Origin of the sequence: Olleya sp. Hel_I_94, assembly GCF_007827365.1 — a bacterium.
In the GTDB taxonomy this organism is placed as follows: Bacteria; Bacteroidota; Bacteroidia; order Flavobacteriales; family Flavobacteriaceae; genus Olleya.
Genome location: NZ_VISI01000002.1, coordinates 5,001 through 62,671 on the forward strand (window position 1 = coordinate 5,001; position 57,671 = coordinate 62,671).

A 57,671-nucleotide genomic window follows, 5' to 3' on the forward strand; every position below is an offset into this window, starting at 1 on the left:
CCACTAGTTTATCATTACTAAGTTGCATGTCTACCATTTTGTTTCCTTTTATCTTACCAAGTTTTATCATAGTAGTTGTGGATATCATGTTGAGTACTAGTTTTTGTGCTGTACCTGCTTTCATACGTGAACTACCCGTTATAAATTCTGGTCCTACGACTACTTCAATTGGAAATTGTGATGCTAAGCTTAAAGGACATTGCTTATTTGATGTTATACATCCAGTTGTAATACCTTCTAAATTACATGTATTAAGCGCTGATATTACATATGGTGTTGTACCTGATGCAGCAATACCAATTACGACATCTTTATCTGTTACATTGTATTTTGTTAGGTCTTTCCATCCTTGGGTTGTAGAGTCCTCTGCAAACTCAACTGCTTCTCTTATTGCTTTATCTCCACCAGCGATAATACCTATTACTACGTCATAGGATACTCCAAATGTTGGAGGACATTCTGATGCATCTACAACTCCTAGACGTCCACTTGTTCCTGCTCCAATATAAAACAGTCTGCCACCTTTTTCCATTTTTATTACGATTTGTTCTACTAAAGCTTGAATTTGAGGAATCGCTTTTTTGACTGCTGTTGGGACAGTTTGATCTTCTATATTTATGTTTGTTAATAGGTTGTTTATAGACATTTTGTCTAAATTATTGTAATTGGAATCTTGTTCTGTTGTTTTTGTAAATTGCATAGTCTAAATGGTACTACTGGTTTGCGTTAGGGATTGAGGCATTTGTTGGAGCTCCTCGCAGAGAGCGACTGCCGAAAGCGCGACCCTTGTGGTAACGCCAAAAAATTATTGTACAATATAAGTAAATTGATACGCTTGTGAAACTCTGAAATAGCCTAAAGGAAAATTATCTGGATTTGTAATGTTTATACAGTTTCCTCTAACGGTTGCTGGTTGTGCTTGAAATGGTCCGCCACCATTATCAGAAGTTTGTTGAAGCAATAAATCCATAAATTGATAAAATTGTTGGGATACTCCATAATTATTTATGGTAACTATGTCTGTTTGTTGTAGATCTTCTTCGGAATAGAATGCGAAAATTTGATTACCATCAGTAAATTGATCGTCATATACTTCTAGCACTGGAATTTGTGGTATGTCTGATATGAATTCGAAAAAATAGTAGTTATCTATATTTGCAGGGTCTGTATAAAAGGCCTTAAGTTCTATATCTTCGCCAGAAAAACCACCTTCGTTATTTTGTTCTATATATTCTATTGGAGTTACGCTTGTCAATACTTCTGTACCTATGTATGTTTGATCGTCATATATAATTGTTAGGGTATATTCTTGGTTTAGTTCAGGAATGAATGAATTGGTTTTGTATATTCCTGTATTTTCTTGTTCCAAGAATGTAAAAATATTACTATTACTGTCTTCAACAAATACGGTTGCGTTATTAGCAGGAGGAACTTGATTATCGAAAAAAGGAGCTGTTAATGTCAATTTTATTTGCTGCTCTGAGCCATCTGAATCTTCAAACCAATTTAACGATGCCTCGATTACTAATTTGCGGTCTGATGTTGGTACTTTTAAATCTATAACATCTTCACAACTAAAAAATAGAGATACAATTAATATATATAGTGCGTTTTTCATTTTTTATTAAAATTTAAAATTGTAGGATATAGAAGGGATTAGTCCAAATATTGATAATCTGGTTGCTTCATTTGTACCTGTCATTCTGTTTTCTCCAAATGTTATTGATGCTGCATTACGACGATTATATACATTGTAAAGCCCAAATACCCAATAACTTTGCCATCCTGATGTCTTATCTGGTTTTGGTGTGTAATTTGCTGATAAATCTAAACGATGGTATGCTGGCAATCTGTCTGAATTACGACTGCTATAGCTTGGTATATTTATACCGTTATAGGAATATTGACCATTTGGATATGTTGTAGGTTGTCCTGTTTGAAATAGAAAATTAGCATTTAATTTCCATTTTTTATTCCAGTCATAGCTAGTGGTTAGAGATATATCATGTGTTTTGTCATAAGCTGTACTATACCAATTACCATTGTTTATTCCTGTTTCGGTTGGTGTGCGACCTGGTGTTTTTTGCTCTGATTTTGATAGTGTATAAGCTAACCAACCTTTAAAACGTCCTTCATTTTTTCTTAAAAGCACCTCTAGTCCATAAGCTCTGGCGTCTCCATTTAATATTATTTGTTCTATAGCATCGTTTGCAATTAAATCTGCACCATCTATATAGTCAATTCTGTTTTCAATTTTTTTATAATATGTTTCTACTTCTAAACTATAGCTATCGTCATTAAAGCTTCTAAAATAGCCTACAGCAACTTGATCTAATAATTGTGGTTTTACATATTTACCACTGGGTGTCCAAATATCTAAAGGTGTTGGTGAGGATGTATTAGATAATAAATGTAAATATTGTGACATCCGATTATAGCTTGCTTTTACAGAAGAATTTTCGTTTAGTTGGTAAGCCAATGATGCTCTAGGCTCTAGGTTTGCAAAACTTTTTATAACGTCACTTTTACTAAAACTTTCTGATCCTGTAGGAGTTGCTTTTTGATAGATTTGAAAATCATTATTAAATACTATTGCTTGATCATTTTGATACGTATTTAACTGATTTTGGCCTAATCGTAAAAAAGAGCTTAAACGTAAACCATAGCTTAAGTTTAACTTATCTGATAGTTTATGTTCGGCATCAACATAAATTGCATTTTCAAAAGCATATTTATCTGTTAATTTAAATGGATTTATTCCAGAAGTTGGTGTAGATGGTTTTATATCTCCTGGATTAAATTTATAGTAGATACTATTTAAACCATATTGAAGTTTAAAGCCATCAGTAACGTAATGTTTAAAATCGTATTTAAAATTGAAGTTTTGAATTCCTGAATTCCAATCAAACTCGACAAAATTTAGTTTTAAACCATAGTAGTAATCGGAATATATTAGTGACATGTTTGAGAATAACTTGTCCGAGAATAAATGATTCCATCTAAAATTTACTACTGTGTTACCATAAATGTTTTCAAAACTATCTGTAATACTAAAGACATCTCGTCCAAAATAACCAGAAAGATAAATACTGTTATTGTCGTTTAAATCGTAACTTAATTTTGTGTTTAAATCGTAAAAATATGCTTTGTTATCTATATCAAACAGTGGTAAAAATAAATGCGCATAACTACTACGACCACCAAATAGAAATGAACCTTTGTCTTTTTTTATAGGACCTTCAGCAAGTATTCTGCTAGATACAATTCCTATTCCTCCATTCATTTTAAACGTTTTACTGTTTCCTTCTTTTTGATAAATGTCTAATACTGAAGATACGCGTCCTCCATAACGTGCAGGAATTCCACCTTTATATAATTTTATATCTTTGATGGCATCCGGATTAAAAACAGAAAAGAAACCAAATAAGTGCGATGAGTTAAATACTGTAGCCTCGTCCAATAAAATAAGATTTTGATCTGCTGCTCCACCACGTACATTAAAACCAGAAGATCCTTCTCCTGCATTAGTAACACCTGGTAGAAGTGTTATTGCTTTAATTACGTCTGCTTCTCCAAAAACAACCGGAATATCTTTAATGGTAGCAGAACTAAGTGCGTTAACACTCATTTGAGGTTTTTTAATATTAAGCTTTTCTATGTTTTCAGTAATAATAACTTCGTCTAAGTTTTCAAAAGACTCTTCTAAGCTAAAATTTTTGGTAATATTTTTATCTAATATTATCGTTTCTGATATATCAGAAAAACCTAAATAGGAAACAACAACTTTGTATGTGCCTTTTGGGAGTGTGATGGAGTAGAAGCCATATTCATTTGTGACTGCTCCAGTATTTAATTCAGGTACTATTACATTAACACTTATTAATGTTTCGTTACTGGCACTTTCTATTATTTTACCGCTTAGCGTAAATTTTTCTTGAGCAAAAATTAGTGTGCTACTAATTAAAAGCAAGAATAATATACCATTTTTTATATAATTCATTGGTTGATTTTGATTAGTAAAAATAACTAAAAGCAACTTTACATATTCTGTTTTAAGGTGTTAAACTTTATTTAAATATAGTTTGTAGTATTTTGAAGTTTGGAAGTTTAGAAGTTATATAGGTAACATTTTGAATGCGGATTTTAGACAAAATAAAAAAAGCTTCCATTTGGAAGCTTTTTTTATATAATTAAAGTTATGATTTAGATGCTTTTAAGCAAGTCATTAAATAATTGAATTGGTCGCATTGCTTTAGCTGTTAATTCTTCGTTTGGCGAATAGTAACCTTCAATATCTACAGCAACACCTTGAATATCGCTTAATGCTGATACTATTACTTTTTCTTCTGCCTTAAAGGCTAAAGCAACTGGAGCAAATTGTGCTTTTAAAGTAGCATCTTTATCTTGGTTTGCTAATGCTTCTGCCCAATACATTGCTAAGTAAAAGTGGCTTCCTCTGTTATCAATCTCACCAGATTTTCTAGAAGGCCCTTTTTTGTTTTCTAATAATTTCTCGGTCGCATCATCTAGTGCATCACCTAAAACTTTAGCTTTTGGATTATTATTAACTTGGCTAAAATGCTCTAAAGAGACTGCAAGAGCTAAAAATTCTCCTAAACTATCCCAACGTAAGTGATTTTCTTCAATAAATTGTTGTACGTGTTTTGGAGCAGATCCTCCTGCACCAGTTTCAAATAAACCTCCACCATTCATTAATGGTACGATAGACAACATTTTTGCAGATGTACCTAATTCTAAAATAGGAAATAAATCTGTTAAGTAATCACGTAATACATTTCCTGAAACAGAGATTGTATCTTCTCCAGCTTTTACGCGTTTTAAAGTAAATTGTGTTGCTTTAATTGGAGATAAAATATGAAGTTCTAAACCTTCTGTATCGTGATCTTTTAAATATGTATTTACTTTTTTGATTAATTCCGCATCGTGTGCTCTATTTTCGTCTAACCAGAAAACAGCAGGAGTTTGTGATGCTCTAGCACGAGTTACCGCTAATTTAACCCAGTCTTGGATTGGTGCATCTTTAACTTGACACATTCTCCAAATGTCTCCAGCTTCCACGTTGTGAGAAATCAATACTTTTCCGTCAGTATCAATAACTTCTACTTTACCATCTGCATCAATTTCAAAAGTTTTGTCATGTGATCCGTATTCTTCAGCTTTTTGAGCCATTAATCCAACGTTTGGTACTGTTCCCATTGTTGTTGGGTCAAATGCTCCGTTTTCTTTACAAAAGTCAATAGTTGCTGTGTAAATTCCAGCATAACTACTATCAGGAATTACTGCTTTAGTGTCTTGAGATTTACCATCTGCATTCCACATTTGACCAGAATTTCTAATCATTGCTGGCATTGATGCATCTATAATAACATCACTTGGTACATGTAAGTTTGTAATCCCTTTATCACTATCTACCATAGCTAAAGCAGGATTTGCTTTATAAGCAGCATCAATATCTGCTAATATAGCATTGCGTTCTGACTCTGGTAATTCGTTTAGGTTACTTAATAAGTTTCCAAATCCATTATTAACATCTACACCAATTTTTTCAAAAGTAGCACTGTGTTTAGCAAATACGTCTTTAAAAAATACACGAACAGCATGACCAAAAATAATTGGGTCAGAGACCTTCATCATTGTTGCTTTCATGTGTAAAGAAAACAATACACCTTTATCTTTAGCATCTTTAATTTGTGCTTCTAAAAATGTAAGTAGTGCTTTTTTACTTAATACAGTTCCATCAATAATTTCACCTTTTAATAATCCTAAGTTATCTTTTAAAATGGTTTCATTTCCAGATGCATCTGTGTGGACAATTTTGATAGTTGTAGCATTATCTAATGTTACAGATTTTTCGTTATGTGCAAAATCACCTTCAGTCATAGTTGCGACATGTGATTTTGAATCTTTTGACCAAGCTCCCATTGAGTGTGGGTTTTTCTTAGCGTAATTTTTTACAGCTTTTGGTGCACGTCTATCAGAGTTACCTTCGCGTAATACTGGATTTACAGCACTACCTTTAATTTTATCGTAACGTAATTTAGCATCTTTTTCTTTATCATTAGTTACTTCTTCTGGGTAATTAGGTATAGCAAAACCTTTAGCTTGCAGCTCTTTAATTGCAGCCTTAAGTTGTGGTACAGAAGCACTAATGTTTGGTAATTTAATAATATTAGCTTCTGGAGTTTTTGCTAATTCTCCTAAATAAGCTAAATCATCAGAGACACGTTGATCTTCCGTTAAAAAATCAGGAAAAACTGCTAAAATACGTGCTGCTAATGATATGTCTTTAGTTTCTAATCCAATTCCAGAAGAGGCTGTAAATGCTTGAACGATTGGTAAAAATGAACGCGTTGCTAAAGCTGGTGCTTCATCTGTAATGGTATATATAATTTTTGGTGAATTTGACATAAATGTAAATGTGTATTAGTTTAATTTTAAGCTTCACGAAGATACAAAAAATAGGAGGTTTTTTAAAACGAAAACGTTTACTTAACAACCCATTTAGTTGGAAACTAAATTGAGAGTGAGTTTATTGCGGATTTAATAAAATATAGATAAAATTTTAAGAAATCTGAATTTTATAGTGATCTAATAACCCCTGAATTTGGTCTTTCGAAAATTTTGCGCCTTTAATTTTATTATTTTCAGGATGAATAGAGTAGTTGTAAGAGGTTAAAAAGTTAGCTTGCTCTATGTTAGTATTAAAAAAGATAGCGTATTTAAAGTTACAATTGTCAAAAACAGATTTTGAGACATTAGCTTCTGTAAATTCTGTTTTTTCAAATTGACAATTAGTAAATTTTGTATTAATTAATTTAACTTTATAAAATGATGCAAAATTAAGTTGACAATTATTAAAAGTCATAGACATTAATAATTGGTTACAGTCATTAAATAAAACGCCTAAAAGCTTACAGTTTTCAAAAGCTACATCTTTAAAGGTTGTGTCTGATGTTTTGCTATTACTTAGGTCACAATCTATAAATTGACATTCTAAAAATGTAATAGTGGATAAGTAACAAGCATTAAAATTACAGTTTATAAACATGCAATTATCATATTCTGCTTTTGGTAATTCTGTTAAAGTAAAGTCTTTATTTCTATAAGTTTTATCTGCTATAAAAGGTATATTCATTTTTACTATTTGCAGTAAATATACTTTAATTGACAGTAAAACAAAAGCCATAACATAATAGACTTAACTATTGTTGCTATGGCTTTTTTGAGATAATATTTTGCTGACTTATCTAATTTTCATTAGATCAATCCAAAACTTTCGTTTTACATTTTTTCAGTTCAAGCTAATATTAAATCAATAGTACATTATAAGAGTAACTTTCAAAATGTATTGACCTGTTACTAAATGTACTTAGTAATTGTTTTTCTTGATGTTTACCTTTTAATTAATAATTTAATATCAATCATATACAATAAACATTGTTTTGTTCAAGTAACTTTACTTTCACTACGTTACTTTACTTAAAACTTTCAACTTTACTTTTTAAATCCTGTCAAACAAAACTTAAATTATAAAGTATCATGGTTTTTAAGTTGCACGACTACACCTGCAATTTTCAAAACCTCAAAAAACAAATAAAACTAAATCAAATTCAACATTTAATTGAAACCAATATTGCTATTGTTATTAATTGTTTTACTAAATTAAAAAATATCTTTTAGATTTTAAAGAAAATAAGACTTTAGATATCAACTAGTTATGAACCGCACTTATTAACAAAAGTTAATAACAACAAAAGCCTAACTTAAATAAGTTAGGCTTTTTAATATAACTAAGGTTGAAGAAATTATTTTCTTCTTGCTTCTTTAATTCTAGCTTTCTTACCAGTAAGACCTCTAAAGTAAAAGATTCTAGCACGACGTACTTTACCTTTTTTGTTGATTTCAACTTTTTGTAATGCAGGTAAGTTAATTGGGAAGATACGCTCTACACCAATAGTTCCTGACATTTTTCTAATTGTAAACGTTTCAGAAGATCCGCTACCTCTTTTTTGAATTACTACTCCTCTAAAAAACTGAGTACGTACTTTTTCTCCTTCTCTAATTTCATAGTACACAGTAATTGTGTCTCCAGCTGAAAATTCAGGAAAGTCCTTTGTTGTTACAAACTCGTCTTGAACAAATTTTATTAAAGATTCCATCTTTATTTAATTTTAAATGATTGATTCAGAGTAACATTCACGTATCTCGCCAGAGGTTAATCCGAAATTGGGTGCAAATATAGTTAAAAAGTAAAAAACAGAAAGTAAAAATGTAAAAAGTTTGTCTGTTTTTTTAGATACACGTAAAACATGTTGTCTATTTGTCTAATAAATCTGGTCGTCTGTCTTTAGTACGTTGGTAGGCTTGGTCTTCTCTCCATCTTTCTATATTAGCTGCATGACCACTTAATAATACTTCAGGGACTTCAAGACCTTTGTAATTACGTGGTTTAGTATAGATTGGAGGAGCCAATAAATTATCCTGAAAACTGTCTGTTAATGCAGAGGTTTCATTACCTAAAACACCAGGAATTAATCTAATTACTGCATCACATAATACTGCTGCACCTAATTCTCCTCCAGAAAGCACATAGTCTCCTATAGATATTTCTTTGGTGATAAATAAATCTCTTACGCGTTGGTCTACACCTTTATAATGTCCACAAAGTATGATAATGTTTTCTTTTAAAGAGACTTGGTTAGCTATGCTTTGGTTTAAGGTTTCGCCATCAGGCGTCATGTATATAACCTCGTCATAATTACGCGCTTCTTTTAATTTAGAAATGCATTTGTCTATAGGTTCAACCATCATGACCATACCAGCTCCACCACCAAATTGGGTGTCATCAATGGACTTGTAATTATCTGTGGTGTAGTCTCTTAAATTATGAAAATGTACTTCAACCAAATTAGCCTCAATTGCACGCTTTAAAATAGAAGCTTCAAATGGACTTTTAAGTAATTCTGGTAGGACAGTTATAATATCAATTCTCATGGTTTTGCTTTATTGAATGCAAAGATAGATGAAATTCTTTAACTTAAATCTTGCTTGAATAACATGATTAAGCTGTTTTGTTATGGTTGTAGTTTTAGTAATTAAACAATTCCAAAGAAAAAACTATGATTATTAATTACAGATTAAGTCCTTTTTATATCAGGCGTTTTAATAGAGATTGAATAATAAAGGCAATGACCATAACTATTGCACATCCTACAAAGTTTAACCATAAAAAAGGTAGATTAATTATTTCATATTCATTTAAAAAGAATAATCCAATAACTAAAACCTGTGTAATTAAAGCAGCTACAAAAACAGCATTAGCTTTAATTTGCTTAAAGAAAAACGCTAATAAAAATATACCAAGGACGTTACCATAAAATATTGATCCAATAATATTTACTAATTGTATTAAGTTTTCTGCTAGATTGGCGACGCAAGCGACACCAATTGCCATGATTCCCCAAAGTAATGTAAAACCTCTTGAGGCCTTAACCATTTCTTGGTCAGTTTTTGGACCAACTCTATGTTTATACAAATCGATTGTAGTTGTACTAGCTAAAGCGTTAAGCTCTGATGCTGTACTAGACATGGCTGCACTTAAAATAACAGCTAATAATAATCCAATTAATCCTTTAGGTAAATTATTAAGTATAAAGTGTATAAAAACATAATCCTTATCATTACTTTCAACTTTTAAACCTTCAGCTTCTCCAGCTTTTTTAATCAAATCTCTAGCTTGCGCTCTTATTGTGTCGCTTTTGGCATTATAGCTAGCTATAAGGTCTTGATTAACTTTACCATCAGCGTTTGCAAACTCAGTAATGGTTGCTTTTTTTAGATCAAAAATTTCTTTCTGCTCTAATTGCAACGCAGCATACTCATTTGCATATTTTGAATTTAAAACAACTTCTGTTGCAGTGGGATTAAAATTTATGGGAGCATCGTTAAACTGGTAAAATACAAATACCATTACACCTACTAGCAGAATAAAAAACTGCATTGGTACTTTTAGTAATCCGTTAAAAATTAATCCTAAACGCATTTCTTTTACAGATTTACCAGACAAATAACGTTGCACTTGACTTTGGTCAGTACCAAAATACGATAGCATTAAAAACGTACCACCAATTAATCCACTCCAAACTGTATATCTATTATTTAAATCGAAAGAAAAATCTAACACTTCCATTTTACCGCTTGCTCCAGCAATATCTAGAGCTTTTTTAAAAGTAATATCATCAGGTAATTGGTTTAATATTAAAATGAAAGCTATTACCATTCCTGTAAAAATGACTACCATTTGATGTTTTTGAGTCACATTAACTGCTTTTGTACCTCCCGAAACCGTGTAGATTATAACTAATACACCTATAATAATATTTAGTAAAAGAAGGTTCCATCCTAAAACTGCAGATAAGATAATAGCAGGAGCAAAAATGGTTATTCCTGCTGCTAGACCACGTTGGATTAAAAACAGTACTGCTGTTAGTGTACGTGTTTTACGGTCAAATCGGTTTTCTAAAAACTCGTAAGCTGTATATACTTTAAGTCTGTGATATAATGGTATAAAGACCATGCAGATTACAATCATGGCTATTGGTAATCCAAAATAAAACTGCACAAAACCCATTCCGGAATGAAATGCTTGTCCAGGCGTACTTAAAAAAGTTATAGCACTAGCTTGTGTAGCCATTACAGATAATCCTATGGTCCACCATTTGCTGGTACTTCCACCTTTTAAAAAATCTTGTACGTTTTTACTACCTCTGGTTTGATACGTTCCGTAAATAACAATGGTTAACAATGTTCCAATTAAGACAATCCAATCTAAACTTTGCATAATTTAAAACAATTTAGTTATTAAGTAAAATGCAATAATATATAGCGCATTTGCAACTAAAAGAATTGTATATAACGGTTTCCATTGGTACTTAGGTTGGTCTTGCATGATTTAGTTTTTTAATCCGTTATCATTAGTAATATCTTGTTTTCCTATACTTAGCATATTTGCAAATAATCTGTAAGCACCAGATACACCAACAGGGAATTCTCTAAAAAAGCTTAATCCAGTGTATATATAGTGTCCTTTTCCATGTTTGGCAACTAAAAGACTTCCTGTTTTAGCAGTTTCGTCTTTATCATGCATGGATAGGATAGGAGTGAAGTCTGATGACCATTGGTCAGGAAAATACAATCCACGTTCTTGCGTCCAACCTTCAAAATCTTTAGTGGTTATCTTGTTAGGAAAATTAAGTAACTCGTGGTTTGGAGCTAATAAGGTTACTTCTGCATTTTCATCTGTAACTCTATCTCGTGATAATTGTAAATTAAAAGGTGCAATATTATCTACTTTGATACCACGATTGGTGTTGTATTGCACAATCATGTTTCCTCCTTTTTCAACAAAATTAAATAAAATATCTTGTTTAAATTTTAGGGATTCGACAATGTTATAAGCTCTAATACCAACCACAACTGCATCAAAAGCACTAAGTCGTTCTGGAGTAATGTCTTCTGGTTGTAAAATCATAACGTTGTAGCCAATTTGTTTTAAACTTTCTGGTACCACGTCTCCTGCACCTTCAATATAGGCTATGTTTTCGCCACGTTTTTTAATATCTAATCGCACTATTTTGCTTTCGCTAGGAAGTAATACCGTTTGAAACGGAATATGCTCGTAGTTAATTTCTACTAATTCCTTGGTGTAAGTCTTGTCGCCAATGGTAACCATTGGACTAATTAAACCTTCGCTTTGGTTTTTAGGCGGAATGATAGTAAATATAAAAGTTTGTTCTTGTCCTTTATTAGCTATAGTTATTTTTTGCTTTTCTGGAAATACAGACCAACCATTAGGATGGGCAATGGTAATGTAACCTTCTAAATTATCTTTTCCCGCTTGAACGGTTACAGGGATTTCTTTTTGTTGGTCATTTTCAAAAATGATAACCTTTTGATTGATTTTTGCCGAAGCTTCAGGAATAATTTCAAATGGTCTATACAATTCACCTTTATCAGGTTTTGAGTAACGATATACTAAATCTTTAGTAACCGTAAACGCAAATCCATTGATGTTTAGATTAAAATCTATGGTAATAGCACGTGGTGTTTCCGGTTTACCAATTAGACTTTTGTCTTCAACTTTATACATTCCTAAACTCCCTTTTTGATTTAACCAATATGGTCCTGTAGGTTGTAATGTATTAGCAATTGTTATTTTTTCTTTTAACTCTTGTTTATCATTTGCTTTTAATAATTTTCCGTAAAAGTTATCAGAGTTATTGTTTGAAATAGTATAACTGTCTAATTTAATAGTGGCATTGCTTCGGTTTAAGGCTTCAATATCTATATCAATAATTTGACCTGTTGACGCTGTTGGTGTGTTAGCTGAAGCTTCTAAATATAAACCAGCACAAGCTTCTATAATTTTATTAATTTCTTTAATTTTTTGATCTTTCCATTGTGGGCTATCAATCGCTAAAATTAATTGTCTAGCTTGTAATAGTTGATCTAAATGTGCTGCAGGATTTTCAAAATTAAAATTAGATTCTACATTTTTTAAAATAGTTTCAATTTTTTCGCCACCTTTTACTCTTGTCCAAGTCGTATTAATGCCATCAAAAATATTGGATTTGTCTTTAGGTAAATCGCCTTTTATTAATTCGATATATTCCGTTTGACTACCTCTTTGGGATAAACGACCAAAACCTTGACATAAATGTTGGCTACTAGCAAGTGCAGCAATTTCGTTGTTAGATACACCTAAAGCAGGATAATAAACACCAATATCAAAGTTTAATAGATTGGTTTTGTCTGCTTCTTCAAATTTTTCTTCGCTGCCATAAAACCACCAAGAGGTATTAAAAAACTCACGTTTTGGTTGCCATGTTCCGTATTTTTTAACTTGATCTGGATATGCATTTTTATCGTTAGCTAGATCAAAAGCTTCAACGCTTAACATAGCAGAACTTGTGTGATGACCATGAGTTGTACCTGGACTTCTGTGGTCAAAACGGTTTATTATAATATCTGGTTTAAATTGTCTGATAGCTAAAACAACATCACTAAGGACTTCGTTTTTGTTCCAAATAGCTAATGTTTCGTCTGGATGTTTAGAGTATCCAAAGTCATTTGCTCTTGTAAAACGTTGCTCGCCACCATCTGTGCGTCTTGCAGCAAGTAACTCTTGCGTACGGATGACACCTAAAAGTTCTCTAAGCTCTGGTCCAATTAAATTTTGTCCACCATCACCTCTAGTTAGCGATAGGTAGGCTGTACGTGCTTTTACATGGTTAGACATGTAAGATATTAATCGTGTGTTCTCGTCATCTGGATGTGCAGCTAGATATAAAACTGAACCTAAAAAGTTAAGCTTTTTGACTGCTTGATGAATTTCTGAAGCGTTTAATTTTTCTGGTTGTTGAGCCTGTGTAGAAAAGGAATAGCACAGTAAAAATAGGACCGAAGCCAATAATTTTTGCATGATTGTTTTTTCAAATTTGAAACTGTTTCAAATATAAACAAGTCATTAAGGGAATGCAGTATTTTTAGATTTCTTTAACTTTAATTAACAGTTACCAATTACAGCCATTTTTTACGTTTAAAATAAACAAGCATTCCTATTAAAACAACAACCATGACTATCCATACAATGTAATATCCATATTTATACTGTAGTTCTGGCATGTTAGTAAAATTCATCCCATAGATTCCAGCAATAAAAGTTAATGGAATAAAAATGGTTGCAATAATAGTTAGTACTTTCATGACCTCATTCATTTTATTACTAATGGTTGTCATGTACATGTCCATTAAACTCCAAATCATTTCTCGGTAAATGTCTATATTTTCAGTCACCTGAATAATATGGTCGTAAACATCCCTAAAGTAATGGGTAGTTTTTTCTTCAATTAAAGGGTTGTCACTTTTTTCTATTCGATTTATTATTTCGCGAAGCGGAAAAATTGCACGTCGTAGTTTTAAAATTTCACGCTTAAGATTTTGTATTTGTTGCGAAATTTGCTCTTGGGTTAAGCCTGTAAATAAATCGTCCTCAAGGTCTTCAATCTTGTTACCCATAATCTCTATAATAGCATAGTAATGGTCAACAATTGCATCCATTAAGGCATACATTAAATAGTCTGAACCTTCTTCGCGTACACGTCCTTTTTTTTGTCTAATTCGATCTCTAAGACTATCAAATACATCGCCTTCTGCTTCTTGAAAAGTCAATACATAATTTTTACCCATGACAATACTGACTTGTTCAGAGACAAGTTTTTCGTCTGCATCGTAATACATCATTTTTAAGACTATAAAAAAGTAATCTTTATACTCGTCAATTTTAGGACGCTGTGAGGTGTTAACAATGTCTTCTAAAATTAAAGGGTGAAGCTTGTAATGTTGTCCAATTTTTTCAATTTGGTCAATAAAATTAAGTCCGTTAAGATTAAACCACGTTACGGTTTCAGAGTCTTTAAAATTAAAGGCTTCCTCGACGGTATTTAAATCCGCCTCTTTATAACTGTCTTCGCTATAATCAAAAGCATTTAAATGTAATACTTTGTCTTCTTTATTTCCAGTATAAACTAAAGCTCCAGGAACTTGTCCTAAGTGCTTTTTGTAATTTTGAGTGCGTTTTTTTTGTCTTTTTTTAGCCATAAGTTACAATTAATGCATATCTCCAAAATCCTCGATTGCATCCTTTTGTACTAAAGTTACTGCTTTTTGTAGAATTAAGTTGTTTGGATAGGTAACTAAATCTCCATTGTCCTGTCTTAAATGTAACTGAAATGCTCTAATATCTTCTATAATAGCTTCAATAGGAGCGTCTTTATCATGTATTTTAATTTTGTCTCCAACTTTATATGGAAATGAAAAAAACATGATTATTCCTGAAGTTATATTACTTAAAATAGACCAAATAGCAAATAGTGCAATACCTATAACTGCAAATACAGATGAAAAAATAACAGCAAGGTCTTTAAATTCTGCTCCAAAAATATAAGCTATAAATAAGATGAATATTAAAAATAGAGTGACTGTTGTATATCGAGAAATTAGTCCGATTCTAGCATCATTAATACCACTTTGTTGACCTATTTTTTTTATAAAAATTTTAAGGACATATCTGATAATAAGAAAGATGACTAATACTACGGACGAGGTAATTAACTCGGATAGAATATTGTCTAAAAACATATGTGAATTTTATTAATTGGTAAAGATAGGTTTTATTCTAACCCTAGTGTTTTTCTTAACTCTAAATCGGTGTTACTTTTTTTGTTCCAATAGTCCGATTGTAGTGTTTTTATTTTAGTTGCTTTAGTTAGATTTCCATTTTGCACTTCTTCCCAACTTTGTATATCGAATGGAAAATTTGGATTGTAATTTATTGTTAGCTTACGGTCTAAATCTTTAATGGTAAGCGTGTATTGTCCTGGCTTGTTTTCCGCGAAAGCGTTATAGGCTTTTAAAGGTGTGTGATTAAGTCTTGTATATTCCAAACTTGGTATAATATTGATGTTTCCGGTAGGTAAACTAGTTGGGTCAATGCGTAGTTGTGTCCAAAGTTGGTTTTCTAAACTGTTTTTTTCTAAGTTGAAGTTTTGATCTGCTTCTCCCTGAAAATAGGAGTGAGAGGTTACTTGAAATTGCTCGCGATTGTTAAGTTGTGTGTAGACGTGTCCACACCATTCTTGTACAGAAGCACTAACTTTTAAAGCGTGTTGGTTATTTGAAACAGGGTAAAACGTGCTTTGCATAATGCTGTATGGATAAATCCCTGTATTAAATTTTTTAGTAGCATTTAGCTTTAGCACATTTATGTTTGATGGATTGCTTTGGTCTGCTTTTACTTGGTCGTTTTTTAAAAAAGGTTCGGTTACAAAAACAAGAACAGCAGTTCCTTTTCTAATTTCGCCATATCTAGATTGCTCTAGTTGGTAAGATGTAATTTCGGCTTGTCCAGAATACCAATAGTCATTAAACTGTTTGTTAGTTTTAAAGGCTGGTAATTTTGCTTTTTCTGTAACGGTTTCAACTTGATTATAAGTTGTTTTTGTATCTGTTTTAGGTTGCTCTTTACAACCTGAAATTAAGAAAACACTAAATATTAATAAGGACGATTTTAAAAATTGCATAGCTAATTATTTAGCCATAAAAATACAACTCTAAAACTCCTCTGCAATAGTATTTAACGTTTCGTAAACAAGATGTGTTGGCATACCAACCACATTAAAAAACGAGCCTTGAATGCTTGTTACACCTATTTGTCCAATCCATTCTTGGATACCATAGGCACCAGCTTTGTCTAATGGTGCATAGGTTTTAATGTAATGCCAAAGCTCTTCTTCTGTAAAGGCTTTAAAAGTAACTTTAGTTGTAGCATTGACTGTTTTTTGGAATTTTTTTGTGCGTATACAAACCGAAGTAATAACCTCATGCGTCTCATCACTTAGTGAGCTAAGCATTTCAAAAGCTTCGTCGCTAGATTTTGGTTTGCCTAACGCTTTACTTTTGTGCCAAACAATAGTGTCACTGGTTACTAGTATTTCATGATTTTTAAGTTCTTCCATAAAAGGAAGCGATTTTAATTCGGCTAGATAATCGCTTATTTGATAATGCAATAAATGATGCGGATAGACTTCTTTAGTTTTTTTTAAACGGACTTCAAAGTCTAAACCTAAATCTCTAAAAAACTGTTGTCTTCTTGGAGATCCTGAAGCTAGTATGATGTGTCTGTCTTTAAGTTTTTCCTTTAGCATAATTTATTTTAATATAAATAAGTAAACAATCATGGATAGCATTCCGCTAAGCATAACTAATTTAAGTAGATTGCTTATTGTTTTGAATTGTGCTTTAGTTTCTGCCGAAAATAACTTGATACTTATATAGACCAAGGGACCAATTACAGCAATAATAAAATAGGCAACCGCAACTTGCCTCATGTAAAGGTAATTAGCTAAATAGTAAATAAGTAATAAGATTAAAAATACAGTTAATCCAAATGCTATGTAACGTGCACGATTTTTGCCTAATACAATAGGTAGGGTTTTAAATTGCATTTTATAATCACCATCTACATCTTGAATATCTTTAACTATCTCTCTGGCTAACGAGATTATAAAAGCAAAAACTGCATAATCAAATAACACCTCAAACATTGAGGATTGTATAAATTGATTTTGAGTGTTTATGGCCGGAAGTAACTCGAATATACCAACTATGACCAAGCTTAATCCTACCAATACGCTAATAATAATGTTACCTACTAATACAATTTGTTGTAAAAAAGTAGCGTAGATGTAAAGTAGTGCTGCAATGATGACAAAAATTGCAAAAAACGTACTATGGTTAATAACATTAGATAGGTAAAAGCCTAAAATAACGCCAATAACGGTAAAGCCCATATAATACATGTAGGCTTTGTCTTCTGGTATGTGCTTGCCAATAATTAATTTGTTTGGTTTGTTAATACTGTCTGCTTCGACATCATAAATATCATTTATAATGTAGCCACCAGCAGCTATAGTTAATGTAGATATTACTAATAAAGCAAACTCAAAAGCAGTTAAAGTGGTATTGACGCCAAAAGCCGGAAACATAGCGTATTTAATTAATATTTGTACTAAAGCAATTAGTAGTAAATTTTTAAATCGAATAAGTTGAAGTAGTTTCAATGTGTTAATTTTCAGGTTGTTTAAGATAATAGTCTTTTTAGCATTGCAATTGCTAAAACAACAATCAAAATTAAGAAGAAAGTGGTCAAAAAAACAACAATTATATTTTTTTGTTTGGCCTGTTTTCTAATTTTATTTTTAATCTGTTGTTTCTCTGCTTCAGAAAGTAATGTTGCAGTAAAGTCCGTTTTAAATTGTTTATGACTTGCTGTGTTTAATTGTTTTTTTATGTTGGAAAACAAAGCTTTTGGATGTTGATTAAATACGGATGCTTGGTTACCTGAACCAATTATCCAAAACCTATATTATGTCTCCTTTTATTATGTTTCAATAGGTGTTAAAAGGTTTGTGCGTCAAAATCACTATCCCATTTGTTTTGTACTTTCATAACTTGCTCAATCACGTCACGTACACAACCTTCACCTCCTAATTTATGAGAGATATATTTTGATACGCGTTTAACTTCTGGGACAGCATCTTGTGGACAACTAGGCATACCTACTAATTTTAAAACAGGTACATCCGGAATGTCATCTCCCATATATAGCACGTTTTCTGCTTTTATTTGGTTGTCGTTTAAATAGGCTTCAAATTGCACTATTTTTTGATGTGCACCTAAATAGACATCTTTTATACCTAAATGATTTAATCGAGTACGTACACCTTCGTTAGTACCACCAGAAATAATACAGACATTATAGCCATGGTTTAACGCCTGCTTCATGGCATAACCATCCTTAACATTCATATGTCTAATCATTTCGCCTGATGTCGTGATAGTAATCATTCCGTTAGTTAAAACACCATCTACGTCAAAAATAAAGGTAGTGATTTGGTGTAGGTATTCTTTGTAACTTTTATCGTCCATGGGTTTTTTTTATCGATTCTGTCATTAATTTATAGATGTCCTCTTGATGTGGATTATCTAATAATTTTAAATGTCTTTTTATTGTTTTTTTATCATTACGTTTTGCAGGTCCTGTTTGTGCCATGTAAGGTGACACTTCTTGTACTTTTCTGGCAGTCTCTGTAATTAATGGTTTTAAAATGTCAAATTCGGCACCATGTTTTTCGGTAATTTCATGTGCAATTCTGTAAATTTGATTAGTAAAATTATTAACAAATACAGCAGCCAAATGTAAAGCAGGTCTTTGTTTAGGGTTAACTTTGTAGGTTATACAACCTAAGCTTTGACCTAAGGTTTCTAATATTTTAAAATCTTTTTTTCGAAGTGTTTCAATGCAGATTGGTACTGTAGCAAAATCCAAATCAACACCTTTGCTAAATGTTTGTAAAGGATAAAAAACACCTCTGTAATGTTTCATGTCAATATCATACAAGCTAGCGCTTCCAGAAGTATGTACCACTAATCTTTTATCAAAAGGTAAGGATGTACTTAAGGCTTCAATAGCATCATCGCTAACAGCAATTAAATAGACGTCTGCATCTACTAAATTTGCGATGTTATCTGTAATATTTACTTCGTTTTTATAAGCGTCAATAGCTTTTTTACTTCTATTGTACCATTGTACAACCTCAATATTTGAAGCGTTTTTAAACCCTTTATATAGGTGTGTGGCTACATTTCCTGCGCCAAGCAAAACTATTTTAATCATGGTGCTAAAATACTAAGAAAATAAAGATTTGAAAGGACAAAAAGGTATCTTTGTTTATCATGAAACAAAAAGAAATTACTAACAGAGACGATGTTAAACTTTTAGTAGATCAATTTTATATAAAAGTTAGAGCAGATACTACTTTAGGTCCTATTTTTAATGCGCTTATTACGGATTGGGACTCCCATTTAGACCACTTGACTACCTTTTGGGAGACTAGTTTATTTATAGGTAAAAAATTAGAGCATAAATATGTAGGCAACCCATTAGAAGCTCATGAAAAAGTAGATAAGGCAGTAAACCATACTATTACCGAACTACATTTTGGATTGTGGTTAAATTTATGGTACGCGACGATTGATCAATTTTTTGAAGGTGAAATTGCGGATAATGCAAAACGTCGCGCTAGAAAGATGGGTACATTTATGTATTTAAAAATTTTTGAGGCAAGACAAAACCTAAAACAGTAATTTTAACACAAGATTTAGATTTTTTTGAGGATTTAAAACCAACAAAAACGATTATCTTTGCACGAGCTAAAAAAGGCCTATTATTATGCAAAATAGAATCGCCAAAATCTTGTTTTCAACACGATTAACTTCTGTATTATTTATTGTATTTGCTGTCGCTATGGCAGTTGGTACAATTTTAGACAGAAACATGGACACTTCTCCAACTCCTTATACACGAAATTTAATCTATAACGCTTGGTGGTTTGAAGCTATTATGGTGTTTTTTATTATCAATTTTGTTGGTAATATTTTTAGATTTAGATTGTTACGTAAAGAAAAATGGGCAACCTTAATATTACACTTAGCTTTTATCTTAATTATACTAGGTGCAGGTATTACAAGATATTTTGGATTTGAAGGTATGATTGCTATTAGAGAAGGAGAGACCGAAAGTGGTTTTTTATCTCAAAAAACATACATTACAGCATACATTGATGGTGATTATATGATTGATGGCGTGCCACAGCGTTTACCCGTTGAAGCTGAGGTAGATTTTTCTGGAAGAATGGAAAATAGCTTTAATTATACTGCACAATATAATAATACACCTGTTGAATTTGAATTAACTGAATATTTTTTGGGTGCTGAAGAAGATGTGGTACCTGATGACGCTGGTGAAAGTTATCTAAAAATAGTAGAAGCTAGAGGTAGTGGACCACATAATCATTTTTTAAAACAAGGAACGGTAGAAAATATCCATAATTTATTAGTCGCTTTAGACAAACCTACAGATGGAGCAGTTAATATTACCACTACAGAAAATGGTTTAATGATACAATCTCCATTTGAAGGAGAATATTTAACTATGGCAACCATGCAACAGGGTCAATTAGTTAAGGACAGTATACAACCCTTAGTTTTACGTTCTAGATATGTTATTGGAGATATGCAATTAGTGTTTCCTAAACCAGTTGTAAAAGGAACTTTTGATATTGTAAAAAAAGCTAGTTTTTTAAAGCAAGATGAAAATGCAGTAGTATTGAATGTGTCTGCTAACGGAGAAACTAAAGAGGTTAAGTTGCTAGGTAGTCAATGGTCTAACAACCGTTTTAAACAAGTAAAAGTAGGAGGTTTGGATATTGCTTTAAAATATGGTTCTAAAGTTTTAGAATTACCTTTTGAAGTTAAACTAAATGATTTTATTGCAGAAAAATATCCTGGTACAGAAAATAATTATTCTTCTTACGAAAGTAAAGTGACTGTAATAGACAAGGAGCAAGGTGATTTTGATTTTCATATTTACATGAATAATATTTTAGACCACAGAGGATATCGTTTTTTTCAAGCCGATTTTGATAAAGATTTAAAAGGAACAATACTATCTGTAAATCATGATTTTTGGGGTACTTGGGTTACTTATGCAGGATACTTTTTACTATACTTTGGTATGATGGCTATCTTGTTTGCTAATCACACTAGATTTAGAGATTTGCAAAATGGCTTAGAAAAAATTAAGAAGAAAAAAACTAAAATGCTAACCATTGCATTTTTAAGTTTAAGCGTATTTGGATTTGCACAAGATCAAGAGCATACTGAAAACGATGGACATGGTCACCAATCCAATACAGTTACAGAGAAGCAAAGACCTAGTAAAGCTCAAATAGATTCTATTTTAAAAGTAAATGTAGCTCCAGAAGCACATGCTAAAAAATTTGGAAGATTAGTTATTCAGGATCTTGATGGTCGTATGATGCCTATTGATACGTATGCGTCAGAGTTAGTTAGAAAATTAACTAAGCATGAAGGTTATGAGGGTTTATCATCAGATCAAGTCTTTTTAAGCATCCTAGAAAGTCCAATGCTATGGTATAATGTCCCAATTATATACTTAGCACCTAAAAAAGCGGATTCTATTAGAGGAATTATTGGATTAGATAAAGACCAAAAATATGCTGCATTATTAGACTTTTTTGACGATAATTTTCAGTATAAATTAGATTCGTATTTAGAAGAAGCATCTGCAGTAAAATCTCAAACAGGAGTACAAAAAGAGTTTATTGAAACCAATCAGCGTATTAATTTATTAAGTAATGCTATTGAAGGACGTTCTCTTAAGATCTTTCCAGTACCAGACGATGAAAACAATACATGGATTTCTCCTTTTGAATATAAAAATGATGGCTACAATCAAAAAATTAAAGATAGTACCTATGGTAGTTTTATAGGTTCTGGTTTTGATTGGTATTTATATACTTTAAATGAAGCTAAAAAAACAGGAGACTTTACTAAATCTGAAAAATTATTAGAAGCATTTAAAACCTCTCAACGAAAAGTTGGAACAAGCGTAATGTTAAGTGAGGATAAGATAAATGCAGAAATTTTATATAACCAATACGATGTGTTTAAAAAACTATTTAGTTGGTATATGTATGCAGGAACATTGCTATTTATCTTACTTATTTGGCAAATCTTTAAAAGTAGCAATAAGTGGTTAGCTAAAAGTGTTACCATATTTAAATTTATCATATTAGGACTATTTGTTATCCATACTTTAGGCTTAATTGCTAGATGGTACATCTCTGGTCATGCACCTTGGAGTGATGCTTATGAGTCTATGATATATGTTGCTTGGGCAACTATGTTTTTTGGACTGGCTTTTGGAAGAAAAAGTGATTTAACCTTGGCATCTACAGCATTTGTAACAGCAATGATTTTAATGATTGCACACTGGAATTGGATGGATCCAGCAATTGCTAACCTTCAGCCTGTATTAAATAGTTATTGGTTAATGATACACGTAGCTGTTATTGTTGCTAGTTATGGTCCATTTACATTAGGTATGATTTTAGGTATTGTGTCATTAGTTTTAATGTTGTTGACCAATAAGGACAATAAATCTAAGATGGATTTAAATATAAAAGAACTAACTATTATTAATGAAATGGCTTTAACCGTTGGTTTGGTCATGCTAACTATAGGTAATTTTCTTGGTGGACAATGGGCTAATGAAAGTTGGGGAAGATATTGGGGTTGGGACCCTAAAGAAACTTGGGCACTTATTAGTATTATGCTTTATGCATTTGTAATCCATATGCGTTTAGTGCCAGGATTACGTGGTAGATGGTTTTTCAACTTAATGTCCATTATAACTTTTGGAAGCATTTTAATGACCTATTTTGGAGTTAATTTTTACTTGTCAGGCTTACATAGTTATGCAAGTGGAGATCAAATAGTAAGCTTCAAATTTATTGGAATAGCGCTTGTAGGTGTCGCTATTTTAGGAGTGTTTTCATACAGGAAGTATGCTAAGTATTATAAAAAATAAACAGTATATATTATTACATAAAAAAAGACTCACTAATTATAGTGAGTCTTTTTTTTTGTATATTAAATTAAGCATTATCCTTAATTAGAATTTAGTGCTATTTGCTTAACTATAACTTCAGTATCTGTTGTAATGTGTAGTATTAAGTTTTTGTCATTTGTGTTAAGCGGAATATTTATTTTGTTGTTGTTTGCCTTTTCTATGGTTTTTAAAGCTATTCCCTTATAATTATAAACAGTAATATTTTTGACTTTCGCGTTATTTTCAAATTTCAAATTTAATTGGTTAGTATTTGCATCGTAGCTAAGATTTATGCTTTTTGTAGTTGCGTTGTTGTCAAGTTTTGGAGGATTTTCATTACTTCCTAAAGCATTAAAACTATCAATGATAATATCTTCATTATTGGTGTCTATATCTAATATTTCAGGTTCTTCAAATGCAATGTAAAAACGGTCTGTGTAATCTCCAGCGTCAATAATACCAGTAAAAGGCGTGTCGTTAATATTAGTATAAGTATTAAGCAAAGCGTCATATATGTATACATTAATATCTGTATTAAAGTTTTCTAAGCTAGATAAGGTAATACTTGCTTCTCCAGATACTTCATTGTATAATCCAAAAAGATATTGACTAGTATTTTGAAATTGCCCTACACCTTGGATTACATATCTATTGGAGTCTATTAACCAATTTAAATCATTAGTAAAAGGAGAATATACAGCAGCATCGTAACCATAATCAACACCATCCGTAGCAGCATTGTCTGACGTAAAGGCTAATACAAGTTCTCTTGAGGCTCCATTTGGCGCATTGTAGTCTAATCTAATGATTTGTATTGAGTTTGCGTTTGTCGTTGTATTGCTATTGTTAGCAAAAGTGTAACTTGTGATTAAAAGTAGGGTTAGTAGGGCGATTTTTTTCATAATAAGGGATATTAATCAGTTAATAGGTTAAATTCTTAGACCAATATAGTTATACTGTTAAAAAACAACTATTAAATGCGTATTTATTCGTTTAAATGCATTTTAAAACTGTTAATTTGGTTTTTTTATCGACAAAATACACTTTTAAACCGTTTAAAGTGTTTAATTTTTAGTTGTGAGTTATTCTTTTTGTTTTCACTTTAATATTTTATTAACTTGTTAAAAATTATAAATCACATTAATGAACTATATTAAAAACTTTGGCTTAAGTAACATTTTACTACTTATTTTGTGTCTAGCAATTATATTGATTGCCGAGTATTTATTTTTAAAAGGAGAGCAACTACATGGTATTTTTATTTGTTTATGGGCACCAACTCTTTTAGGTGTAATGATATATGTAAAACTTGTAAACAATGGAAGGAAATAGTATTGTATTTTGGTTTTCTATTATCGTATTTTTTTGTGTCTTTGCATGGGCTTTAGTTATGATTAGAGCTTACAATAAAACAACTAAGGATTAAATAAAGTTTACAAATGAAATTTTTAAGAGAGTTTAAAGAATTTGCTGTAAAAGGCAACATGATGGATATGGCTATAGGTATAATTATAGGTGCATCTTTCAATAAAGTAATTGATGTTTTAGTCAAAAAAGTTTTTTTACCACCATTATCATTATTAACTGATGGTTTAAATTTTCAGAATAAGCGCTATATTTTAAGAAATGAGATTGTAAGCAATGATGGTGTGGTTACTAGTCAAGAAGTAGCTGTATATTATGGCGAATTGTTTGAGGTTGTATTAGACTTTTTAATTGTTGGTTTAACGGTATTTATAGTTGTTAAAGCTATGAATAGGTTAAAGGATAAATCACACGACACCAAAAATAAAACAGTTAAAACACCTAAGGATATCGAGTTGTTATCAAGATTATCCGATTTAATGGAAGAGCAAAATGCACTTTTAAAAGCTTCAAAAAAATAAGATATGCCTAAGCCTAAAGGTCAAAAAAACACAAAAAACAAAGCCAAACATTCTAAGTTAATGGCTAAAAAGATTAATAAAAAGAAAAAGGAAGAAGCCACAAGAAAAGAAAAACTTAAAGCTATTGTAAATAGTCAAATAAATAATAAATAAAAAAGAGCCAATTAATATTGGCTCTTTTTTTTATAATTTGATTAAAGATTTTTCAATATTTAAATCACTTAATATTTTATTCGTAAAACTATAATGTCCTTTAGTTGTAATAATTTTAAAACGATAGTCTTTCATTCTGGTAACTACGTCTAATAGTCGCCATTTTGTTTTTAATAGTTTAGGTTTTTCGCTTTTTAAGCCTAATTCAAAAAAATATTTTTTGGTACGCTTATAAGCTGTAATGTCAGGTGTGATAACTAAGCTGTTTTTCTTTTTAATAAAAGATTTAGGCGATTCATATCCATCTAAATCCGCTTTAATATTTTCATACCCTAAAAACTTTAAATGTTTAATAGATTGTTTTAAAATGTCTTCGTGTGCTTCTTTATCTTGTGCTATCATAATCAATAAGATACAAAAAAAAGGATAGATTTTAGTTAAGGACTAGTTAAAGCTACTTATTAAGTTTTAATATTAGTAAGCCTAGTATTATATAGTCAATTTTAAAATCAGTAATTTAGTAGTCTTAAAGTGTTAACAAAATGAAATTAGAAAATCAAGGTTTAAATACCATTTGTACGCATGTTGGTGAAGTGCCAGATGAGCAATTTAAAGGCGCAATATCTCCAATTTATTTATCATCTTCTTATCAATTTATGGATGTAGATGTTAAACGTTACCCAAGGTATTTTAATACACCCAATCAAGAATATTTGGCAAAAAAAATAGCAGCTTTAGAACATACAGAAACAGCTATGATATTTGGCTCTGGTATGGCAGCTATTAGCCACATGTTTTTAGCGTTTTTAAAATCAGGAGATCATATTGTGGTTCAAAATACCTTATATGGTGGAACATCTAATTTTATTAGAGAAGAATTTCCTAAATTAAATATAGAGTTCACTTTTACAAATGGTTATAAAGTTGAAGACTTTGAAGCAGCAATACAACCAAATACTAAGTTGATTCATATCGAAACACCTTCAAATCCCTTGCTTACCATTACAGATATTAAAGCAATTGCCAATTTAGGTAAACAAAAAAACATTGTAACAAGTATAGATAATACGTTTGCAAGTCCAGTAAATCAAAACCCAATAGATTTTGGTATTGATTTAGTAATGCACTCGGCAACTAAATATTTTGGAGGTCATAGTGATATTTGTGCAGGAGCAGTAGCAGGAAGTAAAGATCATTTAGATAAAATATGGAATGTATCTAAAAATTATGGAGGTAGTTTAAGCGATTTTACGGTTTGGATGTTGGAGCGTAGCATGAAAACTATGGGTTTACGTGTAAAAGCACAAACTAAAAATGCTAACAAATTAGCAAAATGGTTAGATAAACAAACATTTGTTAAACAAGTGTATTATCCAGGCTTAAAAAGTCACCCAGAACATAAGTTAGCAAAATCTCAAATGAAGGGCTTTGGAGCTATGTTATCTTTTGAACTTATAGATAATATAAATTCTGATCAATTCATGAAGCAATTACAGTTAATTAAAGCTTCTATGAGTTTAGCAGGTATAGAAAGCACAATGTTATCTCCAACACAAACATCACACTCGTTATTAACACCAGAACAACGTTTAGAAATTGGTATATCAGACGGACTTATTCGTTTTTCTTTAGGAATAGAAGAGGCTAAAGATTTAAAAGCAGATATAAAACAAGCAGTGGAAGCAACCATAAAATAATCAACTCATAATATTTTCAATAAATATATTTTGCATAAAAAAAACAAACATACCGACGATTACGATTTTGATCAGCTATCACTGGTTTACACAGACTTAGAGCCCTTCATTTTTACAAATGCCAATAACAAAAAAACTATTGATTTTGCTAACCCTAAAGCAGTAAAGGCTTTAAATGCAGCATTATTAAAATCTCATTATGATGTAGCGTTTTGGGATTTTCCTGATCACTTTTTGTGTCCTCCAATTCCTGGACGTGTAGATTACATACACCACATTTCAGATTTATTAGAGCGTTCTAAATTAACAGAAAATATAACTGTTATGGACATTGGTACAGGTGCAAATTGTATTTATCCTTTATTAGGTAATGCAGCGTATGATTGGAGTTATATAGGTGTGGATAGTAATGATGACGCCTTAAAAGCTGCTCAAAATATCATTGACAAAAATAACTTACAAGACCAAATTAAACTTAAAAAACAAAATGACGATGCACATGTGTTGTCAGGTGTTTTAAGTGAAACAGATATGGTAACAGTAACCATGTGTAATCCTCCATTTTTTAAAAATGAAGCTGATGCATTAAAGGCTACAACAAGTAAACTAAAAGGACTTGGAAAGCCCACAGACCAAATGGTCAGAAACTTTGCTGGACAAGCACATGAATTATGGTACAAAGGTGGAGAAAAAGCTTTTTTGCATAATTATTTATACGAAAGCTCTTTATTAAAAACTGCAAGTTTTTGGTACACAAGTTTAGTGTCTAACAAGGATAATGTAAAAACAATAAACCAATCACTTAAAAAGCTAGGTGCTACAGCTGTTTTAACAATAGGAATGAATATTGGAAACAAAAAAAGTAGAATTGTTGCTTGGACATTTTTAGATGAACAACAAAAAGAAGATTGGAATAAAAATTAAGTTATAATGAAAGTAGATATACTAGCATTTGGTGCACATCCAGATGATGTAGAGTTAGGCGCAGGAGCGACAATAGCAAAAGAGGTCGCTAACGGTAAAACTGTAGCTATCGTTGACCTAACTAAAGGAGAGTTAGGAACACGTGGTACAGAGTTGACCAGAAAGGCAGAAGCAGAAGAAGCTAAAAATATATTAGGAGTAGCTTATCGAGAAAATCTAGGTTTTGCAGATGGTTTTTTTGTTAACGACAAACAGCACCAACTAGAAATTATAAAAATGATACGAAAGTATCAACCAGAGATTATATTATGCAATGCAATTGATGATAGACACATTGATCATGGAAAAGGGAGTAAGTTAGTTAGTGACGCTTGTTTTTTAAGTGGTTTAATTAAAATTGAAACTATAGTTAATGGTATGCCTCAAAAACAATGGAGACCAAAGCAAGTTTACCATTACATACAATGGAAAAATATAGAACCAGATTTTGTTGTAGACGTCTCAGATTACATGGATGTTAAGATGAAAAGTGTATTAGCCTATAAAACTCAGTTTTTTGATCCTAATAGTAAAGAACCAGAAACACCTATTTCTAGCAAAAACTTTACAGATAGCGTAAAATATAGAGCAAATGATTTAGGAAGACTAATAAATGTTGATTACGCAGAAGGCTATAATGTAGAGCGTTACGTCGCTGTGGAAAGTTTATTTGATTTAAAGTAAAAAATTTTAAAAAAAAGGTTTGGAATAACTACTAAATAAATTACCTTTGCACACGCATTATTAAATGTGCACAAATGGTGGTTGTAGCTCAGCTGGTTAGAGCGTCGGTTTGTGGTACCGAAAGTCGCCGGTTCGAACCCGGTCTTCCACCCAAAAGCAAAAAGCTTCTCTAAATTTAGAGAAGCTTTTTTTGTGCTTTTTATTTTAAGTATAAGTGAATGTGTTTAGACTTTTATAATTAATAACTTCAAAAGATAATACATAAAAAAAAGTCCTGTAAAATTACAGGACTTTTTTTATGTTGTTATTCAGCTTTATCAACTATAATTCTTGATGATCTATTGGCTAGTTCCCAAGCAGTATAAAATACTAATCGAGTTCTGTTTTCTAATAAATCGTATTCTATCTTATCTGGTGTATCACTTGGTCTATGGTAATCATCGTGCGTTCCGTTAAAGTAAAATATAACTGGAATATTATTTTTAGCAAAATTATAATGATCAGATCTGTAGTAAAATCTGTTAGGATCATTATCATCATTATAAGTATAATCTAATTCTACCTTAGCATACTTTGTATTCATCTCTTCAGAGATCTCATGAAGCTCTGTGCTTAATTTATCACTACCAATTAAGTAGATGTAATTACGGTCTCCTGTTTTACGTTTAGGGTCAACACGACCTATCATATCTATATTTAAATTAGCAACAGTGTTAGCTAATGGAAAAATAGGATCGTTATCTGTATAATGCTGACTTCCTAATAAGCCTTTTTCTTCACCAGTTACATTTAAAAATACTATAGATCGTTTTGGACCATGTCCATCTTTTTTAGCTTTAGCAAAAGCTTCTGCAATTTCTAAGACAGCTACAGTACCAGAACCATCATCATCTGCGCCATTATAAACTTCTCCATCTTTTACACCTTCGTGGTCTAAGTGAGCAGATACCACAATATACTCATCTGGTTTTTCCGTACCTCTAATTATAGCAGCAACATTCTCAGAAGATAAATCTTTAGAGTTATTAGTAAAGTCTAAATCTAAGTTAGCTTTAACTATCTTATTTTTAAATGAAGCATCAAAAGTTCTTACATCTTCATTAAAAATAGCTTTAGTCGTTTCAGTATTGACTAAAAAGTAAAACATGTCTTTATCATTGCCAGCTAAAGTCATTCTACCACTAGAAGCTCCAAAACGTAGTGCAGCCATAGCAAAGACTTCTGGGTTATAATATAAAACAGCTTTTGCTCCTTTTTTTTTAGCTAAATCGCGTTTTAATGCAAATTCTTGTCTAAAATTAGACCAATTTGAAGACTCTTTAGTTCCTGATATTACATATGTACCATCACTATTTTTAGGTTCTCCGCTTACAAAAAAGACAACTTTACCTTTTATGTCTATGTTGTCGTAGTTAGAAAATTTATCATCTTCAATACCGTAACCTAAATTTACAATTTCAGTAGCTTTTAATTTGCTTGTTTCCATTGGGTTGATAGAAACAAAATCCTCTAAATTTTTTAATGACTTTTCATTAATAGTTAATGCAACATCTGGCTTAGATTGCACCTTTAATGGTACATCTTGAAAATAGTTTCCATCGCTTTTTGCAGCTGGAACACCATATTTAATGTAATGTTCTTTTAAAAAGTTGATTGCTTTTTTCTGTCCTTCAGCACCAGTTTCTCTACCTTCAAATTCATCAGATGCAAAAGTGTACAATGATGTTTTTAGGTCTTCTTGTGTGATTGTTTGTCCGTAGACAACAGGATCTACAACTTTAGTGCTTGTTTCGCTGCCTTTCTGAGAGCTTCCACAGGCCACAAATAATAAACTTAATGTGGCGATTGAGAATGTTGATTTCATTAATGGTAAATGATTTAAGTAGTTATACCTTCAAAAATACAAGAAAAATTAACTTAATATTAAGTTTACCTTGATTTTAAGATATAATTAGGAAACTATAAATCGTCACGTTTTACAAAGTTGACTTGCTAATTTTGCAAATGTCAGTTTTTCTAAAAATTAATGGAATAAACATTTATGATTACAGCCTAGCTGTATATTTTGCAGAATAAATTAAGTGTAAAAAATATATTTTTTACACTTAATTGAATAAACACTAATATGTAAGTGGATAATACTTATTATTAGTGTTTTTATAAGCTAGATTTATATCCATTTAACATTTTAAATCAAATGGAATTAATCTAATATTTTTACTTAATCAATAATGATTAAATCTTCTAATTCTTCTTTAGCTTCTTCTTGTCTTTGTTGTTCAAGTTCTTTCAACTCTTTTGTATCTCCGACTTCTTTAACACTAAAAATAGATTTATAGGTTGCAAGTGCTAGAGCTATTATAGTTATTAAAAAAACAACTTGTATGACATGTGTTGGTTCTTGATTTTTCTTGGATTTAAAAAATGCTAATAGTCCAAAAGCAAGTGCAAGGATAGCTGGAATAAACGATAATTTATATAGTGGTAAGACTGAAAGAATTACAGCTAATACAGCAAAAATTAATCCTAATATTATACTTATTTTTCTCATGATGTTAGTTTTTTAATCCAGTCGCAGATTTTATTTTTAACTCACCACTTCCAACAGCTATTTTAAATTTAGCATACACAGGTATTTTGTTGTCGTCAGCAGTTAACCAAAGTAAATTGGCATTGTTTCCTTTTAAAAAGTTGTTACCTGCAACGCTAATGGCTAGTTTATAACATTCTTTTTTACCAATAGCAGTATTAATAGTTTCTTTAGCAAGTAAAGTAAAGCTAAGTTTGGTCATTTTATTATCAAATAAGACTGTAAAAGAGTCTGAAGCACCTATTGGAGCTTTATTGATATCTAAGGTTCTAATTTTATAAATCGTAGAGACAATATCTCTAGTATTTCCATTTATTTTTACATTATTATTTTGATCCCAAAAACCTGTTTTAGTTTTTTTAGTCTTTTTTCTAATTAAGCTTTCTACAAGATTAGCTTTATGGTTGTACTTATATTTTACAAATTTGTAATAACCACCTTCATTAATCTCTCTGTTATATAAATACGGAGTGACAGTTCTAGGGTTTACATAGCTTTCATATAGATCTCTAATTTTAAAATAACTATCAAAATCACTATAGGTAGTGGCAGTACATTTTAAATGTAATAAAGTTGCGCTACTAGTCTTCATTTCGCTAGTTTCCATCTTAACTTCTGCTATATCTGTTAATATTCCAGACATATTGTAAGAGGCAGCAAAAGTTAACTTTTCTCCAGCTTTAAAAGCTTTATTATCTTGAGCTTGCAAAAAACTGAAGGTTACAAATGCTAGTAATAATGTTAATTTAAATTTCATAAAAAGGTTATTTATTTGTCAAAGATATAACTTAACATTAATTGTGCCGAAATTATTGTCCTAATTTAATATAGTTGTTAAACCTTTTGAAAACCATGCTACTGTATTAGTCTATTTTGTACTTTTGTGACGTGATTAAAAAAGCGTTACATAAAATAGGATCTGCATTAATGGCATTAGTGGTGTTGTTGTCAACACTGTCTTTTACTGTTGAAAGCCATTATTGCGGAGATCATTTAGTAGATGTTGCTGTTTTTACCAAAGCAAAAAAATGCGGTACTCCTGTGGATACTGATAAAAACGTGGTTTTAAAAAAATCATGTTGTAAGGATGTTGTTAAAATTATTAAAGGTCAAGACCAACTAAAGTTAAATAGTTTTAACGATTTAGATGTTGCTAATCAATTTTTGATAACCTCTTTTGTTTTTACTTATTTTCATTTGTTTGAAAGTCTTCCAAAACAAATCATTCCACATAAAAATTATTCTCCTCCCAACTTGGTTATAGATTACCAGGTACTTCACGACGTATTTGTTATTTGATAAAAGGCTTTAATTATTTCGCTTAAGCGGAAATTATTTAAAGTTAATTTTATTAAATCATATTTATAATGACACATATTTATAAAGTTACAGGTATGACCTGTAATGGCTGTAAAGCTTCGGTAGAGAAGTCTTTACAATCTTTAAAAGCAGTTGTAGATGTTTCAGTTAATTTAGAGCAATCTGAGGCTGAAATAGACATGACTGAACATATTTCAATTAAACAATTACAAGACGTATTATCAGATAAGTTTCAAATAAGCGAAGTAAATACTTCTAAAAACCTATTTGATTCTGTTGCTAGTGATCAACATGATAAAAGTCAACTAAGACAACTGTTTCCGTTGTTTTTAATCTTCGGTTATATAACAACTGTTGCTATTTTACTAAATCTTAAAGCTTGGGAGTTGTCTAACTTTATGTTAGATTTTATGGGCTTATTTTATTTAGTATTTAGTTTTTTTAAATTCTTAGACTTAAAAGGGTTTCCTGAAAGTTTTAAAATGTACGACCCATTAGCTAAGGCTATTCCTAAGTATGGTTTAGTTTATCCATTTATCGAGCTGATTTTAGGTTTGTTATTTATTGCTAGAATTCAGATTCCGTTAGCCTTAATTATCACAATAGTTGTTTTAGGTATCACAACGTTTGGTGTAATTAAAACTTTGCTAGATAAAAAAACTATTCAATGTGCTTGCTTAGGGACAACGCTTAAACTACCAATGACTAAAGCGACCTTTATAGAAAACACCATTATGATACTTATGGCGGTTTGGATGTTAATTAAAATCTATAATTAGTTATGAAAAAATTATTGATACTATTTAGCTTTTTTCCAATACTTCTAATCGCACAAGAAAACTTAACAGGTACCATTTATGACGCTAGTCAAGGTGATGCAAAACAACCTTTATTTGGTGCTAATCTAATTTGGTCTGGCACTAGTGTAGGTACAGCTACAGATATTGATGGTAATTTTAGTTTGCCATTTGTAGAGAGTACTAATGATTTGATAATAAGTTATGTTGGGTTTAAATCTGACACAATAACTATAACGTCTTCAAATCCAATTAAACATGTTTTAGAGCCTACCAACAACCTTGATGAAGTTTTTGTGCAATCCAGAAAGGTAGCGACTTCAAGATCTTATTTAAAAGCTCAAAACACACTATTGGTAAGTAGTGACGAGCTTTTAAAAGCTGCTTGTTGTAATCTGTCGGAAAGCTTTGAAACTAACCCATCCATTGATGTCAATTTTAGTGATGCTGTTACAGGTACCAAACAAATAAAAATGCTAGGTCTTTCTAGTCCTTATATATTAATTGCTACAGAAAATATTCCTGCAATTAGAGGTGCTTCTCAAGCTTTTGGTCTTAGTTTTATTCCGGGTACTTGGGTAGAAAGTATTCAAATTACTAAAGGCGCAGGAAGTGTGGTTAATGGATTTGAAAGTATAGCTGGTCAGATTAATGCAGAGTTAGTTAAGCCTTCAACAGACAATAAATTTTTTGTTAATTTATATGGTGCAAGTAGTACACGATTAGAATTAAATACGCATTTTAATACTAAAATTAGTGATAAAGTTAGTACTGGTTTGTATTTGCATGGTAATACACATCAAGAAAAACATGATGTAAACAACGACGGATTTTTAGACATGCCTTTATATAATCAGGTAAATGTTATGAATCGTTGGCAATATACTAATCCAGAAAAAGGGTTAGTAACATTTGTTAATTTAAGGTATTTGGATGATAGTAAACAGTCAGGTCAACTTAACTTTAATCCTGATACAGATAAACTAACCACTAATGCTTGGGGAAGCGAGATAGATACAAAACGCTATGAGATTTCTACTAAGTTAGGGTATGTAAATCCAGAAATACCTTGGCAAAGTTTAGGTGTACAATTTGCTTTTAGTAATCATAAACAAGAATCTTATTTTGGTTTAAATGAATATAATATTGAACATACCAGTATATATTCTAACATTATTTATAACTCAATTATAGACGACTCTAGGCACAAGATTAAAACTGGTATAAATTACACTTATGATGATTACAATGAGTATGCTATTCAACAAGATTTTGAAAGAACTGAACGTTCTTTTGGTGGGTTTTTTGAATATTCGTTTGACGATTTAGAATACTTTACCATGACTGCAGGTCTGCGTGTGGATACTCATAATTTGTTAGGCGAGTTTATTACACCAAGACTACATATGCGATATTCACCTTGGAGTAAGTCTGCAATCAGAGCCTCTGTAGGTAGAGGTAAGCGTAGTGCTAATATATTTACTGAAAATCAAAATTTATTTGCCTCTTCGCGTGAATTTTCAATTTTAAATACCAACGGAACCATTTATGGTTTAGATCCAGAAATAGCATGGAACTATGGTGTATCTTATTTACAAGGGTTTAACCTTTTTGGAAGACAAGCCGATGTGACTTTAGATTTTTACCGTACAGATTTTCAAAATCAAGTTGTTGTTGATTTAGAGAATAGTCAAGAAGTAAATTTTTATAATTTAGAAGGAGATAGCTATGCTAATAGTTTTCAGGCCGAATTTAACTACAACGTATTTGAGCATTTTAATTTAAGGACTGCTTATAAATATTACGATGTAAAAACACAGTATAAATCAGGAAAGTTAATTAAGCCACTTACACCTAAACATAGGTTGTTTGCTAACGCTTCGTATGAAACCATTATTAAAAATAATAGTAACTGGAAGTTTGATTTAACCTATAACTGGTTAAGCGAGCAAAGGTTTCCTTCAACATTAAATAATCCTATTCAATATAAAATAGAGGATTATTCTAAGTCAATCGGAACTTTAAACGCACAAATAACTAGAGTGTTTTCTCCAAAATTCGAAGTATATTTAGGAGGAGAAAACATTACAAATTTAAGACAGGATAATCCTATAATTAGTGCAGACAATCCATTTGGAACAAGATTTGATACCAACTTTGTATATGGACCAATATTTGGTAGCATGTATTATGCAGGATTAAGATATAAATTAAAATAAAACCAATATAAAATGAAAAAACTAGTATTAGTATTAATAATGATTGCATCAACAGTAAGTTTTGCACAAGACAAAAACAAAAGAGAAAGTTTAGAAGTTGATGGTGTTTGCATGATGTGCAAATCAAGAATCGAAAAAGCATGTTTTAAAACCAAAGGTGTTAAAAGTGCTATTTGGAATGTCGAAACGCATGAGTTAAAATTAATTTTTGACGAAAATAAAACAAGTTTAAAAACTATCGAGCAAAATGTATTAGCTGTAGGTCATGATACAAAAGACTATAAAGCAACAGATGAAGCTTATGGTTCTGTGCATGATTGTTGTAAATACAGGGATGAAGAGGTTAAGGATGATCACAAAAATGATTAATCATAATTAATTGAAATAAAAAAAACGCCTGCAATTTGCAGGCGTTTTTTTATTACTTATTTAGTAATGTATAATTTTACTTATTAATTAAACCTAATAACTCAGTTTCCATCATAACATCAAACATATTAGCTTTAGGGTTAACAATTATAGCATTTTTGTCTACTATAAATATTTTGTTAACGGGTTTAAGTGACAGAAGTTCAATTGCATCCTCAACGTTTTCAAAATGATACTCGTTGGTTAAACTAAAGTTATTACGTCGTAAAATTTCGGCTTGCTCTCTGCTACTTATTTTATTAATAGAAATAGCAATAATATCAAACTCAGGGTATTTTTTTTGAAGATCGTTTGCACGCTCATGAGAAACTTTTAAGTGATATCTATCTTTAGCATCCCAAAAATAAATGATGGATGGTTTAGTAATAATATCCTTTAAGTGTTTAGTTTCTTCATTTTTATTAATCACCATTAAATCAGGAATCACTTGACCTGGCTTTAAAAGTTTATAAGAGTTGACTAGCTTAGTCGCTTTAAATTTTTGTTCATTATTAGTGCTTTTTGCTTGAAACGATTTTAATAACGTATCATAATCATCTACACTTTTTGAAGCATTAATAAACTTAATCATGTTGTAATATAACAATCTGTTTTTAATAAAGGTGTCAGATACCTTTTGCTCTATTAATGATAGCTTATCTAAATTATAATCTAGAGATTGGTTGTTGTAAGTATCGTCTTGTGAGTGTTTAAAGTGCTCTTGTAAGGCTATGTTGTTAAAATGAAACCTTAAAAAGGATACATAAGGTCTGTAATCTTTTAATAGCTTGTTGTTATAATCAATATCAGATCTAAAGTCAAAAAAGTCACTTGGTAGATTGTTAAAAATAGCTTCTTCATTTTGGCTATAATTAATAAACGGATAGGCTTCTTTACTATAATAATAATTGTAATCTATATTGGCTCTAGCATAAGCATCAAAAAGCTCAGTAGTTTTATGCTTGTCATTAAATTTGGAAAGCTTATCTAATTTATTTTGTCTAATTTGAGAAAGCTTAGCTTCAAATGCTTTAGGTTCTAATTGACTTATTTTTAAAATTTCTTGTTCTTGTTGTTCTGTTTCTAAAAACAAATCCATCAGGTAATTGTTTTCCTTTTCTCCAATACCATTAAAAACTAAAGACTCATCAAATTCCTTAGTATTAACTCTTACCATAATACTATCTAGAGGCTGTATTAAAAAGGACTGAGACTCTTTACCATCGTAAAAACTAAATAATCCAGGCTCAAAGTCATCAAAAACATATTTAAAACGATTATTACTATCTAAAAACACTGTATCAATAATCTCAGAAGATTTAAAAATGATAATATAATTGGTGCTTGGGTTAATAATTTCGCCTCCAAAAAATGCAGTATTATCCTTTAATGTCTTCTTATCTTTTTTACAAGAAAACATGACGCTAGAGCAAAGTAAAAGATAAATAAATAGTCTTGTATACATATGGTAATTAATAAGGGCAAAAAATTTTACAAACAAAAATATGTTTTGCGAAAGAGTTCTCGTGTTAAGGCGTTGTTAAAACTTATTAAAGACTGAATGTATATGGCTATTTGATGTTAATTTTCTACTTTTGCACAAAATTAAAATTCAAGATATGTTATCAGTATCAAATTTATCAGTTCAATTCGGTAAGCGTGTGCTTTTTGATGAAGTTAGTACCACTTTTAATAATGGAAATTGTTATGGTATTATAGGAGCCAATGGAGCTGGAAAATCTACATTTTTAAAAATTATTTCTGGACAGATGGAGCCGACTTCGGGTCAGGTACATTTAGAAGCAGGAAAACGCATGTCGGTTTTAACACAAGACCACAATAAACATGACGAAGACACTGTTTTAGAAACAATATTAAAAGGTAATAAAGCCCTTTATAAAATAAAGACAGAAATTGACGCTTTGTATGCAGACTATACAGATGAAAACGCTGAGAGAATAGGAGAGCTGCAAGTGCAATTTGAAGAAATGAATGGTTGGAATGCAGATAGTGATGCTGCAGCTATGCTATCTAATCTAGGTATAAAAGAAGAGTTTCATTACACATTAATGGGTGATTTGGACGGAAAACAAAAAGTACGTGTGTTATTAGCGCAAGCACTTTTTGGAAATCCTGATGTACTTATTATGGATGAGCCTACCAATGATTTAGATTACGAAACCATTGCTTGGCTAGAAAACTTTTTAGCTAATTATGATAACTGTGTTATTGTAGTCTCTCACGATAGACACTTTTTAGATGCGGTTTGTACACATATTAGTGATATTGACTTTGGAAAAATTAATCATTTTTCTGGTAACTATACCTTCTGGTATGAGTCCTCTCAATTAGCAGCAAGACAACATGCACAGCAAAACAAAAAAGCTGAAGAGAAGAAAAAAGAATTAGAAGATTTTATCCGTCGTTTTTCTGCCAACGTAGCAAAAAGTAAGCAAGCTACAAGTAGAAAAAAAATGATTGATAAACTTAATATAGATGAAATTAGAAGAACCAGTCGTCGTTATCCTGCCATAATTTTTGACAGAGATAGAGAAGCTGGTGATCAAATTTTAAATGTCGAAGGTTTAGCAGCATCAATTGATGATGAAGTGTTATTTAAAAATGTAGATTTAAATCTACAAAAAGGAGATAAAGTAGTCGTGTTTTCTAGAGATTCTAGAGCAACTACTGCGTTTTACGAAATTTTAAATAACAATCTAAAAGCAGATGCAGGTAAATTTGATTGGGGAGTTACAACAACACAATCATACCTTCCATTGGATAATAGTAAGTTTTTTGAAAGTACAGACATGACTTTAGTCGATTGGCTAAGACAATGGGCTCAAACAGAAGAAGAACGTGAAGAGGTACATATTAGAGGGTTTTTAGGAAAAATGATTTTTAGTGGAGAAGAAGCCTTAAAAAAATGTAATGTACTGTCTGGAGGAGAAAAAGTACGTTGTATGTTATCTAGAATGATGATGACTAGAGCTAACGTATTACAATTAGACGAGCCAACAAACCACTTGGATTTAGAGAGTATTACAGCGTTTAATAATTCGCTTAAAAACTTTAAAGGGACTGTTTTATTTACAACTCATGACCACGAGTTTGCACAAACAGTAGCTAATAGAGTAGTAGAGTTAACACCAAACGGAGTAATTGATAGATATTCTACGTTTGATGATTATATGCAAGACAAAAAAATAAAAGAACTAAGAGACCAAATGTACACTTAGTAATTATAAAATTTTATTTACATATTTAAAAAGCCTTCAGATCTCTCTGAAGGCTTTTTTTTATTGGTTTTTTTTCATATTTATGAATCAATAGTTTTAGTTAATCATGTGTTAAATAGAAAAATTTAAAAACCGACATTTAAGTTCTCTCGTAAATAGATCGAACTTAAAAACCAAAACAATAAAATTATGAAAACAGTAAAATTATCAAAAATCGTATTAGGACTTAGTGTAATGCTTGTAGCAAATTTAGGTTTAGCTCAAGACAAAAAAATGATGAAAGAAGACACTAAAATGGTTGGTGGAGCAGAGATGTATCCATCAAAAAATATTGTAGAGAATGCAGTAAACTCAAAAGATCACACAACGTTAGTTGCAGCAGTTAAAGCAGCAGAATTAGTTGATGTTTTACAAAGCGAAGGACCTTTTACGGTCTTTGCACCAACAAACGCAGCTTTTGATAAGTTACCAATGGGAACAGTAGATACCTTATTAAAACCAGAAAATAAAGAGCAATTACAAACAGTATTAAAATATCACGTTGTTGTTGGAAAGTGGAACGCTAAAGAAATTTTAAACTTAATTGAAAAAGGAGATGGTAAAGCGGTTATTAACACTGTGTCTGGAGGAACTTTAACTGCATGGAAAAAAGGAAAAGATGTTTATGTAACAGATGAAAACGGAAACTCTGCTAAAGTTACTATTGCAGATGTAAATCAATCAAACGGAGTAATACACGTTGTTGATTCGGTTTTATTACCAAAAGCATAATACAAACGTATTTGAATAGTCTAAAAAAACCTCTTCATTCTTTACAGAATAGAAGAGGTTTTTTTTATGCTTTAGTTTCTGCTTTTACAGCTTCAACAATTGATAGTGCTTTACTAAGTTCAGATTCGTGAACAAATACTTCAGGCACTCGTGGTATATCGTGTACAAAACCACCTAGTCGACCAGATTCATTTTCGTCTTTAATAATGGGATTTATTCCAATATCTTCTAATCTGGTTTTTATTAATTGTACGATTATAAAGTTACCTTCAAAAATTTTTATATAGTCTGTCATAATTTTGAATTTAAGTTGTTACTTAAATATACAAAAAAATAAAGGAAGTTTATAGGTCTTTAAAAATTATAGTTTTGTTAAATTATTCTATATTTTTAATTGTAAAATACTTGTATAAACTGTAACCACCTGATCCTATAAAGGCTATAGCTATTATAAATCTAATAGTGTTAGGTGTTAGATTTCCATTTAAATATTGGTAAATTCTAAATACACCATAGGCAATAAACACTATGCCTAAAATTAAATTCAAAATATTATTTTTTGGTTGAGGTTTCATGGGTAGCTAATTAGTCTTGTTTTTTTAATTGCGTATAATTATATAGTGCATAAATACCATAACCTATAGCAGCAACAGCAATAGCTAGTCTAAACGAGCTTAATGTTGGATTAGCATTAAAATGTTGGTATAATCTAAAGCACCCAAATCCTATTAATAATAGTCCTGTAAATAAATTATAAAGTTTGTTATTTTTTAACGATTCCATGTTTAGATCTGTTTACGCTTGTTTGTCTTTTGTGTTTTTTATGTAAGTGTAAATTGCATATCCACCATAACCAAAAAACACCAATGAAATAATTAATTTTACTAGATTAAAAGCAGCTTCATTAAAAAATTGATACAGTCTATAAAATGCATAAGCTAAAAAAACTAGTCCTGATATTAGATAAGACGTGTTACTTTTAAAAATAGAAGCCATAATTACCTTAACTCTGCACCAAGTTGTTTTTCAAAATTGTTTTGTAGCTTGTTCATGATTTTATCAACTACTTTATCTGTAAGCGTTTGTCTCTCGTCCATAAATGTAAAGCTAACAGCATAACTTTTTTTGCCTTCTGGTAAGTTTTTACCTTGGTAAACATCAAATAAATTTACTTTTTTAAGTAATTGTTTTTCTGTTTTTTTAGCGATTGCTTGCAGACTATCAAAGGTTACGTTTTGATCTAACAGTAATGCAAAATCACGTCTTACTTCTGGGTACTTAGGTATTGCTGTAAACTTAATTTTGTTACGTTTAGCAACCTCTATAATAGTATCCCAATTAAAATCGGCATAAAATATATCTTGAGTTATATCAAAATGCTTAGCTATTTTAGATTTTAATACACCAAAGTTTACTAAGGTATCACGTCCTATGCTAAACTGCAAACCTTCGGAAAACACATCGTTTGTCGTAGCGCTTTCTTGGTAGCGTGTAATTCCTAGACGCTCTAAAACACTGGCAATAGTTCCTTTAAGGTAAAAGAAATTGGTTTTTACTTGTGGCGCATTTGACCAGTTTTCTTCGGTTTTAAATCCTGTAACAAGTAATGATAAGTGTTTATATTCTTCGCGTGTGCCATTATAGTCGTGATAGGTTTTACCAAATTCAAAAAACTTTAAATTAGTTTGACGTCTATTAATGTTGTGACTTAAAGCTTCTAATCCAGAAAAAAGTAAGGTTTGACGCATAACTCCTAAATCTTGACTTAAAGGGTTTAGCATCTCTACATTATGCTCTGCTTTTAACTGTTCTGTTAGTTTTAAATAGTTTGCACTTGTTAAAGAGTTTGCCATAATCTCAAACCAGCCTTGAGCTGCTAATTGATTACCAACAAGGTTTTGTAGTTTATAGTCTTCAAACCTTGAAGCATTAGATATTGAGGCATTTAGTTTAGAGCTAGTCTCAATATTATTATAACCATAGACTCTTAAAATCTCTTCTATAACGTCAGCTTCACGTGTAACATCGTTTCTAAAAGCAGGTATAGTTAGACCTAATCCAGTTTCTGTTACACTATTAATTTTAATATCTAAAGAGGTTAAGATTGATTTTATAGTTTCGGTAGGTATTTCTTGACCAATAAGTTTAGTTACTTTATCAAAACTTAATCTAACCTGAAAGTCTTCAATTTTATTAGGATAAATATCTGCTATATCACTAGTAATTTCTCCTCCAGCAATCTCTTGGATTAGTAATGCAGCACGTTTTAAAGCGTATTCTGTTATTTTTGGATCAATACCACGTTCAAACCTAAAAGATGCATCTGTGTTTAATCCATGACGTTTTGCAGTTTTACGCACACTTACAGGGTTAAAGTAAGCACTTTCTAAAAAGATGTTTGTTGTATGCTCTGTAACACCACTATCTATACCTCCAAAAACTCCTGCGATACACATAGGTTTTTCGGCATTACAAATCATTAAATCATCTTCATGTAATTCACGCTCTACGCCATCTAAAGTGGTAAATTTGGTGCCTGTTGGTAATGTTTTAACTTCAACTTTATTTCCGGTAATTTTACTAGCATCAAAAGCGTGTAATGGTTGACCTAAATCGTGCAATACGTAGTTTGTAATATCTACTACATTATTAATTGGTGACAAACCAATAGCTTTTAATCTGTTTTGTAACCACTCTGGAGAGGTTTCTACCTTAAGACCAGATATGGTAACACCACAATATCTTGGTGCTAATTCTTTATTTAATACGTCAACATCAATTTTAAGTGTTCTGCTATCTACATGATATGCACTAACGCTAGGAGTAATTAATTCGACATTTATTCCTTTTTGTTGTAATCCAGCTTTTAAATCGCGAGCAGTTCCAAAGTGGCTCATTGCATCTGCACGATTAGGTGTTAATCCAATTTCAAAAACTTGATCATTTTCTACTTCAAACAAATCAGCACAAGGTGTACCAACAACAGTGTCTTCTGGTAAAACTAAAATTCCGTCATGAGATTTCCCTAAGCCTAACTCGTCTTCTGCACAAATCATTCCGTGACTTTCCTCTCCTCTAATTTTACCTTTTTTGATAGTCCAGGCTTCACCTTCTTCAGTATATAAAGTAGTTCCTATAGTTGCAACAGGTACTTTTTGTCCAGCAGCTACGTTAGGAGCACCACATACAATTTGCACAGGTTGATCTTGCCCAATATTAACAGTAGTTACTTTTAGTTTGTCTGCATTGCTATGTTGTACGCAAGTTAAAACCTCGCCAACAACAACACCATCTAAACCTCCTTTAACGCTTTGGTATAGGTCTAAGCCTTCAACTTCTAAACCTAAATCTGTAAGTAATTCGCTAGTTTGTTCTGGAGTCCAATCAATTTTTATAAATTGTTTAATCCAGTTGTAAGAAATCTTCATTTGTATACTAATTAAGTGCACAAATATAACAATACTTAGTAGTTTTAAGGATTTAAAAAACAGCTTTTATTTCATTTTTAAAGCATTTTTTTAGGACTAATTACAGATAAAGAAAATTGTTATAGTTTTATATCGAAAAAACATGGCGTTTTATCTGTAATTTAAATAAAAGACATATACTTAAAAATCTAATTAGGCTTTTATTACCGTATATTAGATAGATATTAATCATTAAAACCATTAAAAGATGAAAACTATTTTTAAAATAGCATTACTTGTTGTGTTATTTTCAGTTGCTTCTTGCAGAGATTCTAAAAAGGATGATGCAGCAGTAAAAGCGACAGAGCAAATCGAAACTATTGAAGTTGAAACGGATAGTCTAGTAAACGATTTAGAGCTTGAGGCTGATGAACTAGAAAAAGAATTGAAAGAACTTGAAAACCTATAATAACATGAAGCATTTAAAAATAATACTAGTATGTACAGGACTATTTTTAGTAGGTAGTCAACAAACACTTACTGCGCAAATAGCTACTGAATCTGAATTAGTTAAAAAAACAGAGCAGAAAAAAGCAGAAATGAAAGCTCAAAAGGAGCAAATGAAAGCGCAGATTAATGACAAAAAAGAAGCGCATAAAGACAATTTGAAGGAGAAGCAAGGCGAGTTAAAAGAAATGCATGCCAAAAAGGAAGAAATGAAGTCTGAAATGCTAGAAGAAAAAGCCGACATGAAGGCTAAAATGGAAAATGCTACTGGCGAGGAGAAAGAAGCTTTAAAAGCTGAAATGAAAGAAAAAATGAGTGCTAAGCGTATGGATATGGCACAAAAAAGAGAAGAATTAAAAGCAAAACGTGAAGCGTTTCAAGGTGATAAAGAAGCCTATAAAGCAGAGCGTATTGAAGCTGTGAGATCTAGAATGACGTCATATGATAATAAAATAGATGCTAGCGACCAATTGGTAACTAAAGGTCAGGATAGATTAGCTGCTGCTAAAGCGCAATTAGAGCACCAAAAAGCAGAAGGAACTATTACGGATGAGGAAGTTAGTAAACGTGAAATTACTTTTAAAAGAATAGAGGAAAAGCTAAAAAAGCATGAAAGTGCAATTGAAAGAACTAAAACTAGAATTCAAAATAATAAAGAAAAGTTAGTAGAACTTGAAAAAGTAGAAACTGCTGAAGAGTAATAGTTATAATATTTTATATTTTAAAAAGACATTGTTAACGCAATGTCTTTTTATTTGTAAGTATTTTGTTGTTATTTCGAATAATATTGTAAAAAAACATTTAAACCATGCGTCAACTTTTAGTTATCCTAGTACTTTTTAGTATGTTATCTTGTCAAAATAATGATACCGAGTTTTTAACTTTTGGTACATATCGAGGCGAATTAAAAGTAAATGACACTATAAACCTTCCGTTTATCTTTAACGTAAAAGATGCTAATGCCTTAGAAATTTACAATGCGGATGAGGTTATTACTGTGGATGAGATTGAATATAAAAATGATTCGGTTTACATTAAATTGCCAGTGTTTGAAGGCTTATTAATTGCAAAAATTAAAGATCAAACCCTAAATGGTCGCTTTGTTGTTGAAGAAAAAGGACGTCAACAAGCTTTTACAGCGTCAAAAAATGAAAGTAGATTTGATAATAACGCTAAAGCGGAAACTAATATTACTGGAGAATGGGAAACTGTTTTTAGTCCAAATACCGAAGCTGATAAGTACGTCGCTAAAGGGGTTTTTAAACAAAACGATAATATTGTAACAGGTACTTTTATGACCGAAACTGGAGATTATCGTTATCTAGAAGGGATTGTTGATGGTAATCAATTACAATTATCAACTTTTGATGGTGCACATGCCTTTTTGTTTACCGGAACCGTTACAGATAGTACAATTAATGGACAGTTTTACTCTGGTAATCACTGGAAAGAGCCATTTACAGCTAAACGTAATGATAACTACCAATTAGCTAGCGCTAATAATTTGACTTTTTTAAAAGAAGGGTATGATACTCTAGCATTTAGCTTTCCGGATACAGATGGTAAACAAGTGTCTTTAAAAGATGATCGCTTTAAAAACAAAGTTGTAGTTGTACAGATTATGGGTACATGGTGTCCAAATTGTTTAGACGAAAGTAAATTTTATACACAATATTATAATGCAAATAAAGATAAAGACATTCAGTTTGTCGCGTTAGCGTTTGAATATGCTAAAACCGAAGCCAAAGCCTTTAGTTTTATAAACCGCTTAAAGGATAGGCTAGATATTAACTATCCAATATTATTAGCGCAAACCGGATCAACTAGTAAAACTGCTGCTAACGATAAACTCCCTATGTTAAACCACGTATTAAGTTATCCAACGTCTATATTTATAGATAAAACTGGTAAAGTACGTAAAATACATACAGGTTTTAATGGTCCAGCAACAGGAGACAAATACACGGACTTTAAAACTGAGTTTAACGCCTTTATGGATATGTTGTTAAACGAATAAAACTTTTGGTTTAATAATGTCTATTTTAAAATATACCATAAAGAAAACAGCGAAATAAATACCCATAAAACAACTGCTAGTGTGATAGGTTTTAAACCAGTAGCTTTAAGCTCTTTAATAGAAATTGTTGAACCTACAATAAATAGTGTAACAAGTAAAAGACGTTTTGATAGTGACACAATAAAAGTGGTAATGTAAGGTGGTAGTATTTGATAGCTATTTATAGTTATAGCAAGTATAAATAAAATAATAAAGTAAGGGATTTTTAGTTTTCCTTGATTGGTTTTAAAAAATAACATCGAAAAAAAGGACAACGGAATAATCCAAAGCGTTCTAGATAGTTTTACTGTAGTAGCGATTCTTAAGGCTTCCTCTCCATAATTTAAAGCAGCTCCAACTACAGAGCTTGTATCGTGTATAGCAACAGCACACCATAACCCAAATTGTTCTTGTGTCAAGTTTAAAAAATGTCCTATCGTTGGAAACACAAACAAAGCCACAGCGTTTAGTAAAAACACAATGCCTAAAGCAAGACTAATCGTATTGCTTTTTGCTTTTATAATTGGTGCAATTGCAGCAATAGCACTACCTCCACAAATGGCTGTTCCAGAAGTAATAAGGTGACCAAGTTTTAAATCTATTTTTAAAACTTTTGTTAATATTAAACCTAAAACTATCGTTAGTGTAATGGTGTAAAATGTCAAGTTAAAGCTGGTTTTACTAGTCTCTAATGTTTCAAATAGATACATGCCAAAACCTAATCCTATAACAGATAGTTTTAAAAGATAGTGTATAAATTTATGGCTATATTGCTTAATAGGATTCTTAAATATAATAGCAAATAAAAAACCTAATATCAACGCTAATGGACTGTTTATAAATCCTAGTAGACACAAAGTTATTAATGTAAAGTAAACTATTTTGGATATTACATTTTTCATATCAAACAGATTTGTTTGATACAAAAGTAGGTGTAGTTAATAACTTTAAAGCAATGTAAATAGTTATAAGCGATAACTTTTAGTTATAATTAAAACGTATTATTTTTTTAAAGTAATCAAAAGTGTGAGATAGGTATCCTGTCCTTTTTACAAAGTAAAACCAGCGTTGAATATCCAAATCTTTAATATCTATAATTCTAAGCTTATTATTTTTTAAATCGTCTGTAATGGAGTGTATCGATAATAAGGCGTAATGATCAGAGTTTAATAAATAACTTTTAATAGCTTCAGTGCTATTAAAAGATACGACGCTATTTAGCTTGCTAATATTATTTTTTGATAAAAAAGCATCGATAATTTCTTTTGTTCCTGATCCAGTTTCACGCTCAATCATAGGTAAGTCTTGTAACGTGTTTATATCAATACTACCTTTCGGGAAACTGTAGTTTTTAGCATTTGTAACTAGTACAATTTCATCTTTTATAAACTTTTCAAAATGTAATTTGGGATTAGCGCTACTTCCTTCGGTGATTCCAAAGTCGATATCTTCATTTAGAATCAAATTTTCTATGGTTTCAGAATTATTACTGATGATATTAAATTTGGTTTCTGGGTATTGTGCCCTAAATTTAGCTATTGTTTTAGGTATAATGTAATTAGAAATTGTGGTGCTAACTCCAAAATGGATAAAATCTGGAATGTTTTCTTTTTTAAGAAGAAACCGTTCATCCATTTCGGAATAAATAGTCAATATTTTATTAGTGTAAATTAAAAAGGATTTACCTTCAGCAGTAAGTTCAATCGAATTTCTTTTTCTAATAAATAGAGTGGTTTTATAGTCTTGCTCTAAGTTTTTTATGGCTTTTGAAATTGCAGGTTGGGATAAATATAGTTGCTCTGCAGCCTTAGTAAAACTTAAGTGTTTAGCAACGATTTTAAATATATGTAGTTTAGTTTTCATTAATTTTTGACGTATATTTAAAATCGTTAGTGCTGTCTTTTTTTTTTTTGCTTATAGAAGATTTTACAATAAAGCTAATCAGTTTTAATTAGCCATGTATGCTTTCGCTTTTTCCGTAGCTTTTAATTAGTTCGCCTTCAAACTCAACCAATTCTTTCCAGCGTTTATCAACATCAATGTCTTGACCATATTTTCTTGCAAAAGTGATAAATGTCGTGTAATGTCCTGCTTCGCTGACCATCAAGTCATAGTAAAACTTAGATAATTCTTCGTCGTTTATGCGTTCTGATAATAGTTTAAAACGCTCGCAACTACGCGCTTCAATCATTGCAGAAAACAGTAAGCGGTCAACCATAGACTGCAGTCTGCTTCCGCCTTTATTCATAAATTTATAAAGCTCATTTACATAATGGTCTTTGCGCTCACGACCTAAAGTATAACCTCGTTTTTTAATAATTTCATGTACCATCTGGAAATGTTCCAATTCTTCTTTAGCTAATTCTAAAAGTTCTGTTACTAAGTCTACTTTTTCTGAGTTATGGGTAATAATAGTAATCGCGTTAGTGGCTGCTTTTTGCTCACACCAAGCGTGGTCTGTAAGTATTTCTTCTAAATTAGATTCTGCAATGGTAACCCAACGTGGATCGGTTTCTAGTTTTAGGTGTAGCATAATTGTAGTGCGCTTTTAGGTTTTGGCTTTGTGCTTGTAAAGGTTGTGCAAAGATAATTATATTTTATACTATTAAAGTAATGTCTTTTCATTTGGTTAATACCAAATTAGGTTCTGTTACATTATGTCACTTCAAGTGATTTGTGAAGCATGAGCAAATTGTGTCTAGAAGCAATTCAATAGCTATTAATTTCCGCTTTAAGCGAATTAAAAACATGTCTTGCACTACTAACAGCAGCTTCCATTTTACCGGAAAACACAGGGCTGGTTTCTGCTCCAGCAATAAAAAGTTTATTGCCTAATAATTCATTTTTAAACACTGGATGTCCATTATTTTGTTGTGGCATTAAAAAGTTGTTGTCAGTAGTCGTTGTATGTTTTTCGTCTTTCCATACACACTCTTCGTAACTTAGATAGCCTAATGCTTGATCGCCATAATAACTTTGTAATTGCTCTAAAGCAAGTTGTTTGCGTTCCTCTTTGCTCACATCGCTTAAATTAGAGCTCATAAAACCGCTTAAAGCATAAATTGATTGCTCAGCATTAGAATGGTCGTAAAACTCTTGTAAAGGTCCAGAATTAGCATAAATCGTTCCGCTGCTTTGAGGATGTTTCCAGAAGGGTGTTTTGTAAGTAAAACCAACTCTAATAGAGTTGTGCATCCAAGTATGTGTTTTAGATAAGACGTCCGTAATTACACTAGGTAATTTTGGGGTAACACTAATGTTTTGATTAAACAAGGCAGGAGGTAAGGTTGATACAACATATTTTGAATAATAGGTTTGCTTATTAGTTTGTACTTCTAGATTTTCAGCTTTAAGCTGAATTGAAATAACGCTTGTCTCAGTAATAACACTTGTGTTTTTTAATTGATTTGTAAGCGTTTCAATTAAGGTTTGTGTTCCGTTTTTGATGCGGTAACTCACCGAATCATTACTGGGTAAAGACACTAGTTGCGGTTGTTTGTTTGGATCTGGTTGGTAAATAGCTGTGGATCCGTAAAATTGCTCAAAGACGTCAATATTAAGTGTTTTAAGTAATTGTAAGACATTGGATTGTTGTGGGACAAGCCACGTTGCGCCTAAATCTATTGGTGCCTGATTAATATTGCGTTTTGTAATAATACGTCCGCCAATACGTGTATTAGCTTCTAAAATAGTTGTTTTAATATTAAGGTCCTTAAGTAAAAAGGCTAGCGTCAAGCCAGTTAATCCTGCTCCAATAATAAGGACGTCAGTATGTTGTTTAGTCATGTTTTAGCTAATGTAATTCCAAATGTTTTTATACTTACTCATTTGTCGGTAAGTCTCTAAAATAATTGCATTTTCTGGACTACTTAAACTTGGATCTTTAGTTAAAAGGTCTTTTGCCCAATAACGCGCGTGTTGTAAAATGTCGTTATCTTTTACAATATCTGCGATGCGTAAATTTAAAATTCCGCTTTGTTGTGTACCCATAATATCTCCTGGTCCACGAAGTCTTAAATCCACTTCGGCAATCTCAAAACCATCATTTGTACTAGTCATGGTTTGGATGCGTGTTTTGCTATTTTCGGACAATTTATGACTGGTCATTAATATGCAATAACTTTGTTCTGCACCTCGTCCAACACGACCTCTTAATTGGTGTAATTGTGACAGTCCAAAACGCTCTGCACTTTCAATTATCATGACCGAAGCATTGGGTACATTTACACCAACTTCTATAACGGTAGTTGCGACCATAATTTGTGTTTCTCCTTTAACAAAACGTTGCATTTCAAACTCCTTATCTGCAGGTTTCATTTTGCCATGAACGATGGAAATTTGATACTCTGGCATCGGGAAATCTCGCGTCAAACTTTCGTATCCATCCATCAAATCTTTGTAGTCCATTTGGGCGTTTTCTTGGATCAAAGGATAGACGATATAGACCTGTCTTTTTTTAGCAATTTCGTCACGAATAAAACGGAAAACTTTTAGGCGATTTGAGTCGTATCTATGGACTGTTTTTATGGGTTGTCTTCCAGGAGGTAATTCGTCAATTATGGAGATGTCTAAATCACCATAAACTGACATCGCCAAAGTCCTAGGGATTGGAGTTGCGGTCATGACCAAAACGTGAGGAGGAAGGGTGTTTTTTTTCCAAAGCTTTGCACGTTGCTTAACTCCAAAACGGTGTTGCTCGTCAATAATTGCAAGTCCTAAATTTTTAAATTTAACCTTGTCTTCCAAAACTGCATGTGTGCCAATTAGTATGTCTAATTCGCCATTTTCTAACATTTTATGTATTTCTCTTCGTTCTGAAGTTTTACTTGAACCTGTAAGTAGTTTAATGCTGATTTCTAATTCGTTGCATAGTTCAATTAATCCATTATAGTGCTGTACTGACAAAATTTCAGTAGGTGCCATTAAGCAAGCTTGAAAACCGTTGTCAAGTGCTATTAACATTGACATTAACGCAACTATTGTTTTTCCAGAGCCAACATCACCTTGTAAAAGACGATTCATTTGGGCATTGCTACCTAAATCTGACCTAATTTCTTTAAGTACTCGTTTTTGTGCATTGGTTAATTCAAACGGTAAATGGTTTTTGAAAAACGTATTAAATTGTGTTCCGACGGTTGTAAATGGAAACCCTTTTATTTTAGTTTTATGAATTAAATTTTTGAGAATTAATTGTAATTGTATGTAAAATAACTCTTCAAATTTTAGTCTAAATTCGGCTTTAGAAAGTGCGTTTTGATCCTTCGGAAAATGAACATTTAAAAGGGCTTCAGATTTAGAAATTAATTTGTTTTCTGAGAGCAGTTTTTCGGACAAAGTTTCAACAAATCTACCCTTGGTTTCAAGGAACAAATTTTGCATGATTTTTGTCATCACGCGATTGCTAATTCCTCGGTTTGCTAACTTCTCAGTTGAAGGGTAAATAGCTTGCATTGCACTTCGTAAATTGGCTTCGTGTTCCGACAATAATTCTATGTCAGGATGAGGCATATTATACTTGTTTGCAAACAGGTTTGTTTTTCCAAAAATGACGTAAGTTGCATTTAATTTTAAACCTTCTTTAATCCATTTTTGACCTCTAAACCAGACCAATTCCATAGTGCCAGTTTCGTCCTTAAAAGTGGCTACTAATCGCTTGCCTCTTTTCTGGGCAATCTCTTCAAATTTTACAATTTTTCCAACAATTTGCACCTCTGCTGCATTTGGTAATAATTGGTTGATTTTGTAATATTTTGTACGATCTAAATATCTGTTTGGAAACAGATTTATTAAATCTTGATAGGTGTGAATACCCAACTCCTTGCGCAACAAATCTGCACGATTTGGTCCGACGCCTTTTAGGTAATCTATAGGAGTTTGTAAGTTAGTACTCATAAACAACGAAATTAATCTATTTTGATTTAAAGTGAAAGTTAAATTGATTTGCTTTGTATGTTACAGTTATTATGTTTCGTCACTTCGATTGATTTGTGAGGCACGATCAAATTGTATCGAGAAGCGTTAAGAGTAGTGCTTGGTTCTTGATAAACTTCTCCTAAGGTCGAAGCACTCGAACTGACGTGTTGTTAATTGCTTTGTATGTTTCAGTTATTGCGTATCGTCACTTCGAGTGATTTTTGAGGCACGATCAAATTGTATCGAGAAGCGTTAAGAGTAATGCTTGGTTCTTGATAAACTTCTCCTAAGGTTGAAGCACTCGAACTGACGTGGTGTTAATTGCTTTGTATGTTACAGTTATTATGTTTCGTCACTTCGAGTGATTTGTGAGGTACGATCAAATTGTATCGAGAAGCGTTAAGAGTAATGCTTGGTTCTCGATAAACTTCTCCTAAGTTTGAAGCACTCGAACTGACGAGTTGTGCTTAGTTTTATGCCAATTTTATTATGAATCGAGTGATAAAAAGAAGAATGAATTTTGATTTCCCTTTAAGGAAATCAAAAGAAAGAGGAGTTAAGACATCACAAAAAAATTGTATTTTGGTCTAATCCTTGTTTAAATCTAATTATGAGATACTTCTTAGTACTATTTATTACGTTTTTATGTCTTTCCGCGAAAGCACAACAAACTGAATTTGTTGATTTTATATCTATTAATGCTGAGGTCAGTTTTGAAAAAGATAATACGGTTAAAGGGAAAGCTAAGTATATTTATAAAGTTTTGAAGCCTTTTGATTCTTTATTTATTGACGCTGTAAATATGGAAATCATTAATTTTTATGATGATCATTATGATCTTGATTTTGAGTATAACGGAAAACAAATTGTATATAAACCAGCTTTTAAAGCTAATACGTATCACGAGTTAAATATCGAGTACATAGTAAAGCCTAAAAGAGCACTTTACTTTACAGAAAAGGAAGATTCAAATCAAATCTGGACGCAAGGTCAAGGTAAATATACTAGTCATTGGCTACCAAGTATTGATGATATGAATGATAAAATTGAATTTGATTTATCAATCACTTATCATAAGGATTATCAGGTTATTGCTAATGGTTTGTTGGTTGAAAAAAAAGTCAACGATTCAACTATTACTTGGCATTATGACATGCAAAAACCTATGTCAAGTTATCTTGTTGCATTGGCAATAGGGAAATATGATAAACAGGTTATCGCATCTAAAAGCGGAATTCCAATCGAATTATATTACTATCCTGAAGATTCGCTAAAAGTGGAACCTACCTACCGTTACACAAAACAAATGTTTGACTTTTTAGAATACGAACTTGGTGTGTCTTATCCTTGGCAAAATTATAAACAAGTACCAGTTAAAGACTTTTTGTATTCTGGTATGGAAAATACCAGTTGTACCATTTTTAGTGATGACTTTATGATTGATGACATTAGTTTTGTGGATAAAAATTACGTTAATGTTAATGCACATGAGCTAGCACATCAATGGTTTGGAGATTTAGTAACAGAAACCTCTGGAATGCACCATTGGTTACAAGAAGGATTTGCGACGTATTACGCGCTTTTAGCAGAGCGTGATGTGTTTGGAGATGATTATTACTATTGGCGACTTTATGAGTACACAGAGGAGTTAATGGAGCAGCAAAAAGCAGGAGAAGGCACGATGTTATTGGATCCAAAATCCAGTAGCACGACGTTTTATAAAAAAGGTGCGTGGGTTTTACATATGTTACGTGAGCAAGTTGGTGAAAAGGCATTTAAAAAAGCTGTTAAAAGTTATTTGAATACGTATGCTTTTAAAAATGTGGAGACTAAAAATTTTATTGTTGAAGTTGAAAAAGCTTCGGGACAGGATTTGACAGACTTTGTTGGTCTTTGGTTAAAGTCAAAGCTATTGCCATATGATGTTATGATTGAGGAATTAAAATCGGATTCGGATGCTGTAAATGGGTATTTGCAAATTGATTGTGAGGCGTATTCTTCTAAGTGTTCGGACTATTTAACATCTTATTTATTTGATAACACTAAGATTAAAGTGGTTAGTCAAATGCCAAATAAGATTCAGGCTAAGGATTTTGAAAATTCGGTAAAAGTAAGGCAAGCTATTGCGCAACATGTTCGCGAAATTCCGTTGGCATTACAATCGGAATACGAATCTTTGTTACAAGATAAATCCTATACAACTATTGAAGCTGCACTGTATAACCTCTGGGCTAATTTTCCGCGAAAGCGAAACCTGTATTTAGACCAAACTAAAAAGGTATACGGTTTTAATAATTATAATGTTAGAGTATTATGGTTAGCGCTAGCTATTGCCACTCCTGATTATGAGCCTAATAATACTGAAGCTTTTTATAATGAATTAGTGCAATACACAGATTCTAAAAACAGTTTTACATTAAGGCAAAACGCATTTGATACTTTGGCTAGTTTAGGTTTGTTTAATGAAAAAGCTTTGGTTAATTTAAAAGAGGCTTCAAAACATTATAATTGGAGATTTAAAAGTTTTGCTAAACAACTTTTAGAATTGTTATCTGAAAATGAAAAATATAAATCTATAATTAGTAATTTGCAGGATAACCAAAAACAATAATTTGAAAGCATTAGTTATATCTGGAGGAGGAAGTAAAGGTGCATTTGCAGGTGGCGTTGCGCAACATTTAATAGAGCAGGAAGGTAAAAAGTACGATATGTTTTTGGGTACGTCTACTGGAAGTTTGTTGATTCCGCATTTAGCGACCGGAAACATTGGAAAGCTTTATGATATTTACACGCATGTTAATCAGAATTCTATTTTTAGTATAAATCCATTTGTGATTAAGAAAAAAGGAGACAGAGAATATGTATCGATTAACTATTTTAATACTGCTTTACAATTTATAAAAAGAAAACGAACCTTTGGCGAAAGTAAAAACTTAAAAAAACATATCAAGGAGCATTTTACTAAAGCCGAATATGATATTATCAAAGCCACTAAAGAAGATGTGGTTGTTACGGTTACAAACCTATCTAAAAACAGAGTAGAATATAAGTCTATTAACGATTACAGCTACGAGGAGTTTTGCGAGTGGGTTTGGATATCCTGTAATTATATACCGTTTATGTCTTTGGCTATAAAAGATGGTTTTGAGTATGCAGATGGTGGTTTAGGTTGTGTAATACCAATTAGGGAAGCTATTTTACGTGGTGCAACAGAAGTTGATGCTATTGTTTTAGAAAGTGAAAACTTAGAATACAATAAGGTGTTGGGTAAAAACCCGTTCTCGTTAATGATAAACTTGTTTGGTCACTTATTGGATCAAGTAGAAAAGGGAGATATTGCAATTGGTAAACTAGCAGCAAAACACAGAAATGTAAAGTTAAACTTATACTACACACCAACTAAGTTAACAGAAAACTCATTGATTTTTAATAAAAAATTAATGGAAGAGTGGTGGTTGCAAGGGTATTTATACGCGCAAGGTAAATATGATAATCATGATGAGTATAGCTCTACAGTGCCAATACCTTAAATAGTAAATTAATAATTACGCATAAAAAAAAGCCTTATCAATTGATAAGGCTTTTTTTTATGCGTAATTTGTTACCAGATTTCTCCAACTTCCTTTTTAATATAATGTAATCCAGCATTACTTGGTGCAGGCTTGTCAATCATTTCGCTTAAAATGGTTTCTCTAAGCTTGCTTGCAGAGTCTATTTTATCACTCATTCCTGCTTTTCTTATTAACTGTATGGTTGCACTTTTTGATGCATTTACAATAGTCCAACAGTCATTGCTTAAATAGATTTGTTGTGATAGGTTATGTTCAAATTCTTGTTCGATGTTTTTTATCAATAAATCCTCGTAAGCTTGCTTGTCTGAAGATACAGGTGCCACACGTAACAAAAGTTTGTTTGGAGAGATACGTTCTAAAAACAGTGTGATACGCTCATAAGCCTGTAATCTAACAGGTAAAGACTCTTTACTTAAGGTTTTAACAATATTAAATTTACGACGCTCTTCTTCGTTTTGCATATGTTCTCTAAAAAACAGATAGGCAATTGCTCCTGTAATTATAGAAGGGACTGTATACATTAGTAAGTTTAAAAGCTGTTGTTCCATGGGATAAATTTTAGTTAAGTAACAAACTTAATATGTTTTAAACTATTGTACAAGTAAACTGATAATGTAATAGTAAGAAGTGCTACTTGTTTGTATGGCGTTTAAAATAGAAATAAAAAAAAAGAGGTTTCGATTGAAACCCCTTTAAAGCATTTTAAGCCTTTCCGCCTAGATAACGACAGTCTTTTAAGCTTTGTATTCCGTTAAACGGAACCACAGTTTTTTTGTAACCATATGTGCTGTCTAGTTCTTTAGATAAGTTGTGGTCATCCACATTAACTTCAATATCTGTCATTTTAAATTGGCATGGATGCTCATAACCTGCAGCATGAGTGATTTCGATAAATTCTTTTCTAAAGGTTTTAAAATATTGTGCTAAACGTTCTGATTTTAACGTTGGATCAATTCCGTTTTGCAACCACTTATTTTGTGTTGCGACACCACTTGGACAGGTATTGGTATGACAAACTTGTGCTTGGATACAACCAATACTCATCATGGCTTCTCTAGCAACATTTATACAATCTGCTCCCATAGCAAATGCCATAGCAGCTTTAGCAGGAAAACCTAATTTACCACTACCAATAAATACAATACGCTCGCTTAATCCTTTACTTTGAAACAATTTATATAAATCTCCAAAACCATAAACCCAAGGTAAGCTAACATGATCTGCAAAACTTGGTGGAGCAGCACCTGTGCCGCCTTCGCCACCATCAACAGTAATAAAATCTGGACCTTTACCAGTTTTTACCATGATATCAGCTAATTCTTCCCATTGTTCTAATTTACCAATAGCAGCTTTAATACCAACAGGTAATCCAGTTTTATCAGCAATAGCTTCTATAAAGTCTACTAATTCTGGGACATTATTAAACGCTTTGTGGTTAGGAGGTGATAACACATCTTTACCAACTTCAACACCTCTGATTTCAGCAATTTGAGGTGTGATTTTTGCACCTGGTAAAACACCACCTTTTCCTGGTTTAGCACCTTGTGATAATTTTACTTCAATAGCTTTAATAAAAGGATTGTCTTCGACTAATTTTACCATTTTATCCATGGAGAATCCACCATCCGCAGCACGTACACCAAAGTATCCTGTTCCAAAATGAAACACAACGTCTCCACCATGACTGTGGTAAGGAGACAAACCGCCTTCTCCAGTATTATGGTAAGCTCCAGTAATTTTTACACCTTTGTTTAAAGATTCAACCGCTTTCGCGGAAAGCGAGCCAAAACTCATCGCAGATACATTAATGACAGAACCTGGTCTAAAAGGTTTTTTACGTTTATTATATTCGCCCATAACTTTAGCACAAGGTAAAAACGACATGTCTGCTGCGTGTGGATGATTAGCTTCTACCTTATAAGGCATCATTGCGTTATTAATAAATATATGTTGATGTGCGTATATATCTCTGTCTGTACCAAAACCTTCGTAGTTATTTTCTTTTTTTGCAGACGCATAAATCCAACCACGTTCAATACGATTAAAAGGAAGCTCCTCTCTGTTATTAGCTACAAGATATTGTCTTAATTCTGGTCCAATTTTTTCTAACATATACCTAAAATGTCCAACAATTGGAAAATTATGACTTATCGTATGCTTTTTTTGAAAAATGTCTCTAATAGCTATTATAACTAATACTATTATAATCCAAAGCCACCAAGAAATGTTTGAAATCAGGTTTGTTAATGTATCCATGTTTTAAAATTGGTTTTTTTCAAAAGTAACGAATATCTCTATTTTTAGTTACTATTTATCTTACAAATAAATCATAATATTTTTTTGATTTATGAGTAATCTTTGAAGTGTTTGTTTAAT

52 protein-coding genes and 1 tRNA gene (1 of these 53 only partly in view) are annotated in these 57,671 nt (G+C 31.5%); 19 read left to right on the top strand and 34 right to left on the bottom strand.

Annotated features, from left to right (window positions below):
* From murQ to JM82_RS03165, 16 genes are all read right to left on the bottom strand, one after another.
* Positions 1–700 carry the 5' portion of an N-acetylmuramic acid 6-phosphate etherase gene (gene murQ, locus JM82_RS03090; protein WP_145001128.1) on the bottom strand. Its footprint begins 119 nt before the window's first position, so 700 of the gene's 819 nt are visible here — the first part of the coding sequence; the start codon lies at positions 698–700; its stop codon lies beyond the left edge, outside the window.
* 105 nt (positions 701–805) lie between these two features.
* A complete protein-coding gene (locus JM82_RS03095; protein ID WP_145001130.1) occupies positions 806–1,618 on the bottom strand; it encodes a DUF4249 family protein in 813 nt (270 codons plus the stop codon).
* A 6-nt stretch (positions 1,619–1,624) separates the two neighbouring features.
* Entirely contained in the window at positions 1,625–4,000 is a 2,376-nt protein-coding gene (locus JM82_RS03100; protein ID WP_145001132.1) for a TonB-dependent receptor, read from the bottom strand.
* Between the two features lie 203 nt (positions 4,001–4,203).
* A complete protein-coding gene (locus JM82_RS03105; protein WP_145001135.1) occupies positions 4,204–6,429 on the bottom strand; it encodes an NADP-dependent isocitrate dehydrogenase in 2,226 nt (741 codons plus the stop codon).
* A gap of 154 nt (positions 6,430–6,583) precedes the next feature.
* Positions 6,584–7,156 carry a pentapeptide repeat-containing protein gene (locus JM82_RS03110; protein ID WP_145001137.1) on the bottom strand — a complete coding sequence of 191 codons (573 nt, stop codon included), beginning with the start codon at positions 7,154–7,156 and terminating at the stop codon, positions 6,584–6,586.
* Positions 7,157–7,826: 670 nt separating this feature from the next.
* Positions 7,827–8,180 carry a 50S ribosomal protein L19 gene (rplS, locus tag JM82_RS03115; RefSeq protein ID WP_145001139.1) on the bottom strand — a complete coding sequence of 118 codons (354 nt, stop codon included), beginning with the start codon at positions 8,178–8,180 and terminating at the stop codon, positions 7,827–7,829.
* Positions 8,181–8,337: 157 nt separating this feature from the next.
* A complete protein-coding gene (trmD, locus tag JM82_RS03120; protein WP_145001141.1) occupies positions 8,338–9,015 on the bottom strand; it encodes a tRNA (guanosine(37)-N1)-methyltransferase TrmD in 678 nt (225 codons plus the stop codon).
* Between the two features lie 154 nt (positions 9,016–9,169).
* Positions 9,170–10,861, bottom strand: a complete 1,692-nt coding sequence (locus JM82_RS03125) for a sodium:solute symporter (RefSeq protein ID WP_145001144.1) — start codon at positions 10,859–10,861, stop codon at positions 9,170–9,172.
* 111 nt (positions 10,862–10,972) lie between these two features.
* A complete protein-coding gene (locus JM82_RS03130) occupies positions 10,973–13,501 on the bottom strand; it encodes a PIG-L family deacetylase (RefSeq protein WP_145001146.1) in 2,529 nt (842 codons plus the stop codon).
* Positions 13,502–13,599: 98 nt separating this feature from the next.
* Positions 13,600–14,679, bottom strand: coding sequence for a magnesium/cobalt transporter CorA (corA, locus tag JM82_RS03135; RefSeq protein ID WP_145001148.1), 1,080 nt, complete (start codon positions 14,677–14,679; stop codon positions 13,600–13,602).
* Between the two features lie 9 nt (positions 14,680–14,688).
* Entirely contained in the window at positions 14,689–15,219 is a 531-nt protein-coding gene (locus JM82_RS03140; protein WP_145001150.1) for a mechanosensitive ion channel domain-containing protein, read from the bottom strand.
* Positions 15,220–15,251: 32 nt separating this feature from the next.
* Positions 15,252–16,160, bottom strand: a complete 909-nt coding sequence (locus JM82_RS03145; RefSeq protein WP_145001152.1) for a septum formation inhibitor Maf — start codon at positions 16,158–16,160, stop codon at positions 15,252–15,254.
* A 30-nt stretch (positions 16,161–16,190) separates the two neighbouring features.
* On the bottom strand, positions 16,191–16,784 hold the full coding sequence (locus JM82_RS03150; RefSeq protein WP_145001154.1) for a Maf family protein: 594 nt from the start codon (positions 16,782–16,784) through the stop codon (positions 16,191–16,193).
* A gap of 3 nt (positions 16,785–16,787) precedes the next feature.
* Positions 16,788–17,699 (bottom strand): geranylgeranylglycerol-phosphate geranylgeranyltransferase, encoded by a 912-nt coding sequence (locus tag JM82_RS03155; RefSeq protein WP_145001156.1) that lies wholly within the window; start codon positions 17,697–17,699, stop codon positions 16,788–16,790.
* 337 nt (positions 17,700–18,036) lie between these two features.
* Positions 18,037–18,567 (bottom strand): KdsC family phosphatase, encoded by a 531-nt coding sequence (locus JM82_RS03160; RefSeq protein WP_028282940.1) that lies wholly within the window; start codon positions 18,565–18,567, stop codon positions 18,037–18,039.
* Positions 18,557–19,315 carry a Rossmann-like and DUF2520 domain-containing protein gene (locus tag JM82_RS03165; protein WP_145001158.1) on the bottom strand — a complete coding sequence of 253 codons (759 nt, stop codon included), beginning with the start codon at positions 19,313–19,315 and terminating at the stop codon, positions 18,557–18,559. The genes JM82_RS03160 and JM82_RS03165 overlap by 11 nt, the downstream gene beginning before the upstream one ends.
* 59 nt (positions 19,316–19,374) lie before the next feature.
* Between JM82_RS03165 and JM82_RS03170 the strand changes: the two genes are divergently transcribed.
* Both JM82_RS03170 and ccsA read left to right on the top strand, forming a co-directional pair.
* Positions 19,375–19,785, top strand: coding sequence for a group III truncated hemoglobin (locus tag JM82_RS03170; RefSeq protein WP_145001160.1), 411 nt, complete (start codon positions 19,375–19,377; stop codon positions 19,783–19,785).
* Positions 19,786–19,870: 85 nt separating this feature from the next.
* Positions 19,871–23,092 carry a cytochrome c biogenesis protein CcsA gene (gene ccsA, locus JM82_RS03175; protein WP_145001162.1) on the top strand — a complete coding sequence of 1,074 codons (3,222 nt, stop codon included), beginning with the start codon at positions 19,871–19,873 and terminating at the stop codon, positions 23,090–23,092.
* 80 nt (positions 23,093–23,172) lie between these two features.
* On the opposite strand, the gene JM82_RS03180 is transcribed toward ccsA, so the two are convergent.
* Positions 23,173–24,015 (bottom strand): hypothetical protein, encoded by an 843-nt coding sequence (locus JM82_RS03180; RefSeq protein ID WP_145001164.1) that lies wholly within the window; start codon positions 24,013–24,015, stop codon positions 23,173–23,175.
* Positions 24,016–24,552: 537 nt separating this feature from the next.
* On the opposite strand from JM82_RS03180, the gene mscL reads away from it, so the two are divergent.
* Both mscL and JM82_RS16285 read left to right on the top strand, forming a co-directional pair.
* Entirely contained in the window at positions 24,553–24,999 is a 447-nt protein-coding gene (mscL, locus tag JM82_RS03190) for a large conductance mechanosensitive channel protein MscL (RefSeq protein ID WP_145001168.1), read from the top strand.
* Between the two features lie 3 nt (positions 25,000–25,002).
* Entirely contained in the window at positions 25,003–25,152 is a 150-nt protein-coding gene (locus JM82_RS16285) for a hypothetical protein (RefSeq protein WP_186439172.1), read from the top strand.
* Positions 25,153–25,182: 30 nt separating this feature from the next.
* Here JM82_RS16285 and JM82_RS03195 read toward each other — a convergent pair whose 3' ends face one another.
* Positions 25,183–25,554, bottom strand: a complete 372-nt coding sequence (locus JM82_RS03195) for a hypothetical protein (RefSeq protein ID WP_145001170.1) — start codon at positions 25,552–25,554, stop codon at positions 25,183–25,185.
* Positions 25,555–25,694: 140 nt separating this feature from the next.
* On the opposite strand from JM82_RS03195, the gene JM82_RS03200 reads away from it, so the two are divergent.
* The 4 genes from JM82_RS03200 (at position 25,695) to JM82_RS03215 (ending at position 28,648) form a co-directional block, all read left to right on the top strand.
* Entirely contained in the window at positions 25,695–26,849 is a 1,155-nt protein-coding gene (locus tag JM82_RS03200; protein WP_145001173.1) for a trans-sulfuration enzyme family protein, read from the top strand.
* 30 nt (positions 26,850–26,879) lie between these two features.
* Positions 26,880–27,773, top strand: coding sequence for a 23S rRNA (adenine(1618)-N(6))-methyltransferase RlmF (rlmF, locus tag JM82_RS03205; RefSeq protein ID WP_145001175.1), 894 nt, complete (start codon positions 26,880–26,882; stop codon positions 27,771–27,773).
* 6 nt (positions 27,774–27,779) lie between these two features.
* Positions 27,780–28,496: a bacillithiol biosynthesis deacetylase BshB1 gene (bshB1, locus tag JM82_RS03210; RefSeq protein WP_145001177.1), complete on the top strand. Its 717-nt coding sequence runs from the start codon at positions 27,780–27,782 to the stop codon at positions 28,494–28,496.
* A 76-nt stretch (positions 28,497–28,572) separates the two neighbouring features.
* Positions 28,573–28,648, top strand: a tRNA-His gene (locus tag JM82_RS03215).
* 152 nt (positions 28,649–28,800) lie between these two features.
* On the opposite strand, the gene JM82_RS03220 is transcribed toward JM82_RS03215, so the two are convergent.
* The 3 genes from JM82_RS03220 to JM82_RS03230 all read right to left on the bottom strand — a co-directional run bounded on the left by JM82_RS03220 (position 28,801) and on the right by JM82_RS03230 (position 31,843).
* Positions 28,801–30,360, bottom strand: a complete 1,560-nt coding sequence (locus tag JM82_RS03220) for a M28 family peptidase (protein ID WP_145001179.1) — start codon at positions 30,358–30,360, stop codon at positions 28,801–28,803.
* A 357-nt stretch (positions 30,361–30,717) separates the two neighbouring features.
* Complete coding sequence (locus tag JM82_RS03225; RefSeq protein WP_099569002.1) at positions 30,718–31,047, bottom strand: FUSC family protein; 330 nt, start codon at positions 31,045–31,047, stop codon at positions 30,718–30,720.
* A 4-nt stretch (positions 31,048–31,051) separates the two neighbouring features.
* Positions 31,052–31,843 carry a DUF3108 domain-containing protein gene (locus JM82_RS03230; RefSeq protein WP_145001181.1) on the bottom strand — a complete coding sequence of 264 codons (792 nt, stop codon included), beginning with the start codon at positions 31,841–31,843 and terminating at the stop codon, positions 31,052–31,054.
* Between the two features lie 131 nt (positions 31,844–31,974).
* Between JM82_RS03230 and JM82_RS03235 the strand changes: the two genes are divergently transcribed.
* From JM82_RS03235 to JM82_RS03250, 4 genes are all read left to right on the top strand, one after another.
* On the top strand, positions 31,975–32,385 hold the full coding sequence (locus tag JM82_RS03235) for an HYC_CC_PP family protein (RefSeq protein WP_261375282.1): 411 nt from the start codon (positions 31,975–31,977) through the stop codon (positions 32,383–32,385).
* Between the two features lie 68 nt (positions 32,386–32,453).
* A complete protein-coding gene (locus tag JM82_RS03240) occupies positions 32,454–33,185 on the top strand; it encodes a heavy-metal-associated domain-containing protein (protein WP_145001183.1) in 732 nt (243 codons plus the stop codon).
* A 2-nt stretch (positions 33,186–33,187) separates the two neighbouring features.
* Complete coding sequence (locus tag JM82_RS03245; RefSeq protein ID WP_145001185.1) at positions 33,188–35,422, top strand: TonB-dependent receptor; 2,235 nt, start codon at positions 33,188–33,190, stop codon at positions 35,420–35,422.
* Between the two features lie 12 nt (positions 35,423–35,434).
* Positions 35,435–35,791, top strand: coding sequence for a heavy-metal-associated domain-containing protein (locus JM82_RS03250; protein ID WP_145001187.1), 357 nt, complete (start codon positions 35,435–35,437; stop codon positions 35,789–35,791).
* A gap of 76 nt (positions 35,792–35,867) precedes the next feature.
* Here the strand turns inward: JM82_RS03250 and JM82_RS03255 are convergent, their stop codons facing one another.
* Entirely contained in the window at positions 35,868–37,250 is a 1,383-nt protein-coding gene (locus tag JM82_RS03255) for a hypothetical protein (protein WP_145001189.1), read from the bottom strand.
* 199 nt (positions 37,251–37,449) lie between these two features.
* Here JM82_RS03255 and JM82_RS03260 point away from each other — a divergent pair, with 199 nt between their 5' ends.
* Positions 37,450–39,069, top strand: coding sequence for an ABC-F family ATP-binding cassette domain-containing protein (locus tag JM82_RS03260; protein WP_145001191.1), 1,620 nt, complete (start codon positions 37,450–37,452; stop codon positions 39,067–39,069).
* 189 nt (positions 39,070–39,258) lie between these two features.
* A complete protein-coding gene (locus tag JM82_RS03265; RefSeq protein ID WP_145001193.1) occupies positions 39,259–39,840 on the top strand; it encodes a fasciclin domain-containing protein in 582 nt (193 codons plus the stop codon).
* Positions 39,841–39,904: 64 nt separating this feature from the next.
* Here the strand turns inward: JM82_RS03265 and JM82_RS03270 are convergent, their stop codons facing one another.
* The 5 genes from JM82_RS03270 to pheT all read right to left on the bottom strand — a co-directional run bounded on the left by JM82_RS03270 (position 39,905) and on the right by pheT (position 43,268).
* Positions 39,905–40,135, bottom strand: coding sequence for a DUF2007 domain-containing protein (locus JM82_RS03270; protein WP_261375284.1), 231 nt, complete (start codon positions 40,133–40,135; stop codon positions 39,905–39,907).
* An 82-nt stretch (positions 40,136–40,217) separates the two neighbouring features.
* Positions 40,218–40,415, bottom strand: coding sequence for a hypothetical protein (locus tag JM82_RS03275; protein ID WP_145001197.1), 198 nt, complete (start codon positions 40,413–40,415; stop codon positions 40,218–40,220).
* A gap of 10 nt (positions 40,416–40,425) precedes the next feature.
* On the bottom strand, positions 40,426–40,623 hold the full coding sequence (locus JM82_RS03280) for a hypothetical protein (RefSeq protein ID WP_145001199.1): 198 nt from the start codon (positions 40,621–40,623) through the stop codon (positions 40,426–40,428).
* Between the two features lie 12 nt (positions 40,624–40,635).
* On the bottom strand, positions 40,636–40,836 hold the full coding sequence (locus JM82_RS03285; protein ID WP_145001201.1) for a hypothetical protein: 201 nt from the start codon (positions 40,834–40,836) through the stop codon (positions 40,636–40,638).
* Positions 40,837–40,838: 2 nt separating this feature from the next.
* A complete protein-coding gene (gene pheT, locus JM82_RS03290) occupies positions 40,839–43,268 on the bottom strand; it encodes a phenylalanine--tRNA ligase subunit beta (protein ID WP_145001203.1) in 2,430 nt (809 codons plus the stop codon).
* A gap of 247 nt (positions 43,269–43,515) precedes the next feature.
* Between pheT and JM82_RS03295 the strand changes: the two genes are divergently transcribed.
* From JM82_RS03295 to JM82_RS03305, 3 genes are all read left to right on the top strand, one after another.
* Entirely contained in the window at positions 43,516–43,716 is a 201-nt protein-coding gene (locus JM82_RS03295; protein WP_145001205.1) for a hypothetical protein, read from the top strand.
* A gap of 4 nt (positions 43,717–43,720) precedes the next feature.
* Positions 43,721–44,455, top strand: a complete 735-nt coding sequence (locus tag JM82_RS03300) for a hypothetical protein (RefSeq protein ID WP_145001207.1) — start codon at positions 43,721–43,723, stop codon at positions 44,453–44,455.
* A gap of 107 nt (positions 44,456–44,562) precedes the next feature.
* Positions 44,563–45,771: a peroxiredoxin family protein gene (locus tag JM82_RS03305; RefSeq protein ID WP_145001209.1), complete on the top strand. Its 1,209-nt coding sequence runs from the start codon at positions 44,563–44,565 to the stop codon at positions 45,769–45,771.
* 20 nt (positions 45,772–45,791) lie between these two features.
* Here the strand turns inward: JM82_RS03305 and JM82_RS03310 are convergent, their stop codons facing one another.
* The 5 genes from JM82_RS03310 to recG all read right to left on the bottom strand — a co-directional run bounded on the left by JM82_RS03310 (position 45,792) and on the right by recG (position 51,702).
* Positions 45,792–46,712: a YeiH family protein gene (locus tag JM82_RS03310; RefSeq protein WP_145001211.1), complete on the bottom strand. Its 921-nt coding sequence runs from the start codon at positions 46,710–46,712 to the stop codon at positions 45,792–45,794.
* A gap of 79 nt (positions 46,713–46,791) precedes the next feature.
* Entirely contained in the window at positions 46,792–47,673 is an 882-nt protein-coding gene (locus JM82_RS03315) for a LysR family transcriptional regulator (RefSeq protein ID WP_145001213.1), read from the bottom strand.
* Between the two features lie 88 nt (positions 47,674–47,761).
* Complete coding sequence (locus JM82_RS03320) at positions 47,762–48,343, bottom strand: tRNA-(ms[2]io[6]A)-hydroxylase (protein WP_145001215.1); 582 nt, start codon at positions 48,341–48,343, stop codon at positions 47,762–47,764.
* Between the two features lie 176 nt (positions 48,344–48,519).
* The gene (locus JM82_RS03325) at positions 48,520–49,596 is read right to left on the bottom strand and encodes a flavin monoamine oxidase family protein (protein ID WP_145001217.1); all 1,077 of its coding nucleotides are present in this window, start codon (positions 49,594–49,596) and stop codon (positions 48,520–48,522) included.
* Between the two features lie 3 nt (positions 49,597–49,599).
* Positions 49,600–51,702, bottom strand: a complete 2,103-nt coding sequence (gene recG / locus JM82_RS03330) for an ATP-dependent DNA helicase RecG (protein ID WP_145001219.1) — start codon at positions 51,700–51,702, stop codon at positions 49,600–49,602.
* A gap of 631 nt (positions 51,703–52,333) precedes the next feature.
* Between recG and JM82_RS03335 the strand changes: the two genes are divergently transcribed.
* Together JM82_RS03335 and JM82_RS03340 are read left to right on the top strand one after the other, a co-directional pair.
* Positions 52,334–54,334, top strand: coding sequence for a M1 family metallopeptidase (locus JM82_RS03335; RefSeq protein ID WP_145001221.1), 2,001 nt, complete (start codon positions 52,334–52,336; stop codon positions 54,332–54,334).
* A 1-nt stretch (position 54,335) separates the two neighbouring features.
* Positions 54,336–55,253 (top strand): patatin family protein, encoded by a 918-nt coding sequence (locus JM82_RS03340; RefSeq protein ID WP_145001223.1) that lies wholly within the window; start codon positions 54,336–54,338, stop codon positions 55,251–55,253.
* Positions 55,254–55,324: 71 nt separating this feature from the next.
* Here the strand turns inward: JM82_RS03340 and JM82_RS03345 are convergent, their stop codons facing one another.
* Together JM82_RS03345 and JM82_RS03350 are read right to left on the bottom strand one after the other, a co-directional pair.
* The gene (locus tag JM82_RS03345) at positions 55,325–55,843 is read right to left on the bottom strand and encodes a hypothetical protein (protein ID WP_145001225.1); all 519 of its coding nucleotides are present in this window, start codon (positions 55,841–55,843) and stop codon (positions 55,325–55,327) included.
* A gap of 154 nt (positions 55,844–55,997) precedes the next feature.
* Positions 55,998–57,551 carry an FMN-binding glutamate synthase family protein gene (locus JM82_RS03350; protein WP_145001227.1) on the bottom strand — a complete coding sequence of 518 codons (1,554 nt, stop codon included), beginning with the start codon at positions 57,549–57,551 and terminating at the stop codon, positions 55,998–56,000.
* Positions 57,552–57,671: the final 120 nt, after the last annotated feature.

Excerpts from the sequence above, each read along its gene's own strand:
- JM82_RS03095 (WP_145001130.1), bottom strand. The coding sequence starts at position 1,618 with ATGAAAAACGCACTATATATATTAATTGTATCTCTATTTTTTAGTTGT.
- JM82_RS03100 (WP_145001132.1), bottom strand. The coding sequence starts at position 4,000 with ATGAATTATATAAAAAATGGTATATTATTCTTGCTTTTAATTAGTAGC.
- JM82_RS03105 (WP_145001135.1), bottom strand. The coding sequence starts at position 6,429 with ATGTCAAATTCACCAAAAATTATATATACCATTACAGATGAAGCACCA.
- JM82_RS03110 (WP_145001137.1), bottom strand. The coding sequence starts at position 7,156 with ATGAATATACCTTTTATAGCAGATAAAACTTATAGAAATAAAGACTTT.
- rplS (WP_145001139.1), bottom strand. The coding sequence starts at position 8,180 with ATGGAATCTTTAATAAAATTTGTTCAAGACGAGTTTGTAACAACAAAG.
- trmD (WP_145001141.1), bottom strand. The coding sequence starts at position 9,015 with ATGAGAATTGATATTATAACTGTCCTACCAGAATTACTTAAAAGTCCA.
- JM82_RS03125 (WP_145001144.1), bottom strand. The coding sequence starts at position 10,861 with ATGCAAAGTTTAGATTGGATTGTCTTAATTGGAACATTGTTAACCATT.
- JM82_RS03130 (WP_145001146.1), bottom strand. The coding sequence starts at position 13,501 with ATGCAAAAATTATTGGCTTCGGTCCTATTTTTACTGTGCTATTCCTTT.
- corA (WP_145001148.1), bottom strand. The coding sequence starts at position 14,679 with ATGGCTAAAAAAAGACAAAAAAAACGCACTCAAAATTACAAAAAGCAC.
- JM82_RS03140 (WP_145001150.1), bottom strand. The coding sequence starts at position 15,219 with ATGTTTTTAGACAATATTCTATCCGAGTTAATTACCTCGTCCGTAGTA.
- JM82_RS03145 (WP_145001152.1), bottom strand. The coding sequence starts at position 16,160 with ATGCAATTTTTAAAATCGTCCTTATTAATATTTAGTGTTTTCTTAATT.
- JM82_RS03150 (WP_145001154.1), bottom strand. The coding sequence starts at position 16,784 with ATGCTAAAGGAAAAACTTAAAGACAGACACATCATACTAGCTTCAGGA.
- JM82_RS03160 (WP_028282940.1), bottom strand. The coding sequence starts at position 18,567 with ATGGACGATAAAAGTTACAAAGAATACCTACACCAAATCACTACCTTT.
- JM82_RS03165 (WP_145001158.1), bottom strand. The coding sequence starts at position 19,315 with ATGATTAAAATAGTTTTGCTTGGCGCAGGAAATGTAGCCACACACCTA.
- JM82_RS03170 (WP_145001160.1), top strand. The coding sequence starts at position 19,375 with ATGAAACAAAAAGAAATTACTAACAGAGACGATGTTAAACTTTTAGTA.
- ccsA (WP_145001162.1), top strand. The coding sequence starts at position 19,871 with ATGCAAAATAGAATCGCCAAAATCTTGTTTTCAACACGATTAACTTCT.
- JM82_RS03180 (WP_145001164.1), bottom strand. The coding sequence starts at position 24,015 with ATGAAAAAAATCGCCCTACTAACCCTACTTTTAATCACAAGTTACACT.
- mscL (WP_145001168.1), top strand. The coding sequence starts at position 24,553 with ATGAAATTTTTAAGAGAGTTTAAAGAATTTGCTGTAAAAGGCAACATG.
- JM82_RS16285 (WP_186439172.1), top strand. The coding sequence starts at position 25,003 with ATGCCTAAGCCTAAAGGTCAAAAAAACACAAAAAACAAAGCCAAACAT.
- JM82_RS03195 (WP_145001170.1), bottom strand. The coding sequence starts at position 25,554 with ATGATAGCACAAGATAAAGAAGCACACGAAGACATTTTAAAACAATCT.
- JM82_RS03200 (WP_145001173.1), top strand. The coding sequence starts at position 25,695 with ATGAAATTAGAAAATCAAGGTTTAAATACCATTTGTACGCATGTTGGT.
- bshB1 (WP_145001177.1), top strand. The coding sequence starts at position 27,780 with ATGAAAGTAGATATACTAGCATTTGGTGCACATCCAGATGATGTAGAG.
- JM82_RS03220 (WP_145001179.1), bottom strand. The coding sequence starts at position 30,360 with ATGAAATCAACATTCTCAATCGCCACATTAAGTTTATTATTTGTGGCC.
- JM82_RS03225 (WP_099569002.1), bottom strand. The coding sequence starts at position 31,047 with ATGAGAAAAATAAGTATAATATTAGGATTAATTTTTGCTGTATTAGCT.
- JM82_RS03230 (WP_145001181.1), bottom strand. The coding sequence starts at position 31,843 with ATGAAATTTAAATTAACATTATTACTAGCATTTGTAACCTTCAGTTTT.
- JM82_RS03240 (WP_145001183.1), top strand. The coding sequence starts at position 32,454 with ATGACACATATTTATAAAGTTACAGGTATGACCTGTAATGGCTGTAAA.
- JM82_RS03245 (WP_145001185.1), top strand. The coding sequence starts at position 33,188 with ATGAAAAAATTATTGATACTATTTAGCTTTTTTCCAATACTTCTAATC.
- JM82_RS03250 (WP_145001187.1), top strand. The coding sequence starts at position 35,435 with ATGAAAAAACTAGTATTAGTATTAATAATGATTGCATCAACAGTAAGT.
- JM82_RS03255 (WP_145001189.1), bottom strand. The coding sequence starts at position 37,250 with ATGTTTTCTTGTAAAAAAGATAAGAAGACATTAAAGGATAATACTGCA.
- JM82_RS03260 (WP_145001191.1), top strand. The coding sequence starts at position 37,450 with ATGTTATCAGTATCAAATTTATCAGTTCAATTCGGTAAGCGTGTGCTT.
- JM82_RS03265 (WP_145001193.1), top strand. The coding sequence starts at position 39,259 with ATGAAAACAGTAAAATTATCAAAAATCGTATTAGGACTTAGTGTAATG.
- JM82_RS03270 (WP_261375284.1), bottom strand. The coding sequence starts at position 40,135 with ATGACAGACTATATAAAAATTTTTGAAGGTAACTTTATAATCGTACAA.
- JM82_RS03275 (WP_145001197.1), bottom strand. The coding sequence starts at position 40,415 with ATGAAACCTCAACCAAAAAATAATATTTTGAATTTAATTTTAGGCATA.
- JM82_RS03280 (WP_145001199.1), bottom strand. The coding sequence starts at position 40,623 with ATGGAATCGTTAAAAAATAACAAACTTTATAATTTATTTACAGGACTA.
- JM82_RS03285 (WP_145001201.1), bottom strand. The coding sequence starts at position 40,836 with ATGGCTTCTATTTTTAAAAGTAACACGTCTTATCTAATATCAGGACTA.
- pheT (WP_145001203.1), bottom strand. The coding sequence starts at position 43,268 with ATGAAGATTTCTTACAACTGGATTAAACAATTTATAAAAATTGATTGG.
- JM82_RS03295 (WP_145001205.1), top strand. The coding sequence starts at position 43,516 with ATGAAAACTATTTTTAAAATAGCATTACTTGTTGTGTTATTTTCAGTT.
- JM82_RS03300 (WP_145001207.1), top strand. The coding sequence starts at position 43,721 with ATGAAGCATTTAAAAATAATACTAGTATGTACAGGACTATTTTTAGTA.
- JM82_RS03305 (WP_145001209.1), top strand. The coding sequence starts at position 44,563 with ATGCGTCAACTTTTAGTTATCCTAGTACTTTTTAGTATGTTATCTTGT.
- JM82_RS03310 (WP_145001211.1), bottom strand. The coding sequence starts at position 46,712 with ATGAAAAATGTAATATCCAAAATAGTTTACTTTACATTAATAACTTTG.
- JM82_RS03315 (WP_145001213.1), bottom strand. The coding sequence starts at position 47,673 with ATGAAAACTAAACTACATATATTTAAAATCGTTGCTAAACACTTAAGT.
- JM82_RS03320 (WP_145001215.1), bottom strand. The coding sequence starts at position 48,343 with ATGCTACACCTAAAACTAGAAACCGATCCACGTTGGGTTACCATTGCA.
- JM82_RS03325 (WP_145001217.1), bottom strand. The coding sequence starts at position 49,596 with ATGACTAAACAACATACTGACGTCCTTATTATTGGAGCAGGATTAACT.
- recG (WP_145001219.1), bottom strand. The coding sequence starts at position 51,702 with ATGAGTACTAACTTACAAACTCCTATAGATTACCTAAAAGGCGTCGGA.
- JM82_RS03335 (WP_145001221.1), top strand. The coding sequence starts at position 52,334 with ATGAGATACTTCTTAGTACTATTTATTACGTTTTTATGTCTTTCCGCG.
- JM82_RS03345 (WP_145001225.1), bottom strand. The coding sequence starts at position 55,843 with ATGGAACAACAGCTTTTAAACTTACTAATGTATACAGTCCCTTCTATA.
- JM82_RS03350 (WP_145001227.1), bottom strand. The coding sequence starts at position 57,551 with ATGGATACATTAACAAACCTGATTTCAAACATTTCTTGGTGGCTTTGG.